Source organism: Ilyobacter polytropus DSM 2926, assembly GCF_000165505.1.
GTDB lineage: Bacteria > Fusobacteriota > Fusobacteriia > Fusobacteriales > Fusobacteriaceae > Ilyobacter > Ilyobacter polytropus.
In genome coordinates, this window is record NC_014632.1 from 173,015 (window position 1) to 230,685 (window position 57,671).

Annotated in this window: 44 protein-coding genes, 2 tRNA genes, 7 rRNA genes, 1 other RNA gene and 1 other annotated feature (2 of these 55 running past the window's edge); of the genes, 53 read left to right on the forward strand and 1 reads right to left on the reverse strand. The window is 37.4% G+C overall.

The window, feature by feature from the left end; genetic code table 11:
• The 6 genes in view from ILYOP_RS00845 to ILYOP_RS00870 are tightly spaced (at most 45 nt apart) and all read left to right on the forward strand, a layout consistent with a single transcriptional unit that may run on beyond the window.
• On the forward strand, positions 1 to 508 hold the 3' portion of the coding sequence (locus ILYOP_RS00845; protein ID WP_013386618.1) for a hypothetical protein. Its footprint begins 11 nt before the window's first position; the window shows 508 of its 519 coding nt (coding positions 12–519); its start codon lies off the left edge, out of view; its stop codon occupies positions 506 to 508.
• Between the two features lie 45 nt (positions 509 to 553).
• Entirely contained in the window at positions 554 to 2,122 is a 1,569-nt protein-coding gene (locus ILYOP_RS00850) for a PilN domain-containing protein (protein ID WP_013386619.1), read from the forward strand.
• Positions 2,109 to 2,630 carry a type 4a pilus biogenesis protein PilO gene (gene pilO, locus ILYOP_RS00855; protein WP_013386620.1) on the forward strand — a complete coding sequence of 174 codons (522 nt, stop codon included), beginning with the start codon at positions 2,109 to 2,111 and terminating at the stop codon, positions 2,628 to 2,630. Before ILYOP_RS00850 ends, pilO begins: the two co-directional genes overlap by 14 nt.
• 23 nt (positions 2,631 to 2,653) lie before the next feature.
• Entirely contained in the window at positions 2,654 to 3,127 is a 474-nt protein-coding gene (locus ILYOP_RS00860) for a hypothetical protein (RefSeq protein ID WP_013386621.1), read from the forward strand.
• 3 nt (positions 3,128 to 3,130) lie between these two features.
• A complete protein-coding gene (locus ILYOP_RS00865) occupies positions 3,131 to 4,795 on the forward strand; it encodes a type II secretion system protein GspD (RefSeq protein WP_013386622.1) in 1,665 nt (554 codons plus the stop codon).
• 38 nt (positions 4,796 to 4,833) lie between these two features.
• Positions 4,834 to 6,567: a hypothetical protein gene (locus ILYOP_RS00870; protein ID WP_013386623.1), complete on the forward strand. Its 1,734-nt coding sequence runs from the start codon at positions 4,834 to 4,836 to the stop codon at positions 6,565 to 6,567.
• A 19-nt stretch (positions 6,568 to 6,586) separates the two neighbouring features.
• Here the strand turns inward: ILYOP_RS00870 and ILYOP_RS00875 are convergent, their stop codons facing one another.
• Positions 6,587 to 8,149: a carboxypeptidase-like regulatory domain-containing protein gene (locus ILYOP_RS00875; protein WP_013386624.1), complete on the reverse strand. Its 1,563-nt coding sequence runs from the start codon at positions 8,147 to 8,149 to the stop codon at positions 6,587 to 6,589.
• Between the two features lie 193 nt (positions 8,150 to 8,342).
• Between ILYOP_RS00875 and ILYOP_RS00880 the strand changes: the two genes are divergently transcribed.
• From ILYOP_RS00880 to ILYOP_RS01100, 47 genes are all read left to right on the forward strand, one after another.
• Entirely contained in the window at positions 8,343 to 8,897 is a 555-nt protein-coding gene (locus ILYOP_RS00880) for a DUF1694 domain-containing protein (protein WP_013386625.1), read from the forward strand.
• An 8-nt stretch (positions 8,898 to 8,905) separates the two neighbouring features.
• Positions 8,906 to 10,174 carry a UDP-N-acetylglucosamine 1-carboxyvinyltransferase gene (murA, locus tag ILYOP_RS00885; protein ID WP_041920976.1) on the forward strand — a complete coding sequence of 423 codons (1,269 nt, stop codon included), beginning with the start codon at positions 8,906 to 8,908 and terminating at the stop codon, positions 10,172 to 10,174.
• 80 nt (positions 10,175 to 10,254) lie between these two features.
• Entirely contained in the window at positions 10,255 to 10,965 is a 711-nt protein-coding gene (gene rlmB, locus ILYOP_RS00890) for a 23S rRNA (guanosine(2251)-2'-O)-methyltransferase RlmB (protein WP_013386627.1), read from the forward strand.
• Positions 10,966 to 11,021: 56 nt separating this feature from the next.
• Positions 11,022 to 11,633, forward strand: a complete 612-nt coding sequence (locus tag ILYOP_RS00895) for a sigma-70 family RNA polymerase sigma factor (protein ID WP_013386628.1) — start codon at positions 11,022 to 11,024, stop codon at positions 11,631 to 11,633.
• 106 nt (positions 11,634 to 11,739) lie between these two features.
• Positions 11,740 to 14,349, forward strand: coding sequence for a leucine--tRNA ligase (gene leuS / locus ILYOP_RS00900; protein ID WP_013386629.1), 2,610 nt, complete (start codon positions 11,740 to 11,742; stop codon positions 14,347 to 14,349).
• A gap of 65 nt (positions 14,350 to 14,414) precedes the next feature.
• Entirely contained in the window at positions 14,415 to 15,527 is a 1,113-nt protein-coding gene (gene proB / locus ILYOP_RS00905) for a glutamate 5-kinase (RefSeq protein WP_041921052.1), read from the forward strand.
• A 1-nt stretch (position 15,528) separates the two neighbouring features.
• Entirely contained in the window at positions 15,529 to 16,776 is a 1,248-nt protein-coding gene (locus tag ILYOP_RS00910) for a glutamate-5-semialdehyde dehydrogenase (RefSeq protein ID WP_013386631.1), read from the forward strand.
• A gap of 423 nt (positions 16,777 to 17,199) precedes the next feature.
• Positions 17,200 to 18,721: ribosomal RNA gene (locus ILYOP_RS00915) — 16S ribosomal RNA — on the forward strand.
• 202 nt (positions 18,722 to 18,923) lie between these two features.
• Positions 18,924 to 21,855 (forward strand): 23S ribosomal RNA (locus tag ILYOP_RS00920).
• 73 nt (positions 21,856 to 21,928) lie between these two features.
• Positions 21,929 to 22,045, forward strand: a 5S ribosomal RNA gene (rrf, locus tag ILYOP_RS00925).
• A gap of 12 nt (positions 22,046 to 22,057) precedes the next feature.
• Positions 22,058 to 22,133: transfer RNA gene (locus ILYOP_RS00930), tRNA-Asn, on the forward strand.
• Positions 22,134 to 22,160: 27 nt separating this feature from the next.
• Positions 22,161 to 22,277, forward strand: a 5S ribosomal RNA gene (gene rrf, locus ILYOP_RS00935).
• The 16S, 23S and 5S rRNA genes sit together here with 1 tRNA gene alongside, the layout of an rRNA operon.
• A 201-nt stretch (positions 22,278 to 22,478) precedes the next feature.
• On the forward strand, positions 22,479 to 22,631 hold the full coding sequence (gene rpmG, locus ILYOP_RS00940; protein WP_013386632.1) for a 50S ribosomal protein L33: 153 nt from the start codon (positions 22,479 to 22,481) through the stop codon (positions 22,629 to 22,631).
• Between the two features lie 29 nt (positions 22,632 to 22,660).
• Positions 22,661 to 22,736: transfer RNA gene (locus ILYOP_RS00945), tRNA-Trp, on the forward strand.
• A 31-nt stretch (positions 22,737 to 22,767) separates the two neighbouring features.
• Positions 22,768 to 22,950: a preprotein translocase subunit SecE gene (gene secE / locus ILYOP_RS00950; protein ID WP_013386633.1), complete on the forward strand. Its 183-nt coding sequence runs from the start codon at positions 22,768 to 22,770 to the stop codon at positions 22,948 to 22,950.
• A gap of 3 nt (positions 22,951 to 22,953) precedes the next feature.
• Positions 22,954 to 23,550: a transcription termination/antitermination protein NusG gene (gene nusG / locus ILYOP_RS00955; protein ID WP_013386634.1), complete on the forward strand. Its 597-nt coding sequence runs from the start codon at positions 22,954 to 22,956 to the stop codon at positions 23,548 to 23,550.
• 71 nt (positions 23,551 to 23,621) lie between these two features.
• Positions 23,622 to 24,047 (forward strand): 50S ribosomal protein L11, encoded by a 426-nt coding sequence (rplK, locus tag ILYOP_RS00960; protein WP_013386635.1) that lies wholly within the window; start codon positions 23,622 to 23,624, stop codon positions 24,045 to 24,047.
• Between the two features lie 88 nt (positions 24,048 to 24,135).
• Positions 24,136 to 24,843: a 50S ribosomal protein L1 gene (gene rplA / locus ILYOP_RS00965; protein ID WP_013386636.1), complete on the forward strand. Its 708-nt coding sequence runs from the start codon at positions 24,136 to 24,138 to the stop codon at positions 24,841 to 24,843.
• Positions 24,844 to 24,862: 19 nt separating this feature from the next.
• Positions 24,863 to 25,003 (forward strand) — a sequence feature (ribosomal protein L10 leader region).
• An 18-nt stretch (positions 25,004 to 25,021) separates the two neighbouring features.
• Positions 25,022 to 25,534 carry a 50S ribosomal protein L10 gene (rplJ, locus tag ILYOP_RS00970; protein WP_013386637.1) on the forward strand — a complete coding sequence of 171 codons (513 nt, stop codon included), beginning with the start codon at positions 25,022 to 25,024 and terminating at the stop codon, positions 25,532 to 25,534.
• A 68-nt stretch (positions 25,535 to 25,602) separates the two neighbouring features.
• On the forward strand, positions 25,603 to 25,965 hold the full coding sequence (rplL, locus tag ILYOP_RS00975; protein ID WP_013386638.1) for a 50S ribosomal protein L7/L12: 363 nt from the start codon (positions 25,603 to 25,605) through the stop codon (positions 25,963 to 25,965).
• A 229-nt stretch (positions 25,966 to 26,194) separates the two neighbouring features.
• On the forward strand, positions 26,195 to 29,692 hold the full coding sequence (gene rpoB, locus ILYOP_RS00980; RefSeq protein WP_013386639.1) for a DNA-directed RNA polymerase subunit beta: 3,498 nt from the start codon (positions 26,195 to 26,197) through the stop codon (positions 29,690 to 29,692).
• Between the two features lie 77 nt (positions 29,693 to 29,769).
• Positions 29,770 to 33,714: a DNA-directed RNA polymerase subunit beta' gene (rpoC, locus tag ILYOP_RS00985; protein ID WP_013386640.1), complete on the forward strand. Its 3,945-nt coding sequence runs from the start codon at positions 29,770 to 29,772 to the stop codon at positions 33,712 to 33,714.
• Positions 33,715 to 33,851: 137 nt separating this feature from the next.
• The gene (locus ILYOP_RS00990; protein WP_013386641.1) at positions 33,852 to 34,730 is read left to right on the forward strand and encodes a YicC/YloC family endoribonuclease; all 879 of its coding nucleotides are present in this window, start codon (positions 33,852 to 33,854) and stop codon (positions 34,728 to 34,730) included.
• A gap of 11 nt (positions 34,731 to 34,741) precedes the next feature.
• The gene (locus tag ILYOP_RS00995) at positions 34,742 to 34,981 is read left to right on the forward strand and encodes an extracellular matrix/biofilm biosynthesis regulator RemA family protein (RefSeq protein WP_013386642.1); all 240 of its coding nucleotides are present in this window, start codon (positions 34,742 to 34,744) and stop codon (positions 34,979 to 34,981) included.
• Positions 34,982 to 34,983: 2 nt separating this feature from the next.
• Positions 34,984 to 35,538 carry a guanylate kinase gene (gene gmk, locus ILYOP_RS01000; protein ID WP_013386643.1) on the forward strand — a complete coding sequence of 185 codons (555 nt, stop codon included), beginning with the start codon at positions 34,984 to 34,986 and terminating at the stop codon, positions 35,536 to 35,538.
• Positions 35,539 to 35,583: 45 nt separating this feature from the next.
• Entirely contained in the window at positions 35,584 to 35,796 is a 213-nt protein-coding gene (gene rpoZ / locus ILYOP_RS01005) for a DNA-directed RNA polymerase subunit omega (protein WP_013386644.1), read from the forward strand.
• A 3-nt stretch (positions 35,797 to 35,799) separates the two neighbouring features.
• Entirely contained in the window at positions 35,800 to 36,792 is a 993-nt protein-coding gene (locus ILYOP_RS01010; protein WP_013386645.1) for an FAD:protein FMN transferase, read from the forward strand.
• Between the two features lie 115 nt (positions 36,793 to 36,907).
• On the forward strand, positions 36,908 to 38,899 hold the full coding sequence (locus ILYOP_RS01015) for a sodium-translocating pyrophosphatase (protein WP_013386646.1): 1,992 nt from the start codon (positions 36,908 to 36,910) through the stop codon (positions 38,897 to 38,899).
• A 295-nt stretch (positions 38,900 to 39,194) separates the two neighbouring features.
• On the forward strand, positions 39,195 to 40,988 hold the full coding sequence (gene dnaG, locus ILYOP_RS01020; protein WP_013386647.1) for a DNA primase: 1,794 nt from the start codon (positions 39,195 to 39,197) through the stop codon (positions 40,986 to 40,988).
• Between the two features lie 17 nt (positions 40,989 to 41,005).
• On the forward strand, positions 41,006 to 42,232 hold the full coding sequence (gene rpoD / locus ILYOP_RS01025) for an RNA polymerase sigma factor RpoD (protein WP_013386648.1): 1,227 nt from the start codon (positions 41,006 to 41,008) through the stop codon (positions 42,230 to 42,232).
• 91 nt (positions 42,233 to 42,323) lie between these two features.
• Positions 42,324 to 43,313: a sigma-70 family RNA polymerase sigma factor gene (locus tag ILYOP_RS01030; protein ID WP_013386649.1), complete on the forward strand. Its 990-nt coding sequence runs from the start codon at positions 42,324 to 42,326 to the stop codon at positions 43,311 to 43,313.
• Positions 43,313 to 44,380, forward strand: a complete 1,068-nt coding sequence (locus ILYOP_RS01035) for a Nif3-like dinuclear metal center hexameric protein (protein WP_013386650.1) — start codon at positions 43,313 to 43,315, stop codon at positions 44,378 to 44,380. Before ILYOP_RS01030 ends, ILYOP_RS01035 begins: the two co-directional genes overlap by 1 nt.
• 11 nt (positions 44,381 to 44,391) lie before the next feature.
• Positions 44,392 to 44,952 carry a hypothetical protein gene (locus ILYOP_RS01040; protein WP_013386651.1) on the forward strand — a complete coding sequence of 187 codons (561 nt, stop codon included), beginning with the start codon at positions 44,392 to 44,394 and terminating at the stop codon, positions 44,950 to 44,952.
• An RNA gene (gene rnpB, locus ILYOP_RS15220) (RNase P RNA component class A) lies at positions 44,946 to 45,286 on the forward strand. The genes ILYOP_RS01040 and rnpB overlap by 7 nt, the downstream gene beginning before the upstream one ends.
• Positions 45,287 to 45,674: 388 nt before the next feature.
• Positions 45,675 to 47,196: ribosomal RNA gene (locus ILYOP_RS01045) — 16S ribosomal RNA — on the forward strand.
• Positions 47,197 to 47,398: 202 nt separating this feature from the next.
• Positions 47,399 to 50,330, forward strand: a 23S ribosomal RNA gene (locus ILYOP_RS01050).
• 73 nt (positions 50,331 to 50,403) lie between these two features.
• Positions 50,404 to 50,520, forward strand: a 5S ribosomal RNA gene (gene rrf, locus ILYOP_RS01055).
• A 140-nt stretch (positions 50,521 to 50,660) separates the two neighbouring features.
• Positions 50,661 to 51,011 (forward strand): 50S ribosomal protein L19, encoded by a 351-nt coding sequence (gene rplS / locus ILYOP_RS01060; protein WP_013386652.1) that lies wholly within the window; start codon positions 50,661 to 50,663, stop codon positions 51,009 to 51,011.
• 275 nt (positions 51,012 to 51,286) lie between these two features.
• The gene (locus ILYOP_RS15715) at positions 51,287 to 51,436 is read left to right on the forward strand and encodes a hypothetical protein (RefSeq protein WP_013386653.1); all 150 of its coding nucleotides are present in this window, start codon (positions 51,287 to 51,289) and stop codon (positions 51,434 to 51,436) included.
• Positions 51,437 to 51,557: 121 nt separating this feature from the next.
• Positions 51,558 to 52,478, forward strand: coding sequence for a signal peptidase I (lepB, locus tag ILYOP_RS01065; protein WP_013386654.1), 921 nt, complete (start codon positions 51,558 to 51,560; stop codon positions 52,476 to 52,478).
• A gap of 9 nt (positions 52,479 to 52,487) precedes the next feature.
• Positions 52,488 to 52,919, forward strand: coding sequence for a ribosomal protein S18-alanine N-acetyltransferase (rimI, locus tag ILYOP_RS01070; RefSeq protein WP_013386655.1), 432 nt, complete (start codon positions 52,488 to 52,490; stop codon positions 52,917 to 52,919).
• Positions 52,920 to 52,982: 63 nt separating this feature from the next.
• Positions 52,983 to 54,416 (forward strand): adenylosuccinate lyase, encoded by a 1,434-nt coding sequence (purB, locus tag ILYOP_RS01075; protein ID WP_013386656.1) that lies wholly within the window; start codon positions 52,983 to 52,985, stop codon positions 54,414 to 54,416.
• Positions 54,416 to 54,931, forward strand: coding sequence for a Gx transporter family protein (locus ILYOP_RS01080; protein ID WP_013386657.1), 516 nt, complete (start codon positions 54,416 to 54,418; stop codon positions 54,929 to 54,931). Before purB ends, ILYOP_RS01080 begins: the two co-directional genes overlap by 1 nt.
• Entirely contained in the window at positions 54,928 to 56,283 is a 1,356-nt protein-coding gene (gene glmM, locus ILYOP_RS01085; protein ID WP_013386658.1) for a phosphoglucosamine mutase, read from the forward strand. Before ILYOP_RS01080 ends, glmM begins: the two co-directional genes overlap by 4 nt.
• Before the next feature lie 326 nt (positions 56,284 to 56,609).
• A complete protein-coding gene (locus ILYOP_RS01090) occupies positions 56,610 to 57,323 on the forward strand; it encodes a class I SAM-dependent DNA methyltransferase (RefSeq protein ID WP_013386659.1) in 714 nt (237 codons plus the stop codon).
• Positions 57,324 to 57,351: 28 nt separating this feature from the next.
• On the forward strand, positions 57,352 to 57,564 hold the full coding sequence (locus tag ILYOP_RS16225) for an AtpZ/AtpI family protein (protein WP_041920978.1): 213 nt from the start codon (positions 57,352 to 57,354) through the stop codon (positions 57,562 to 57,564).
• Between the two features lie 32 nt (positions 57,565 to 57,596).
• On the forward strand, positions 57,597 to 57,671 hold the start of the coding sequence (locus ILYOP_RS01100) for an ATP synthase subunit I (protein WP_013386660.1). 309 nt of this gene lie beyond the right edge of the window; the window shows 75 of its 384 coding nt (coding positions 1–75); the start codon lies at positions 57,597 to 57,599; its stop codon lies beyond the right edge, outside the window.

Here is a 57,671-nt window from a genome sequence, read left to right on the forward strand (position 1 = left end):
AGCATTTATACTACCTTTAGTTTTACTCATACTTGCCCTCATGAGTGGTATAGCTGTGGTGCTAGGGAGGCTCTCTAGTGAGAAGACTCTGTCGCTAAAAAATCAGGAGAGGTCCTATTATGCTGAGGAGATAACTGTGATACTAGTTGATGAAGAAACAACTGATGATTCTAGTGGTGAAGATACAGGAGATGAAAGTGAAACTGAAGATTTGATAGGACCCAAAGTATATACATTACAATTATATGGTAAAAACCAAGGAAAGACTACTGTATCTATTGAAACTATTTTTGATGGGGTTGCTTTTGAATATGGAGATTATATCGTAAAAATAGTTAGTAATTCTGATAAACTATCAGCAGTAGAGGTTGATACAACATCTATCTCTTTGGAAAACGATATATTTGAAGGGCCAGCTAATATTACGGCAGGATCAAAATTGTATCTTACCAATAAGTCAAATGCACTTAAGACGATAGAAATAACTGTGACGTTAACACCTAACTAATTTAAGTTAAGAAGCAAAAGATATTCCAAGCAACTGGAGGGGCAGATGAAGAAAAGACTATCTATAGAGCTTACTGAAAATTCAATAAAGTTTATATTAGGTGCCCAGGGAAAGAACGGGATAAGTATAGAGGATATACACAGAGAGGCTATTTCTTCTGAGCAGAAAGGGAATATATCTTCCTCTGTGGAAAAGATAAAAGAGATAATAGAATCCAAGGGCTGGACAAGATACAAAAAAGTATTATTATGCAGAATAGACAGCATGGAACATGTGATGATAGAGCTTCCCAATGTACCTGAAGAGGAGATGGAGTCGATAATCAGGAGGAAACTTGAAAATCAAAAACTGGTAGACGATGCTGACAAGATAGCCTACGGGGCTATAGGGGATTTTAGCCCAAAAATGCTGCAAGGTGTCTATACGCAAGTTATGACACAGGAGTTTCTTGAAAAAATATCTTTGCTTAAGCTTCATGGGATAGACTTCGAACCCTTTGCCGCTGACAGAGGAATGAGGAAATACGCAAATAAAAAAGAAAACAGTTTCTTTATAGATATACAAGATACACACACTATAGCGGCAATATATTTTAAGGATAAGCTGTCTTTATACAGAAAAATCAACGTGGGAAGAAGGGATTTTGTAAAAAGTATCTCTGAAATACTGAATATAGAAAAAGAAAAAGCGGATGAATACCTCAAAGAACACAGCTATGTAAGTAATATAAAGGCAACGGAGCTAATGGAAAGAGGCGTAGATATAGGGCCTCAGCTAAACATGGCCTGTGAATCTACCTTGGCCAAGATCCTAAGGAAGGCTGTACAGTATATAGATTATTTTCAGTTTAAACATTCCGGTGAGGTTCTCAATACAGTTTATTTCTCAGGAGGCGAGCTAAAGACTGAAGATATAAGGGCTGCCCTTGAAAGAGAACTGTACATAGGAAACATTTACGACTACAACGTGAAATCCGGATTCCTAGAAAGTGATCTTACCCAGGAAATTTTTAGTGATAACAATTGGAATCTATTGGCCGGAACGATGCAGAGTGAAGAGGGAATATACAGGCTTAAGAGCAAGCTTAAGCTTCCCTTTAAAATAAATAAAAACCCTGTGTATATCTTTTTAGCGATAGTATTTGTTATGTTCTGCAGCATAAAGTTTGGATATTATAAGATGCAGGAATTAGAGCAGACAAAACAGATAAAGATGATATCTGAAAAAAACAGAGAACTTTCTGATTATATAAAAGAGTCAGATGCTTTAGAAAAAAAGATAAAAAATGTAAAAAAAGATACGGATTATCTTTCTAAAAGAATAGGTAAAAATACAATTTTCAACAATTTTTTATATGAGGTATCTGAAATTCTCCCTGAAGAAATATATTTTGAGGAGATAAAGTATTCTGGTGATAGGGTTCACCTGGAGGGAAAGGCAATCTCAGATGATGATTATGCAGAAGTTTATATAAATGAACTTTTGAGCAGTCTAGAGGGAATAACGGGCTCTGTAAGGTTACTGAAAACTGTGAAATTTCAGCAAAATAACAGAATAAATGATTTTTCTATAGAGGTCAAACTTTCCGGCGGTGAAAAAAATGAAAAAAAATGAGAAACAGGCAGTGCTACTACAACTACTTGTATGCCTTACCTTTTATATACTTTTTCAAAATATAATAATGGTAAATTTGAAAAAAAGAGTTGAGAGCAACAAAAACACAATAATACAGCAGAAACAGAAGTATGTGGAAGATGTCAATAAAATAAATTCACTGGAGAAAAGATACAGAGATTATTACAAAATGAAATATCAAAGGGATTATATGCAGGCAAAGCTTGTAGGTAAGGGAGAAGAAAGATATCTTACTGAGGAGCTGACAAAACTCAGTAAGAAAAATAATATAAAACTGTCAAATATAAACCTCGCTCAAAACATGAGTGAAAATGACCATAAATATATATTTAATACTGAGTTTGAAACGGATTTTCTAACTTTGAAAAACTTTTTAGACGATATAGATAACCTAGAAAAGAATATAAACCTAGAAGATATGAATATCTCGAGGGAAAACTTTAATTTGATTGTGAAGGCTACTTTTTCTATATATACAACAAACTGATATCTGTAAATAAGGGGCTTTTTATGAGGAAAAAACTTGATTTTCAAAATTTAAAAACCAAAGCGACTGGAATTGGGAAAATACATGTTATAATTGCTGGAATTATTATATTTCTTTTTATGGGATTGTATCTGAAATTTTCAGAAAAAGATAATTTTAATATGCTTATGGAGATAAGCCCTAGACATGATTTTTCCGGGGATAAGATAAAAGATGAAGAGTGGAAGAAATTTCAGAGTAGTATAGAGGCTGAAAATAATGAGAAAAAAGAGCTTACAAGGAATATATTTCATTCCTACGGACAGGGTGAAGACGGGAAACCAGAATTGACCGGGATTATCCTTGGTAAAAAAAAGAGTGCAACTTTTTCAGACGGTCAGATTTTACAGGAAGGAGATAGTTTTAATAGTCTTGTTGTGAAGTCTATAAACCGCAGAGAGGTGGTGCTGGTAGACAAGAAAGGTGAAAAAAAAGTACTTGAACTTTGGAGGCAATAAAATATGGGGGAGACGATAAAAAAAGGGGTAAGACTTATAACAGCTTTTTCAATTCTTGGATCGACAATTTTTGGTGCCGGGTATAACGGAGAGATTATAGCCCCTGATCAAAAAGTTACGGTGGACTATAATAAAGCTGATTTAGTAAATGTTTTGAGGACACTTTCTTTCAGCAACGACCTAAATATAGTGATAAGTGACAAAGTATCCGGAACCGTGACCATGAGTGTAAAGGATACTCAGCTTGACGATCTGCTAGAAGCGATACTTAGATCCAATGGTTATACTTATGTGCAAAGCGGAAATCTAGTGGAAATAATGAGTTTAGAAGAAGCGAAAACAATGCAAGAATCAGACCGATCAGTATCAAAAGTATTTTCACTTAAGAAAATAGATGCTTCTGAAGTGGCAGAAGATGTGAAGCTTTTTCTTAAAGATGGCGATACTTCTGTGGTAAATGAAGGAACGAACTCTATCACTGTAAGGGCTAAAAAATCAGAACTTATAAGTGTAAAAAGTTTTTTAGATGAACGTGACGGAATAAAAAAAGAGGATGCTCAGAAAAATGTAGAACTTATAAGAGTGAAGCATATGACTCCTCAAAAAGCCTATGAAATATTGGGAGAGATTGGTTATAAGATAGCAGGAGATATAAAATACAGTGAATCTCTGGGAGGACTCCTTGTAATCGCATCAAGTGAAGAGGCTGACACACTGAAAAATATTATGGATAAGATAGACGTACCTGATCTGCAGGTGGTTATAGAAGCCAGAATTTTGGAGGTACAGGAAGGAACCGGGAGAGACTGGGGAATGAGCTGGGGCTATAATTCTAACAATCTGACAGAGGCTGACAGCAGTGATGGAAGCGGAGGCTATCTATCTGGAACAGACAGCTACTATGACGCTTCTAGTCTCTCTGACGGAATAACTCTGGGTCTGGGACTTCTAGGAAGTGACCAGTTTAGTGCAGTATACAGAAATGTGGTAGAGGACAATACTACAGAGATACTTGCCAAACCTGTGATAACAACTTTAAATGGGAAAAAAGCAACGATAGAACTAACTGAAGAGGTACCTTATAAGGAGCTAGAATATGTAAGTGACAGCGGAGATGCAACATCTACAAGTTATGAGTTTAAAGATGTGGGGATTACCCTGGAGGTAACTCCTGTAATAACAGACGACGGAATGATAAAAATAGAGGTTACACCTGAAATAAGTGAGGTAACTGGGTATACTGATGACGGTGTGCCTTATGTATCATCAAGAAAGGTAGAAACCAATGTAATTGTAAGAAATGGTCAGACTTTAGCCATAGGCGGTCTCATAAAGGATACAAAGTCAACTACCGATACCAAAGACCCCTACTTGAGTAAGATACCGATATTGGGTTATCTTTTCAAGAGTTCTAGTAATGAAAAGTCAAAGACCAACCTTATGATCTTTATAACTCCCAAAATAATAATGAGCAGAGATATGTCACAGAGATTTAACTTGGTCAAGGGGTCTAGTAGCAGTGTACTTAAAACCATAAAAAATCCAGAAACTATGGTTACTGAGAAAACCACAAAAGTAAAAGACGATGGAGATACTCTAGAGACTACATATGAAGAAAAAGTAACAGGCATAGATAAGATACAGCAAAAACTCAGCGAGAGTAATTAAAATAATCAGAAATCCTTAAAAAAACCGAAGGTGATGACATGAGATTTATATATCTATTTTTTATGATAATATCAATATTATCATACGGAGAAACTGAGGGGAGATATGAACTTCGAAATTCAAAGGAACTGACTATGTTTTTTCCAAAATCAGATTCTGAGTACATAGATTATCTTTCGGGAAAAAAAGATGCCGAAGCTTATTTTGAACTAGCTGTTATTTATCTGAAAGAAGGTTCAAAATCAAAGTCTAAAGATTATCTGAACTTATATATAAAGGAAGAAAATGACCCGAGAAAACTTTTGGAATATTATAATATTGAGAAAAATTATAAAAAAATAGAGGAGAATCTAGATCGTATTATCTCTTCTGCAGACGACCTAGAATCAGTTCAATATAAAAAGAAGATATACAGGGAAATAGCAAATAAAAAACTTCCGATTTCAAAAGAAAAATACAAAGTAAATAAAATCAAGGAGTTTTTGTCTTATGAGGGTAAAGAAGAAAAGCAGAGACACTTTTTTAACTCTAACAAATGGACTAAAGGTGATATAAGAAAAATAGTAGATAAATTAAAAAAATATAAGCTGAAGGAGAAAAGTCCTTCTAAAAAATTATTTGATATGTTTGCAACGAAAAAAGACAGACTAGAAAATAAGTACCATAATATAAAAAACTTGGAGGATGTTGAGGGTTACTATGATTATTTTGACTTTGCCAAAAGTGAGGATATCAAAGCGGACCTAAAGACTCCTGCAGAAAAACTGCTGTATCTGAAATATGAAAAAAATACAGAGGGATATAAAGCAGCAAAAGAAAAATTTGTAAAAGAATATTTGGAGAAAAAAAATAACAGAGTCCTCTATACCCTTTGGACAGTTACAAAAGATAATAATATTATCCAATATCTAAAGACCCAAAGTGAGGAATACCACCACCTCTATCTAAAAGAACTTTTGGAAAAAAATAAAAAGTCACTTTTTTACTCAGAAGGAGAAAAATTCTTGTATCTCTATCCCAAAAGTTTTTACAGAGAGGAGATCTTAAAGCAACTTTTTGCACTGGCCAGTGAATCACAAAAATCCAATCTTGTAAAAACGTATACTGAGGTAATAGACAGCAGAGTTTTAGACAGGGAAAGAATAAAGAGTTCCGACGGACCTTTGAAAATAAAGTTGATGGAAAAGGAAATATTAAAGGGCAGCAGTGATTATACGGAAAAACTTATTGAAGAGTTAGAAGACCAGTATATAGACAGGGAAGTGGCAGAGAAACTAAAAAGAATGGGGAACAGAGAGCCCTATGCAGTTTATTTGATACAAAATGATCTGGTTGTTCCAGCTGAGTATAGAGGTGCCGCTGCACGGTATTTATATACAGAAGGAGAGATAGACGCCCTCTATCCCTACAGAAAATATATTGGAAAGTCAGAACTGAAAGAACTTTCTAAAAGTTATCCTAGATACAAAGAAGAATATGCCACTAGATATCCCTTAGAAGAAGGAAACACAGACAGTTCTAAGGAAAGTTATATCTATTTTTCAAAAAACCCAGTTCTCCAAGAATCAATTGTTAAAGAGATAGAAAACAAAAAAATAATGGAGCCTCACGAGATGTACTATGCAGCTTTGTATTATAATCAGAAAAAAGATTATATAAAAAGTTATAGACTCAGTGATCTTTTAAATGAAAAATATAGTTTCTCAGAAAAAATAGTGAAATTACACCGAGATAATATCCAAAAATTAAAGAAAATAAATTTAAAAAAATAAGGATGGCTGAGCCATCCTTTTAGTTTATACTGATCTGATAAACAACTTTCTCTTTATCAAGAGAGTATTTTTTTTTTTGACTTTTATAAGTGATGTTTATCTCATGTGAAGAAGTGTTGTAGGAGATTATTCCGTTTGAATCTGATGTTATATTTTTGCCGTCAAGGTCAAATAATGAATTTTTTACAGGAGTATCAGAGGCGTCTGTGATCTCTAGAATCACCTGCCTAGATCCTCGATTCATTATTATATTAAAATTGCTTATTGCTTCTTTTAAAGTCATCTCAGAAGATTCGTAAGGTTTAAAATCCGAGATATTTACAGAGACCTTGAAGGTAGCCGTAGCTGGGATGTCTAAAAATTCAAAATATCCATTTTCTCCTGATAGTGTAGAGGCAATTCTTTTTCCTTTAAGATTTATAAGGTCGATTTTTTGGGATTTTATTGGTTTCACTCCATCAGATAAAATTCCGCTTATTTTATAGAGTTTTCTTTTCAACTGGATTTCTAAGTTAGAAATAGTGGAGAATTTCTCGACCCTTCGAACTAAACCTTGGGAGAAGAATCCGTCTTTATTCACTTTTATCATTACAAGTCCTGGATTTGCAGTTCCTCTAAATCTACCAAAACTGTCGGTGAATGATTTTTTTTCTGCATCGCCGCTTTTTATTACTACCTCTGCATTTGCCACAGGTAAATTTTTATCGTCAATTATACGAGCCTCTATAAAACTAGGAGCCTCCTCTAGCTCTAGGTTCAGGGTAAACTTTTTATCCTCATCGGTGAAATCATATATAAGCTGATTCTCTTTTTTCAGAAAATATCCGAATTTTTTCACAGAAAGCTTATACTTTTTAGACGGGATGTTACCGGAAAATTTACCTGAGAAATCACTTGTAAGTGTATAGCTGTTATTTTTTACATCAGTAAATATAATATCTGCACCTCCGAGATACATATCGTTGATTCTTAAGACTCCTTCAACGGGTACCTCTATAGGTTGCACAAAAAAGTTTAGATATTCTCCGTATCTTTCATTTACAGGAAACCTCTGTACTCTGAACAGTGTTTTATCTAATTCTTTTATAACGATATCATACTGTCCAAAATTAAGGTTTATCTTCTGCAACAGAGAATCTGAATCGACTGTTTTTACCAGTTCTCCCTCTTTGTAAAAAAGAATAGAGATGTCGTTTAGTATGTGTGGTGTATTAGGTGGTTCATTGTGAAAATATAGCTGGTTTTTACCACTTTTTCTAACAGAGATAAAAAAATCACCTGATTTTTTTGAAAAGTCTATATTATAACTTTGATATTCCCTTGAGATTGATATAACCCTTTCAACTGGGAAGTATGACGGAGAAAAAAACTGAAATTTATAATTTCCAGGTTTCAAATCTAGAAGGGCCTTGCTGTCGGTAAAGTTTATTCCGTATTTCGACTGATCTGAAATATCTGTAAACTCTATGTATCCTCTGGGAGTGTTAAAATAAAAAGATGCAGTTCCATCTTTTTTATCCTCTGCCCAAAGAATGGTCGAAAAAAGGAAAACAAATATTATTGCGAAAACTTTTTTTAGCACGATAAGCCTCCTCGGAGCTTTTAGTAAAAGAATTTTATAGAAAAACTAAAAAAATTAACCTACTTAATTTATAACATTTTTTTTATTAGCAATCAAGAAATGTAACTTCTTTTGAAAAAACATTGTATGTGATATAATTAGATGTAAATGGATAATTATATCTGGACTTATTCTTATAGGCAGGTGAAATTAGATGAGTTTTAAAAATATTATCGACGAGAGAGAAAAAGGAAAAATAAGATTTGCCAAGTCTCAGGTGGAAAAAGCTTATTATTTGGGCGAATTCAAGGAAAATATTATAGTAGCACTTCATAAAAACCAACTTGAAGAAGACAGTGTGTATATGGAGATTATCGAGGCAATGAAAGAAAAAGATGCTGTTCTTATGAAAATGAGAAGGGATGTTTCCTTAAAAAAACTAAAACCTTATATTGATGAGGCTGAAAAATTGGGAATAAAATATCAACTTGTAGACGGCATTTCTTACAGAGGAGATGTTGCTCTTGTAGTGGTTTCAGAGGAAGCTATGGAAAATTCAGATGAAGACCTTGTGCTAAGAGACATGGATCAAGACTTTATCGACGCAGGCCTTGGAGAAGATTTTAGTAAAGCCAGAGGAAAAAAAATATGTAAAAGTTGTTTTAAAGATCTAGAGGAAAAACTTCCTGATTACAGGGGGAGTTTTAAAAAAATGAATATTTTCGACAAAATAATAGGGCATAAATGCCCTGTGTGCGGGAAAAAATAGGAGGCATAATGGTAGAAGCATTCAGAATAAACGGTGGAAAAGAATTGAGCGGTGTTTTAGAGGTGAGCGGGGCAAAAAATGCAGCCCTTCCTATATTGATAGGAACTCTTATAGAAAAGGGAACTTATATAATTAATAATGTTCCTGATTTACGAGATATAAAGACTCTTATAAAGTTAATTGAAAGTCTGGGAGTACAGTCAGAGAGACTGGATAAAAATTCCTATAAATTTGTCAACAACGGAATTACAAACCTAACGGCTTCTTATGATCTTGTAAAAAAAATGAGAGCATCATTTTTGGTTATGGGTCCTATGCTTGCACATGAGAAAAAGGCCACAGTCTCTCTCCCAGGTGGCTGTGCTATAGGTGCTAGACCTGTAGACCTTCACTTGAAGGGATTTGAAGCTATGGGAGTAAAAATAAAGATCGAACATGGATATGTAGAGGCTGAGGTAGAGGAGCTGACTGGATCCAATGTTATATTTGATTTCCCTAGTGTGGGTGCTACTGAAAATGTCATAATGGCAGCGGTAAAGGCAAAGGGGACAACAGTTCTTGAAAATGCAGCCAGGGAGCCTGAAGTAGATGACCTTTGCAAATTTTTGATAGCAATGGGAGCAAAAATAGAGGGAGTTGGAACTGGAAGACTCGTTATAGAGGGAGTGGAAAAGCTGGTTCCTTGCGAATATACAGTAATGCCAGACAGGATAGAAGCCGGTACTTATATAGTTGCATCTCTTATGTTTGACAGCAAGATCCAGGTAAAGGGAGTTGAGAGAGTCCATATCGAGAGTTTCATGATGAAGCTTGAGGAGATGGGGGCTGTATTTGAAATAAAGGACGACCTCTTGAAGGTGACTTCTAAATTTGAAGATTTGAAACCAGCTAAGGTGACAACTATGCCGCATCCGGGTTTTGCCACAGATCTTCAGTCACAGATGATGACTCTCATGAGTCTTATAGAGGGTCACAGTGAGATAAAAGAAACTATTTTTGAAAATAGATTTATGCATGTGCCTGAATTAAATAGAATGGGAGCCAATATTCACATAGATGGACATGTTTCCCTGATAGATGGAGTAGATAAATTTTCATCTGCCGAGGTTATGGCAAGTGACTTGAGAGCTGGAGCATCCCTTGTCTTAGCTGCCTTAAAGGCTGATGGGCAAAGTATAGTAAACAGGATTTACCATGTGGACAGAGGTTATGAGAGACTAGAGGAAAAACTGAAAAAAATAGGTGCAGATATAGAAAGAATAAAGGCTGAAGCCTAAGTTTTATATTGTAAATAAACCAAATATAAATTTGACTTTTTTGTGACAATAATGAATATTTTAATATAAAGGAGTGTTTGATGGAAAAAATTATAGGATTAAATCCTGTAACAGAGGCGTTGCAGAATCCGGAGACCAATATTGAGAAGATTGAGATATTTAAGGGGCTCAAAGATGACAAAATAGGCAGGATAAAATCTCTTGCATCTAAGAGGAACATAAAGATACATTTTACAGATAAAAGAGCTGAAAATTCTCAAGGGGTAGTAGCTTTCATAAGTCAATATGATTATTACGTGGATCTAGGGGCCTTTCTTGAGAAGGTGGCAAAAGATGAAAAATCAATAGTTCTAGTGCTAGACGGTGTCCAGGATCCTAGAAATTTTGGTGCGATTGTGAGAAGTGCTGAAATTTTTGGTGTAAAAGGAATAATAATTCCAGAAAGAAACTCAGTAAAAATAAATGAAACAGTTGTAAAAACTTCTACAGGAGCAATAGAACATGTTGACATAATAAAAGTTACCAATATTTCTGAGGCTATTCAAAAGCTTAAAAAGCTTGATTACTGGGTTTATGGAGCCGAAGGAAGCGGTAAAAAATGTTATTATGATGAAAAATATCCAAACAGAACAGCTCTCGTAATGGGTGGTGAGGGCTCTGGAATAAGAAAAAAAGTAAAGGAAAATTGTGATATCTTAGTAAATATCCCTATGTACGGAAAAATAAATTCTTTGAATGTTTCCGTTGCAGGGGGGATACTTCTTTCTGAAATTGCGAAGAAGATATACTAGAATGTTAGAATTAATGTGTTCTCTTGGTTAGGGTATAGGGGTTAAGGGGGTATTCTATGGCGGTTGAAATGATTACTGATGAAATTTTGACAGAAGCTCAAAATGGTGATCAAGAAGCGGTTAGAAAGGTTTTTGACTATTACAAAAATTTTGTTTTTTTGAAAGCTAAGAATTACTTTTTAATTGGAGCAGACAGGGACGATCTGGTTCAGGAAGGTATGATAGGTCTTTTGAAAGCTATAAGGGCCTACGATACGGAAAAAGCTGCATCTTTCAAAACCTTTGCAACCATTTGTATAAAGAGGCAGCTTATCACTGCAATAAAGTCTGCTAATTCACAAAAGAATTTTGCACTGAATTCTTCAGTGGGAATATACAACGACTCTAATGAAGATAGGGAAGTCCCCTATGCTAGAGGTCTAGAATCCTATGTTACATACAACCCTGAAGAGATGTACCTGACAAAAGAACAGATCACTGGATTAAAAGAACATCTACAGAGTACCTTGAGTGAATTTGAAAATGAAGTTTTTCAATATATGCTTCTAGGTCATACTTATAAAGAGATATCTAGAAAGCTAGACAAAAAGGTGAAATCTGTGGACAATGCTATACAGAGGATAAAAAGAAAAAGTGAAGCCTGGCTGGAAACATATAGAAAGGCTTAAAAATAAAGGGCTACCTTTTAGTAAGGGGCCCTTTTTATCTTGAGGATTTTTTTTATTTGTGTTATATTTATATGGAAAATGATTTCATAAAAAGGGAGTGAAACCTGTGAGGGAATACGATTTTAAGAGTATAGAATCAAAATGGCAGGAGAAGTGGAAACAGGACAACATTTTTAAATCTGATAATAAAGTAGAGGGAAAAGAAAATTACTATGTTCTTGAAATGCTTCCCTATCCATCTGGAAAGCTTCATATGGGGCATGTTAGAAACTATACAATTGGAGATGTAATAGCAAGATATAAAAAAATGAAGGGATATAATGTACTTCACCCTATGGGTTGGGATTCCTTTGGACTTCCTGCAGAAAATGCAGCTATACAAAATGGGGCACATCCTGCAGTATGGACAAAATCAAACATCGAAAACATGACAACACAGCTTAAAAGCCTGGGATTTTCATATGACTGGGACAGAGAGATAGCTTCTTACAGAGATGATTACTATAGATGGAATCAATGGATTTTTAAAAGAATGTATGAAAAAGGTCTAGTGTACAAGAAAAAATCTTCTGTGAACTGGTGTCCAGACTGTCAGACTGTTCTTGCCAATGAACAGGTAGAGGATGGAAAGTGTTGGAGACATTCTAAAACTGATGTTATTCAGAAAGAGCTTGAGCAATGGTATTTTAAAATCACAAACTATGCTGACGAACTTTTAGAAGGGCATAAAGAACTAAAAGGTGGATGGCCTGAAAAAGTTATTACAATGCAGAAAAACTGGATTGGAAAATCTTACGGAACAGAGGTTAATTTTAAGGTTGTTGAAAACGGGGAGGATCTTTCTGTTTTTACAACTAGGGTTGATACACTTTGCGGAGTTACTTACTGTGTTATAGCACCTGAACATCCTATGGTAAATGAGATCATAAAATCAAATCCTTCGATAAAAGAAGCTGTATCTGCTATGACAACTGAAGATGTAATAAACAGAACTGCAGAAGGAAAAGAAAAAAACGGAGTATTTACAGGATGGCATGTTATAAATCCTGCAAATAATGAAAAGGTACAACTTTGGATCGGAGACTATGTACTTATGGGATATGGTACCGGAGCTGTAATGGCTGTTCCTTGTCACGATGAAAGAGATCTTATGTTTGCTAAAAAATATGATCTTCCTCTAAGAGTTGTAATAAATCCTGTAAACAAAAAAACCAAAGAAGAAGTGATACTAAAAGAAGATGAAATGACAGAAGCCTTTACAGATTATGGTATTATAACTAATTCTGGAGAATTTAACGGACTATCATCTAAAGAGGCTCTTGTTAAAATTGCCGAATATCTAGAAGAGAAAAAATGCGGAAAAAGAACAATAAACTATAGACTTAAAGACTGGGGAGTCTCTAGACAGAGATATTGGGGGACACCTATTCCTGCACTTTATTGTGAAAAGTGTGGGACTGTTATGGAAAAAGACGAAAACCTCCCTGTAAAACTTCCTGGGGATGTAATCTTTAGTGGTAATGGAAATCCCATAGAAACATCAGAAGAGTTTAAAAATGCAGTTTGTCCAGAATGCGGCGGGAAAGCTAAGAGAGAAACTGATACAATGGATACCTTTGTGGATTCTTCTTGGTATTTCTTGAGATACTGTGATCCTAAAAATACCGACCTTCCATTTGACAAAGATATAGCTGACGGATGGTTTCCTGTAGATCAATATATCGGAGGAGTAGAACATGCAGTTATGCACCTTCTATATGCTAGATTTTTCCATAAAGTTTTAAGAGATCTAGGTCTTTTATCTACAAATGAGCCATTTAAAAGGCTTCTTACTCAAGGAATGGTTCTTGGTCCATCATACTTCTCGGCCAATGAAAACAGATATCTTTACTCTGAAGAAGTAGAAATTTCTGGGGATAAAGTTTTAGCTAAAACAACAGGAGAAGAGTTGGTTGTTAAGGTTGAAAAAATGTCTAAATCAAAAAACAACGGAGTTGATCCAGAAAATATAGTAGCTACCTATGGTGCAGATACAGCTAGATTATTTACAATGTTTGCTTCTCCTCCTGAAAAAGAGCTTGAGTGGAATGAAAACGGACTGGCTGGATCTTACAGATTCCTAAACAGAGTTTGGAGAATGGTAAGTGAAAGCAAAGCTTTCTTTGAGGCTGGATCTATAAACCTTGAAAATTTAAACAAGGCTGATAAAGCGATATTGAGAAAATTACACCAAACTATAAAAAAAGTTACTGAATCCATAGAAAACGATTACCATTTTAATACTTCAATAGCTTCAAATATGGAGCTTATAAATGAACTTCAGGACTATAAGGTGAATGTTTTAGAAAAGGGAGATATTACTTCAGAATCTAAAAAGCTGTTCACTGAAGCCGTAAATAAAATGGTTATTATGCTTTCGCCTTTTGTTCCTCATATATGTGATGAACTCTGGTCAGAGTTGGGGAATGAAGGTTTCCTTTTTGAAGAAAAATGGCCTGAACATGTTGAGGAATTAACTGTTTCAGACGAGGTATCTATAGCGGTGCAGGTAAACGGAAAAGTAAGAGGAGCTGTGCAGGTAACTAGAGGAACTTCCAAAGATGAACTTGAAAAAATGGCTCTTGAAATGGAAAATGTAAAAAAACATATCCAAGATAAAAATATAGTTAAAATGATTATTATACCAGAAAAAATAGTAAACATTGTTGTAAAATAAGGCTGCTTTTGCAGCTTTATTTTATATTTCCAAGGGAGTTGGTTGTGTTGGATAGAAAAAAACATATGAAAAAAATTAAGAGGATTGTTGTTAAAGTGGGAACCTCGACTTTAACACATGAAAATGGACTTCTTAACATTTGGAGAATAGAAAAACTGGTAAGAACTCTTTCGGATCTGGCTAATTTGGACTATGAAATTATCCTTGTTACATCTGGAGCCGTAGGTGCTGGGATGGGTGTCTTAAAATTGGATGAAAAGCCAAAGACTCTTGATGAAAAACAAGCCGTAGCGGCAGTTGGGCAGGTTTCTCTTATCCATCTTTACAGAAAACTTTTTTCTGAGTATGGAAAAAATATAGCTCAGCTTCTCGTCAATGGAGAAGATATATCTAAAAGAAACAGATATATCAATATAAGGAATACTTTTTCTGCTTTATTTGACAAAAAGGTGATACCTATAGTTAACGAAAATGATGCAGTGGCCGTAGAAGAGATCAAGGTGGGAGACAATGATACCCTTTCAGCTTATGCTGCAAGTGCCGTAGATGCAGACCTTTTAATCTTGCTGTCTGATATAGACGGTCTTTATACATCAAATCCCAGACAAGATAAAAATGCTAAATTTATAAGTGTGGTGGAAGAGATAGATGAAAGTATCTATTCCATAGCTTCAGGTGCCGGCGGATCCAAATTTGGTACCGGTGGGATGCATACAAAGATTAAAGCCGGAGAAATAGCTACTAAACTTGGAGTCGATATGATAATCGCTAACGGAGAATGTCCGGAAATAATAAGGGACATATTAAATGGAGAAGAAAAAGGGACCTTATTTCTAGGGGAAAAAGATATAACAGCAAAAAAACACTGGATATGGTATGGTGGGAAAATTGAAGGAACTATCTATATAGACAATGGGGCTGAAAAAGCACTTTGTGATAAAAATAGTCTTTTGCCAGTAGGTGTTATAAGTGTAGATGGTAGTTTCGCAGAGGGAGATATAATTGCCATAAAAAATTCTGAAGAAGAACTGGTGGCGAAAGGGATAGTCAACTATGCTTCGTCAGAGGTAGAGCTTATAATTGGGAAACACAGCGATGAAATAGAGGATATCCTGGGATACAAGGGATATGACTCTGTGGTACATATAAACAATCTACATCTATTAAAGGAGGTTTAAGATGGATAATTATATGCTTGAGATAGGTAAAAAAGCCAAGGAAGCATCAAAAATACTTGCAGGTATTGATACCAGGACTAAAAACAAGGCTCTGATGTCTGTGGTTGATGCGCTTCTTGAAAACTCAGAGCTTATTAAAGAAGAAAATGAAAAGGATCTAAAAGCCGCCAGAGAAAAAGGTATTTCAGAATCCTTTATAGACAGGCTAACCCTTACAGACGAGAGGATAAAGAGTATGGCTAACGGAGTTTGGGAAATTGCAAGCTTCAGCGACCCAGTCGGGGAGATAGTCAAAGGATTTCCACATGAAAACGGTATGAAAATATCAGAGGTTAGGGTTCCTTTGGGAGTCTTAGCGATGATATATGAATCTAGACCTAATGTAACTGTAGATGCTGCAGCACTTGCTCTTAAATCTGGAAATGCAATTATCTTGAGAGGTGGAAGTGATGCATCTCACAGTAATGGAATATTGGAAAAAATATTTGTGGATGCTATAACAAAAGAAGGTGTTCCAGAGGGTGCTGTTCAGCTTATAAAAAATCCTGATAGAGCTCTTGTGAATGAACTTGTCAGATTAAATGATTATGTAGATGTCGCTATCCCACGTGGTGGAGTAGGACTCAAAAAGGCCATAATTGCAAATGCCACAGTTCCTGTAATTGAAACTGGAGCAGGAGTATGTCATCTTTATATAGATTCTAGAGCGGCAATAGAGAAGGCTTTAAACATAGCAATAAATGCAAAGACTCAAAGACCAGGGGTTTGTAACGCAATAGAAACCCTGCTTATTCACGAAGAATCTCTAGGTAGAATTCTTCCTTTCTTGGCAGAAGGACTTGTGGCAAATGGAGTGGAAATAAGAGCTGATGAAGAGGCTCTTCAATTTATCCCTGGAGCAAAAGCGGCTGTGGAAGAGGACTGGAGCACAGAGTACCTAAGTCTTGTAGTGTCTATAAAGACTGTGAGTGGTATAGCGGAAGCTATAAGGCATATAGACAAATATGGAACCAAACACTCTGAAGCAATAGTAACAGAAAGTTATGAAATGGCTGAAAAATTTCTCAATGAAGTAGATGCAGCTGCAGTATATGTAAATGCCTCTACTCGTTTTACTGACGGAGGAGAATTTGGATTTGGGGGAGAGATTGGGATAAGTACTCAGAAGCTTCATGCTCGTGGACCTATGGGAGTGAGAGCCCTTACAACAACCAAATATATAATCAGAGGAAACGGACAGATAAGATAAAGTTTAAAACTGACTTTTTTACAAAAAGTTATCATAAATATATTTACTTTATATAGAATTACCAACAAATCCAAGGTTAAATTTAACCTTGGATTTGTTGGTATAATACTTGCTGTAAGCAATTAAAACAACTGATTTATTTGACTTTTATCATTAAAAGAAGCTGCTTAGAAGGGTGCAGTGGAAATTTTTTAAAAAATAAAATAGAAAAAAATCAAAAAAATGTTTGACTGAAAAAAGGATATGTGATAATATTAATCCTGTCGCAAGGGGCCAGTAAAGCTCACGAGACAGAACAAAAGGACATTAGCAATTAAATAGAGAAGGAAGTCAAAATCGTCATCATAGATGACAAAGAAGTCCAAACAAGATTTGGACACAGTTAGGTGTTAATAATCTCGCAAGAGATTTAAATAAACTTTTTGAATGAAGAGTTTGATCCTGGCTCAGGATGAACGCTGACAGAATGCTTAACACATGCAAGTCGACTGGAATTCACCTTCGGGTGATAGTACGGTGGCGGACGGGTGAGTAACGCGTAAAGAACTTGCCCTCTAGACTGGGACAACTGTTGGAAACGACAGCTAATACCGGATATTATGGAACTGCGGCATCGCGGAACTATGAAAGGCTATATGCGCTAGAGGAGAGCTTTGCGTCCCATTAGTTAGTTGGTAGGGTAATGGCCTACCAAGACGATGATGGGTAGCCGGCCTGAGAGGGTGATCGGCCACAAGGGGACTGAGACACGGCCCTTACTCCTACGGGAGGCAGCAGTGGGGAATATTGGACAATGGACTAAAAGTCTGATCCAGCAATTCTGTGTGCACGATGAAGGTCTTCGGATCGTAAAGTGCTTTCAGGTGGGAAGAAGAAAGTGACGGTACCACCAGAAGAAGCGACGGCTAAATACGTGCCAGCAGCCGCGGTAATACGTATGTCGCAAGCGTTATCCGGAATTATTGGGCGTAAAGCGCGTCTAGGCGGCCTTTTAAGTCTGATGTGAAAATGCGGGGCTCAACTCCGTATTGCGTTGGAAACTGGAAGGCTAGAGTATCAGAGAGGTGGGCGGAACTACAAGTGTAGAGGTGAAATTCGTAGATATTTGTAGGAATGCCGATGGGGAAGCCAGCTCACTGGATGAATACTGACGCTAAAGCGCGAAAGCGTGGGGAGCAAACGGGATTAGATACCCCGGTAGTCCACGCCGTAAACGATGATCACTAAGTGTGGGGGGTCGAACCTCCGTGCTCAAGCTAACGCGATAAGTGATCCGCCTGGGGAGTACGTACGCAAGTATGAAACTCAAAGGAATTGACGGGGACCCGCACAAGCGGTGGAGCATGTGGTTTAATTCGACGCAACGCGAGGAACCTTACCAGCCCTTGACATCCCAAGAACTAGGCAGAGATGCTTAGGTGCCTTTCGGAGGAACTTGGTGACAGGTGGTGCATGGCTGTCGTCAGCTCGTGTCGTGAGATGTTGGGTTAAGTCCCGCAACGAGCGCAACCCCTATCGTATGTTACCATCATTAAGTTGGGGACTCATGCGAGACTGCCTGCGACGAGCAGGAGGAAGGTGGGGATGACGTCAAGTCATCATGCCCCTTATGGGCTGGGCTACACACGTGCTACAATGGACAATACAGAGGGTAGCGATCCCGCGAGGGGGAGCCAATCTCAGAAAGTTGTTCTTAGTTCGGATCGCAGTCTGCAACTCGACTGCGTGAAGTTGGAATCGCTAGTAATCGCGAATCAGCAATGTCGCCGGTGAATACGTTCTCGGGTCTTGTACACACCGCCCGTCACACCACGAGAGTTGGTTGCACCTGAAGTAGCAGGCCTAACCCGTTTACGGGAGGGATGTTCCTAAGGTGTGATTAGCGATTGGGGTGAAGTCGTAACAAGGTATCCGTACGGGAACGTGCGGATGGATCACCTCCTTTCTAAGGAGCACAGACGACCTTCTCTATTTATTTGGTATTGTTCTTTCCTGTAAAGGTTTGAATAATTACTGAGATGGACATTGGAAACTATATAGTAGAGAAATCAACATAAAATTTTTTTTCTGAAGAAATTTTCGAGGATGGATTTATTTCATTCGAAGTAAAATTTGCCAAGAAAGAGAGTTAGCTGATGAACAATTTAGGTTAAGATATTAAGGGCGCACGGAGAATGCCTAGGTAACAAGAGCCGATGAAGGACGTGATAAGCTGCGATAAGCTGTGGTTAGCTGCAATTGAGCATTGATCCGCAGATTTCCCAATGGGGCAACCTGCTAGATTGAAGATCTAGCGCGAAAGAGGTAAGTGGGTGAACTGAAACATCTAAGTAACCCGAGGAAAATAAAGTAAAAACGATTCCCTAAGTAGCGGCGAGCGAACGGGGATGAGCCTAAACCAATACAGTGTCAAGGATGTAGCCGTTGCTGTATTGGGGTAGTGGGAAGAACGCCTGGAGAACTACAAGGTATCCGGCAATTTTAAAGACGTAACTGGAAGGAATTGGAAAGTTCCGCCGTAGCGGGTGATAGCCCCGTACAGGTAAACTCTTTAAGTTGTGTGTTCTCTCCCGAGTAGCACGGGACACGTGAAACCCTGTGTGAATCTGCGAGGACCATATCTCGTAAGGCTAAATACTCTTGTTAACCGATAGTGAATAGTACCGTGAGGGAAAGGTGAAAAGAACCCCGGGAGGGGAGTGAAATAGAACCTGAAACCGTGTGCTTACAAGCGGTCAGAGGTCTTCGGACTGATGGCGTGCCTTTTGGAGAATGATCCTGCGAGTTACGATCAGTGGCAAGGTTAAGTATAACGGAGCCGTAGGGAAACCGAGTCTGAATAGGGCGATACAGTCGCTGGTCGTAGACGCGAAACCTGGTGATCTATGCCTGTCCAGGATGAAGCTGTGGTAAGACACAGTGGAGGTCCGAACCCACCGTCGTTGAAAAGCCGGGGGATGAGGTAGGTATAGGGGTGAAAAGCCAATCGAACCAGGAGATAGCTCGTTCTCTCCGAAATGCATTTAGGTGCAGCCTTAAGCGTTCAACTATGGGGGTAGAGCACTGAATGGTCTAGGGGGCGTACCGCTTACCGAAATCAATCAAACTCCGAATACCATAGTTCTAGAGCTTAGGAGTGAGACTATGGGTACTAAGATCCATGGTCAAAAGGGAAACAGCCCAGACCACCGACTAAGGTCCCTAATTATAGCTAAGTGGGAAAGGAGGTGGAGATTCTGTAACAACCAGGAGGTTGGCTTAGAAGCAGCCATACCTTTAAAGAGTGCGTAATAGCTCACTGGTCGAGAGTCTCTGCGCCGACAATGTAACGGGGCTAAGCTATAAACCGAAGTCGTGGAATTCAACTTTTAAGTTGGATTGGTAGGAGAGCGTTCTGTAGGCCGTTGAAGGGGAACTGATAAGGGACCCTGGAGGTATCAGAAGTGAGAATGCAGGAATGAGTAGCGAGAAAGGGGGCGAGAATCCCCCTCGCCGGAAGAACAAGGGTTCCAGGGTAAAGTTTGTCTTCCCTGGGTAAGCCGGGACCTAAGCCGAGGCTAGATTGCGTAGGCGAATGGAAAGCAGGTTAATATTCCTGCGCCGGTTATAGTTTGTGATGGAGGGACGCAGAAGGGTATGCGCGCATGGCGACGGTTGTCCATGTGCAAGCATGTAGGGTGACTTGGTAGGAAAATCCGCCAGGTTATATCTGAGGTGTTACGCGGAGTCTTCGGACGAAGGCGCAAATCCCACGCTGTCGAGAAAAGCTTCTAAACGTTAAATTATAACCGCCCGTACCCGAAACCGACACAGGTGTTCAGGGTGAGAAACCTAAGGCGTACAGGCTAACTCTCGCTAAGGAACTCTGCAAAATGGCCCCGTAACTTCGGGAGAAGGGGTGCCACTGATTGTGATAGTTACAAGCGAACTAAAGCGATTGGTGGCCGCAGTGAAGAGTCTCAAGCAACTGTTTAGCAAAAACACAGGTCTATGCTAAGCTGAAAGGCGATGTATATGGGCTGACACCTGCCCAGTGCCGGAAGGTTAAGAGGAGGAGTGAGAGCTCCGAATTGAAGCCCCGGTGAACGGCGGCCGTAACTATAACGGTCCTAAGGTAGCGAAATTCCTTGTCGGGTAAGTTCCGACCTGCACGAATGGTGTAATGACTTGAGAGCTGTCTTGGCGGGAGGCCTGGTGAAATTGTACTACCGGTGAAGATACCGGTTACCTGCAGTAGGACGGAAAGACCCCATGAAGCTTTACTGTAGCTTGGTATTGGGTTTTGGCATTACGTGTATAGGATAGTTGGGAGACTATGAAGGCATGGCGCTAGCTGTGTGTGAGTCGCTGGTGGAATACCAACCACGTAATTTTGAAATTCTAATCTGTGCTTTGTACGCATGGAGACAGTGCTAGGTGGGCAGTTTGACTGGGGCGGTCGCCTCCGAAAGAGTAACGGAGGCGTTCAAAGGTTCCCTCAGGTTGGATGGAAATCAACCGAAGAGTGCAATGGCATAAGGGAGCTTGACTGCGAGACTGACAGGTCGAGCAGGTGCGAAAGCAGGACATAGTGATCCGGCGATTCCGAATGGAAGGGTCGTCGCTCAACGGATAAAAGCTACTCTGGGGATAACAGGCTGATTTTGCCCGAGAGTCCATATCGACGGCAAAGTTTGGCACCTCGATGTCGGCTCATCGCATCCTGGGGCTGGAGAAGGTCCCAAGGGTTGGGCTGTTCGCCCATTAAAGCGGTACGTGAGCTGGGTTCAGAACGTCGTGAGACAGTTCGGTCCCTATCCACTGCAGGCGCAAGAGTATTGAAAAGATCTGTCCTTAGTACGAGAGGACCGGGATGGACAAACCTCTGATGTACCAGTTGTCACGCCAGTGGCACAGCTGGGTAGTCACGTTTGGAACGGATAACCGCTGAAAGCATCTAAGCGGGAAGCCAGCTTTGAGATAAGTACTCTGTTCTATATGAACTAAGACACCTTCGAGACTAGGAGGTTGATAGGTTGGGGGTGTAAGGACCGTGAGGTTTTTAGCTGACCAATACTAATATGTCGAAGTCTTAACCTAAATCTACTATATAGTTTTGAATGTCCATGACAGACAAAAGAATATGATATCAATATATAAATGTTGATAACAGCTTGGTGAGAATAGCTGTAGGGGTACACCTGGTCACATTCCGAACCCAGAAGTTAAGCCTGCATACGCTGAAAGTACTTGAGGGGCAGCCCTCTGGGAGGATAGGTACTTGCCAAGCTTTTAAATATGTGCTTCCATAGCTCAGTTGGTAGAGCGCGCGACTGTTAATCGCGTTGTCGCTGGTTCGAGTCCAGCTGGAAGCGCCATTACAAAATAATGAATTTTTTATATAGCTTGGTGAGAATAGCTGTAGGGGTACACCTGGTCACATTCCGAACCCAGAAGTTAAGCCTGCATACGCTGAAAGTACTTGAGGGGCAGCCCTCTGGGAGGATAGGTACTTGCCAAGCTTTTTTTATTTGTTAAGCGTCAATAACGAGCAATTGAAAAAACTTCAAATAAAAAAATAAAAAAGGTTGACACAATTCCAAAACTATGTTATTATTAATCTCGTCTTGGAAAGCAAAAGTGAAGCTCTATCAGTGAATGACCATACGAATTGGTATGGGAGGATAGTTAGTAATATCCGATAAGTGAGTGGAGGTGTAATAATGAGAGTTAATATCCAATTAGAGTGTACTGAGTGCAAAAGAAGGAATTATAGCACTGCTAAAAACAAAAAGAACACAACAGACAGATTAGAAATGAACAAGTACTGCAAGTGGGATAAGAAAGTAACGCTACACAAAGAAACTAAAAAATAATCAATACAATAACTAAGTTTACAACGTGCAGGTCAATGGCTCAATTGGTAGAGCATCGGTCTCCAAAACCGAGGGTTGGGGGTTCGAGTCCCTCTTGACCTGCCATTTTTTTATATTGAGTATTGAAGGTGGTCCTATGAAATTTATCGAAGAGATAAAAATGGAATATGCTAAGGTGACATGGCCTAACAAAGAGGAAGTGAAACACGCTACTATAATTGTTGCAGCTATGAGTGTCGCATTAAGTGTATATTTGGGAGTTTTCGACTTAATTGCTTCTAGACTTTTAGATATGCTCGTATCCAGTTTTGGAGGGTAAGGAATGGAAAAAGCTATAGTAAAAAAATGGTTCATGATCCACACTTATTCGGGGTATGAGAAAAAAGTGAAAACAGATCTTGAACAGAAAATAGAAACTCTCGAAAAAGGAGAGATCGTTACAAGAATTCTTGTTCCTGAAGAGGAAAGTGTGGAATTAAGAAGAGGTAAAAAGAAAGTTGTGGCAAGAAAACTTTTTCCTGGATATGTAATGGTTGAGATGATTGTTACTAGGGAAGAAAGTGCTGACGGCATAAACTTCAAAGTCGACTCTGATGCCTGGTATATCATAAGAAATACCAACGGAGTAACAGGTTTTGTAGGAGTAGGATCTGATCCGATACCTATGGAAGACGAAGAAGTAGAAAATATATTTAGAGTTATCGGGCTTAATGACGGTGATGATAAAGAAGTAAAAGAAACGGTTCAAATTAACTTTAGTGTCGGAGATTATGTCGAGCTTCTTGAAGGTGGACTTTCTGGACACGGAGGAAAAGTAGCTGAAATCGACATGGAACATAAAAGAGTCAAAGTCATGGTCGAAATGTTTGGTAGGATGACTCCTGTTGAAGTAGGTTTCGACGGTGTCAAAAAAGCCTAAGCTACGCTTTCGGCAAGTGGGAGATAACAAATCAATATGACCACAGATATTATGGAGGTGCAACTTAAAAAATGGCAAAAGAAGTAATCGGATTAATTAAGTTACAATTACCAGCGGGAAAGGCTAATCCAGCTCCACCAGTAGGACCTGCATTAGGACAACATGGTGTTAACATCATGGAATTCTGTAAAGCTTTCAACGCTAAAACTCAAGATAAAGCTGGATGGATTATACCAGTAGAAATTTCTGTTTATAACGATAGAAGTTTTACATTCATTCTAAAGACTCCACCTGCATCTGACTTACTTAAAAAATCTGCAGGGATCAAATCTGGAGCTGCTAACTCTTTAAAAGAGACAGCAGGAACAATCACTAAAGCACAACTTAAAGAATTAGCAGAAACTAAAATGCCAGACTTAAATGCTGGAACTATTGAAGCAGCTATGAACATTCTTGCTGGATCTGCAAGATCTATGGGAATAAAAATAGTAGACTAATTTTTGGGAATCGGCTTTATTTATAGAGTGAAAATAAGTGGTAGGAACTAAAAATTCCGCTTAACCACAGAAGGAGGAAAGTTAAGGAATGGCTAAAAGAGGTAAAAAATACTTAGAGATAGCTAAACTAGTTGAAATAGGGAAGCTTTATGATGTAAACGAAGCTTTAGAGCTTGTTGCAAAAACAAAAACTGCGAAATTCGTAGAAACTATAGAGGTTGCTCTTAGATTAGGAGTAGACCCAAGACATGCTGACCAACAAATAAGAGGAACTGTTGTTCTTCCACATGGTACTGGTAAAAATGTAAAGGTTCTTGCTATAACTTCTGGAGATAATGTGCAGAAAGCTCTAGATGCAGGTGCAGATTATGCAGGTGCAGAAGAATATATCGAAAAGATCCAACAAGGTTGGTTTGACTTTGATGTAGTTATAGCTACTCCAGACATGATGCCTAAACTAGGAAAATTAGGAAGAGTACTTGGAACAAAAGGACTTATGCCTAACCCTAAATCAGGAACAGTAACACCAAACATTGCTCAAGCAGTATCTGAATTCAAGAAAGGGAAGCTTGCCTTTAGAGTAGACAAATTAGGATCTATTCATGTACCTATCGGTAAGGCAGATTTCGACGGTGTAAAAATCGAAGAAAACTTCAAAGCTTTTATGGCAGAGATCCAGAGGTTAAAGCCATCAGCTGCAAAAGGTCAATATCTTAAAACTGTAGCAATATCCCTAACAATGGGACCAGGGATCAAAATGGATCCACTTCTTGTATCTAAGTACTTAGGTGCATAATAGTATTAGTTGGATGAAAATTTAATATATATCCAAACCAAAGACCGTAGGTGGCACAAGCCTTAAACATCCTACCGAGGTTGGGGCAAGTTATCACTAACCTCAAGTATGCTTTCAACCTCCGTTCCTGTCTTTGGATCGGGGGTTATTTTTCAGAAAAAGAGGAGGTGAATAGATAATGGCAACTGAATTAAAAAAACAGGTTATAGATCAACTAAGCGAAAAGATCAAAAAATCTGATTCTATTGTTTTCATTGACTATAGAGGTTTAAAAGTTAATGAAGAAACAGAATTAAGAAAACAGATCAGAGAAGCTGGAGCAGAATACATCGTTGCTAAAAACAGACTTTTCAAAATAGCTCTTAAAGAAGCTGGAGTGGAAGATAGTTTTGACGATGTATTAGAAGGAACTACGGCATTTGCATTTGGATATGGAGACGTTGTGGCGCCTGCTAAAGTAACTTATGAATTAGGAAAAGAATTAGCTCTTAAAAAGAGAGATATATTCAAAATAAAGGCTGGGTTACTTTCTGGAAAGAGAGTTGATGTTTCTGAAGTTGAAGCACTGGCTAAACTTCCATCAAGAGAACAACTACTTTCTATGGTGTTAAATGGTATGCTTGGACCTATCAGAAAACTTGCATATGCAGCTGTAGCTGTAGCTGACAAGAAAGAATCTGCAGGAGAATAATCTCCTTAAGATGAAAAGAACAATAAAAATCTTATTATAGAAGATAATAAAAAAGGAGGAATAATTAAATGGCATTCGATAGAGAAAAATTCATCGCTGATTTAGAAGCAATGACAGTATTAGAATTAAAAGATTTAGTATCAACATTAGAGGATCACTTCGGTGTAACTGCTGCTGCTCCTGTAGCTGTAGCTGCTGAAGCTGGAGCTGCTGCTGCAGAAAAAACTGAGTTTGACGTAGTTATAACAAGCGCAGGTGCTAAGAAGATAGCAGTAATCAAAGAGCTTAGAGCTATCACTGGACTTGGACTTAAAGAAGCTAAAGACTTAGCTGAAGCTGGAGGAAATGTTAAAGAAGCTGTTTCTAAAGAGGAAGCTGAAGAAGTAAAAGCTAAATTAGAAGCTGCTGGAGCTACTGTAGAAGTTAAATAGTCTATTTTTTAACTTTTATTAAATCCTACTAACAATTTAAAAAAAATAGGCACTCTTAATTAAGAGTGCCTTTTTACTCATTTATAGAGTAGTGGCCTTGAAATAAATAAAACGCGAAATATTTTAAATATGAAGTTGATATCTAATCTGTGTAAAACAGTATTTTCAAACAGATTATTTTTAATAGGTTAGGTATCAACTATTAAGAACTAACAAGGGGTGTGAAGTAATGGGGAAACTTGTTAAAAGAATGAATTTTGGAAGAATAAAAGAAAGAGGAGCGATGCCTCACTTCCTAGAATTCCAATTAAATTCCTATGAAGATTTCCTACAAGCCAAAAAAGCTCCAAATACGAGAGAAGATAAAGGACTTGAATCGGCTTTTAGAGAAATTTTCCCTATTGAGTCTTCTAACGGAGACATCAAACTTGAGTACCTTTCTTATGAACTGCACGAAGCAGAGCCACCAATGAATGATGAGCTTGAGTGTAAAAAGAGAGGTAAAACCTATTCTGCCTCATTAAAGGTAAGGCTTAGACTCATAAACAAGAAAAGTGGAAACGAGATACAAGAAACATTGGTATACTTTGGTGAGCTTCCTAGGATGACTGAGAGAGGGACTTTCATAATTAATGGTGCAGAAAGAGTAGTAGTGTCACAGCTACATAGATCACCTGGTGTTTCTTTCAACAAAGAACAAAACATACAGACAGGTAAGGATCTATTTTCAGGAAAAATTATACCTTATAAAGGTACATGGCTGGAATTTGAAACAGACAAAAATGACTTCTTAAGTGTCAAAATAGACAGAAAAAAGAAAGTTTTAGCAACTGTATTTCTAAAATCAGTAGATTTTTTCCAGGACAACTTGGAAATCATGGAAGAGTTCTTTAAAATAAAGGAACTTGACCTGACTAAATATTATGAAAAGTATAAAGAGAGAGAAGAATTAGTAAGTATTCTGAGAACGAAGTTTGAAGGTAGCTTCGTAAAAGAAGATATATTCGACGAAGAAACTGGAGAAATACTAGCTGAGGAACAGACAGTTATTGATGAAGAGTTAATCGAAAAAATAGTAGATATGAAACTCGAATCAATAAATTACTGGGAAGTAAGACCAGAGGAAAAGATACTTGCAAATACCTTGCTGGCAGATACCAGTGAAAATAAAGATGAGGCTGTCACAGAGGTATTTAAAAAACTAAGACCTGGAGACCTTGTTACAGTTGATTCAGCAAGATCACTTATCAGACAGATGTTTTTTAATCCTCAAAGATACGACCTAGCTTCAGTAGGTAGATACAAAATGAATAAGAGACTGAGACTAGATCTTCCTGATGATCAAGTAGTATTGACAAGAGAAGACTTAGTGGCATCGATAAAATATGTTCTTGGACTTCATAACGGTGCAGGACACACAGATGATATAGACAATCTTTCAAACAGAAGGGTAAGAGGAGTCGGAGAACTTCTGTTGATGCAGATAAGATCAGGACTTGTAAAAATGGGGAAAATGGTAAAAGAAAAGATGACTGTACAAGATGCAGGGACCCTTACTCCACAATCTCTTTTAAATACGAGACCTCTTAATGCATTGGTTCTAGACTTCTTTGGTTCCGGACAGCTTTCACAGTTTATGGACCAATCCAACCCACTAGCTGAACTTACTCACAAGAGAAGGATTTCAGCGCTAGGACCAGGTGGACTTTCTAGAGAAAGGGCAGGATTTGAGGTACGTGATGTACACGATTCACATTATGGTAGAATATGTCCTATAGAAACTCCAGAGGGACCAAACATCGGTCTTATAGGATCTCTTGCTATCTATGCTAAGGTTAATAAGTATGGGTTTATAGAAACTCCATATATAACTGTAAAGGATGGTAAAGCGGATTTTGATGACATAAAATATCTAGCTGCTGACGAAGAGGAAGGACTCTTTATAGCACAGGCAGATACAGTTGTAGGAGAAGACGGAAACCTTGTAGGAGAAGTTGTTTGTAGATTTGGACATGAAATAGTTCATGTATCAGGTGAAAAAGTTGACTTCCTAGATGTTTCTCCTAAACAGGTTGTTTCAGTATCAGCTGGACTTATACCTTTCCTAGAGCATGATGATGCCAACAGAGCACTTATGGGATCAAACATGCAAAGACAAGCGGTACCATTATTGAAAGCAGAAGCACCTTTTATAGGAACAGGACTAGAAAGAAAAGTTGCTGTAGATTCTGGAGCAGTTGTGGTGTCAAAGGTTAAAGGGAAAGTTGTAACTGTAGATGCAAATAAAGTAGTAGTACTAGATGAAGATAAAAAAGAACATTCTTATAGACTATTAAACTTCGAAAGATCCAACCAGGCGATGTGTCTACACCAGAAGCCACTTGTTGATCTCGGAGAAGAGGTAGAAGTTGGAACTATACTAGCCGATGGACCTGCTACAAAAGGCGGAGATTTGGCACTTGGTAGAAATATCCTGATGGCATTCATGCCTTGGGAAGGATACAACTTTGAGGATGCGATTTTGATTTCTGATAGACTGAGAAAAGATGACGTATTCACGTCAATTCATATAGAGGAATATGAGATAGAAGCCAGATCAACAAAATTAGGTGATGAGGAAATCACAAGGGAAATTCCTAATGTATCTGAAGAAGCTCTTAGAAACCTTGATGACAGGGGAGTAATCAGAGTAGGTGCAGAAGTAGGACCTGGAGATATACTTGTAGGAAAAACTACACCGAAAGGTGAAACAGAACCTCCTGCAGAAGAAAAATTACTCAGAGCTATATTTGGAGAAAAAGCAAGAGATGTAAGAGACACATCTTTAAAAATGCCTCATGGAGCTAAAGGTACTATTGTTGAGATACTAGAGCTTTCTAGAGAGAACGGCGATGAACTTAAGGCTGGGGTAAATAAACTGATAAGAATATTTGTAGCTGAAAAGAGAAAAATAACTGTTGGAGATAAGATGTCAGGAAGACATGGTAATAAAGGTGTAGTTTCTAGAGTACTACCTGCAGAAGACATGCCTTTCTTAGCTAACGGAACACATCTTGACGTAGTTATCAACCCTCTTGGAGTTCCTTCACGGATGAATATAGGTCAGGTACTAGAAGTACATTTAGGACTTGCAATGGGAGACTTAGACGGCGGAACATACATAGCCACTCCTGTATTTGATGGTGGAAATGAAGCACAGGTAAAAGATTATCTTGAATCTTCAGGATTCAGCAGAACAGGTAAGGTAACACTGTTTGATGGTAGAACAGGGGATAAATTTGACAACCCTGTAACTGTAGGTAGGATGTATATGCTTAAACTTCATCACCTAGTAGAAGATAAAATGCATGCTAGAGCAATCGGTCCTTACTCACTAGTCACTCAACAGCCACTTGGAGGTAAAGCTCAATTTGGAGGACAGAGATTAGGTGAAATGGAAGTTTGGGCTCTTGAAGCTTATGGGGCAGCAAATATTCTACAGGAGATGCTAACTGTTAAGTCAGATGACGTGGCAGGAAGAACAAAGACATACGAGGCTATTGTAAAAGGTGAAGAAATGCCAGAGCCTGACTTACCAGAATCATTCAAGGTACTACTTAAGGAATTCCAGGCACTAGCTCTTGATGTAGAACTCTTTGATACTGATAAAAATATTATAAATGTAAATGAAGAGCTAAACAAAGAAGAAACAATAACGGAGTTCTCTTTAGCAGACCTTAAAAATTAAGATTGTGGTCGTATGGAACACATAACTATTTGAGTGTATATAATACTTATCTCAAGTAAGGAGGCTTTGCAGTTAATATGGGAATTAAAAATTTCGAAAAAATCAGGATTAGACTAGCATCTCCGGAAAAGATTCAAGATTGGTCTTTTGGAGAAGTAACTAAACCGGAAACAATTAACTATAGAACACTTAATCCTGAAATGGATGGTCTTTTCTGTGAAAAAATATTTGGTCCAACTAAGGACTGGGAATGCGCTTGTGGAAAATACAAAAGAATGAGATATAAAGGTCTTGTTTGTGAAAAGTGTGGAGTAGAAGTAACAAGAGCAAAAGTCAGAAGAGAGAGAATGGGGCATATTAATCTTGCCGCTCCAGTTTCTCACATCTGGTACTCTAAAGGTACTCCAAACAAGATGTCTCTTGTTCTTGGGATTTCCCCAAAAGAACTTGAATCAGTTCTTTATTTTGCAAGATATATCGTAATATCTACAGGTGATACGAATCTTAAAGAGGTAAAGATTTTAACTGAGAGAGAATACAAGCTATACAGACAGCAACACGGAAAAAGTTTTGAAGCTCAAATGGGTGCAGAAGCTATTCTTAAATTGCTACAAAAGATAAATCTTGAAGAACTTCAAGTAGAACTTGAAAAAGAGCTTGAAGATGTAACTTCTTCTCAAAAGAGAAAGAAGATAGTAAAAAGACTTAAAATAGTAAGAGACTTCAGTGAGTCAGGTAATAAACCTGAATGGATGATACTAAAAAATGTTCCAGTGATACCAGCTGACCTTAGACCAATGGTGCAGCTAGACGGTGGAAGATTTGCAACTTCAGATCTGAATGACCTTTATAGAAGAGTAATAAACAGAAACAACAGATTGAAAAAACTTTTAGAAATAAAAGCACCTGAAATCGTTGTAAAAAATGAAAAAAGAATGCTTCAAGAAGCTGTGGATGCCCTTATAGATAACGGAAGAAGAGGAAAGCCTGTAGTTGCACAAAACAACAGAGAACTTAAATCTCTTTCTGATATGTTAAAAGGTAAGCAAGGTAGATTTAGACAGAACCTTCTCGGTAAAAGGGTAGACTATTCTGCTAGATCGGTTATCGTTGTAGGTCCGTCCCTAAAGATGGATCAGTGCGGAATCCCTAAAAAAATGGCCCTTGAACTATACAAGCCTTTTATAATGAGAGAACTTGTAAAAAGAGAGCTTGCTTCAAATATAAAGACAGCTAAAAAACTTGTAGAAGATGCAGATGATAAAGTATGGGATGTAATTGAGGATGTAATCCAGGATCACCCAGTACTTTTAAACAGAGCACCTACTCTTCACAGACTTTCAATACAGGCTTTCCAACCTGTTCTTATAGAAGGAAAGGCTATCAGACTTCACCCATTGGTTTGTGCTGCATTTAATGCCGATTTCGATGGTGACCAGATGGCAGTACACTTGATGCTTTCACCTGAGGCGATAATGGAAGCAAAACTTCTAATGCTTGCACCAAATAACATTATATCTCCTGCAAATGGAGAACCGGTAGCTGTACCTTCTCAAGATATGGTTATGGGATGTTATTATATGACAAAAGATAAACCTGGAGCTAAAGGTGAAGGGATGGTTTTTTCGAGCATAGATAAAGTTTTGACTGCTTATCAACTGGGAATGGTTGAAACTCATGCAATTGTAAAAGTAAGGATAAACTCTGAGCTTGTTGAATCTACTCCAGGTAGAGTACTTTTCAATGAGATGCTTCCTGTGGAAAACAGAATGTATAATGTTACTTTCGGTAAGGGACCTCTTAAGAAGCTTATTGCAAAACTTTATGAGATGCATGGATTTACTATAACGGCAGAACTTATAAATGACATTAAAAACTTCGGATATCATTACGCTACGTTTGCTGGAATAACTGTAGGTATAGAGGATCTTGAAATTCCTGAGTCTAAAAAGTCGATTCTTGAAGAGGCTGACAACATGGTAGATCAAATCGAACAGGATTACAGAGACGGTAAGATAATAAACGAAGAAAGATATAGAAAAACAGTAGCAGTATGGTCAAAAGCAACTGATGATGTAACAAAGGCAATGATGGAAAACCTAGACCAATTTAACCCGGTATATATGATGGCCAACTCAGGAGCAAGAGGATCTATCGCACAGATGAGACAACTTGGAGCCATGAGAGGACTAATGGCAGATACACAGGGAAGAATCATAGAGGTACCTATCAAAGCAAACTTCCGTGAGGGTCTAACTGTATTAGAATTCTTCATGTCATCTCACGGAGCTAGAAAAGGTCTGGCAGATACAGCACTGAGAACTGCCGACTCGGGATACCTAACAAGAAGACTTGTAGATATTTCGCATGAAGTTATAGTAAACTCTGAAGACTGCGGAACACACGAGGGAATAGAAGTAGCAGAGCTTGTATCTGAAGGAAATGTAATCGAAAAACTTTCAGAAAGACTGAACGGAAGAGTCCTTGTAGAAGATGTAGTACATGAGGGGGAGCTAGTAGCCTCTAGAAATACCATTATAGATAAAGAACTTATAAATAAAATCGAAGAGCTAGAAATTAAAAAAGTCAAGATAAGATCACCACTTACATGTAGCCTTGAAAAAGGAGTTTGTAAGAAGTGTTATGGTATGGACTTAGCAACTCATAAAGAGATACTTTTAGGAGAAGCTGTAGGAGTAATAGCGGCACAATCTATCGGAGAACCTGGAACTCAGCTTACAATGAGAACTTTCCATACAGGTGGAGTTGCCATGGCCTCAGCTGCAGCAACAAGCATAAAGGCTGAAAACAGTGGTAGAATAGCATTTAGAGAAGTAAAAATACTTGAAACTGAAGACAGTGATGATAAAGTTGTAGTTTCTCAGTCAGCTAAGCTGATAATAGGAAACTATGATTATGAGATCCCTTCTGGTTCGATTCTTAAAGTAGAAGAGGGACAGATGGTAGAAGCGGGGGATACCCTAGTGGTATTTGACCCTTATAATATACCTATAATAGCTGACAATGATGGTGTAGCAGAATATAGAGAGCTATATGTAAAAGAGAGTTATGACGAAAAGTATGACGTAACAGAGTATCAGGCAATAAAACCGGTAGAATCTGGAGATATTAACCCTAGAATAATACTCTTTGATGACGATGGGAATAAAGTCGGAGTTTGTTACATACCATTCGGAGCCTTCTTAATGGTTAAAGAAGGAGACAAAGTTAAAAAAGGTCAAATCGTGGCAAAAATCATTCCTGAGGGAGCCGGAACAAAGGATATCACTGGAGGTCTTCCGAGAGTTCAAGAACTTTTTGAAGCTAGAAATCCAAAAGGAAAGGCCACTCTTTCTGAGATAGACGGTAAGGTAGAGATTACCGGTAAAAAGAAAAAAGGTATGAGAGTAATCATAATAAAATCAACTAGTGACAGTGACTTATTCAAAGAATATCTTGTTCCTGTAGGGGAACACCTTGTTGTTACAGATGGTATGCTTGTAAAATCTGGAGATAAGATCACAGATGGAGCTATTTCTCCACATGACGTACTTTCTATAAAAGGTCTTGTTGCGGCAGAGCAGTTTATACTAGAGTCTGTTCAGCAAGTATATAGAGATCAAGGGGTAACGGTAAATGATAAACATATAGAGATTATCGTTAAGCAGATGTTTAAGAAAGTCAGAATAGTAGATTCTGGTTCATCACTTTTCTTAGAAGATGAAGTTGTAGAGAAGAGGTTAATGGATCTTGAAAATGAAGTGTTAAGAGCAGCTGGTAAACGTGAGATACAGTATCAACCGATTATCCAGGGAATAACTAAAGCAGCAGTAAATACTGGAAGCTTTATTTCTGCGGCATCATTCCAAGAGACGACAAAAGTACTTTCTAACGCAGCAATCGAAGGAAAAGAAGACTATTTAGAAGGTCTTAAAGAAAATGTAATTATAGGAAAAATGATTCCTGCTGGAACAGGATTCACTTCTTATAAGACGATAGAACCTAAGAAACTTCAAGACTAATAAAATAGGCGACTTTTGTCGCCTATTTTGATATTTTTTACTCTTTATAAAATAAAAACACCGAATATCCTATAACAGGAATTAATCTAAAATTTTATCAATGAAAGATCAACTTTGAGAGAGAGGGTGGGTTTCCTATGAGAAGTATGACTGGTTATTCTAAGGAATTATTTGAAAATGATGACTTTAGAGTAAAAATAGAGATAAAAAGTGTGAATAACAAAAATTTAAATCTAAAAATAAAGTTACCTTATATATTGAATTTTATGGAAAATAAAATCAAAACAGAGGTAGCTTCGAGAGTTTTTAGAGGGTCTGTAGATCTTAGGATTGACTTTGAAGATAAGAGAGAACTCGGAGATCTATTTGAATACAACAGTAATTTAGCTTCATCTTACATGAAAGTATTGGAAAAACTAGAAGAGGATTTTAGTGAAAAATTCTCCAATAAACTTGATATTCTGATCAAACAGCCTAATGTAGTAAGAAAAAATGAGCTGGAAATAGACGAGGCTGAATATTCTGATATTGTTAAAAAGACACTTCATAAAGCCATAGATTCCTTCTTGGAAATGAAAGAGGGAGAGGGTTCTAGACTTAAACTATATTTTGAAGATCGGATAAAGTCTATAGAGGAAAAAGTTGTTCAGATAATAGAAAAAAAAGAAGAAGTTGCAGAAGACTACAGAGAGAAACTCTTAGAAAGATTGGAGAAAGTTAGAAGAGATATTGAATTTAAAGAAGAGGATCTTTTGAAGGAAATATTATTATTTACTGACAAATCTGATATATCAGAAGAGACTTCGAGACTCGAGAGTCATTTAGAACAGTTTAAAATAGAACTTGAAAAAAATGAATCAAGTATAGGAAAAAAACTCGATTTTATTCTTCAGGAGATGTTTAGAGAGCTCAACACTACAGGAGTAAAATGTAATTTGTATGACATATCAAAACTGGTTGTAGAATGTAAAAACGAGGTTGAGAAAATACGTGAGCAGGCCTTGAATATCGAATAGGAGGCAAAGAAATGAGACCTATAAATATAGGCTTTGGAAACATGGTGATAGATGAAAGGATAATAGGGATAATAGCTCCTGATTCTGCACCGAGTAAACGTCTTAAAGAAGAAGCTAAAACTCAAAACAAATTAATAGATGCTACTTTTGGAAGAAAAACAAGAGCACTAATTATAACTGATTCAGACCATGTGATAATGTCAGCCATAAATCCGGAAACTATAGCAGTCAGAATCGAAAAAGGAGAATAAGTATGAAGAAGGGTGATTTATTTGTAGTTTCGGGACCCAGTGGGGCCGGGAAATCTACTGTTTGTAAATTAGTCAGAAGGATGCTTGAAATAAATCTTGCAGTTTCTGCTACAACTAGAGCTCCAAGAGCTGGAGAAGTAGATGGAAGAGAATACTATTTTCTCACAATGGAAGAATTTCAAAATAAGATAAAAAACAACGAATTTTTGGAATATGCAAATGTACACGGCAACTACTATGGAACCTTAAAAAGTGAGGTAGAGGAAAGACTTAACGAAGGGAAGAATATAATTCTAGAGATTGATGTTCAGGGGGGAATCCAAGCTAGAGAAGAATACCCAGATGTAAACTTAATTTTCTTTAAAACACCTACAAAAGAAGATCTTGAAGACAGGCTTAGGGGAAGAGGAACAGAGGATGAAGAAACAGTCAGAATTAGACTTGAAAACTCTCTAAAAGAGCTGGAATTTGAAAAGTATTATGACAAAACTGTAATCAACCACAGCATAGAACAGGCATGTTATGATCTTATAAAAATAATAAAAAAAGAAGCATAAATATTAATTTATTAAAATATCTGAAATTACAAGGAGGAGTTTGAAATGAAAAAAGGAATTACTTATGATGAATTATTGGATAAAATACCTAATAAATATGTTTTAGCTACAGTTGCAGGAAAAAGATGTAGAGAGATTGAAAGTGGGTCTGAATCATTGGTTAAGGGTCTAAAGAAAGATACAAATGTCCAAAAAACTTTTAGAGAGATATTGTCAGATAAAATAGGTTATGATATTCAGGAAACAACTGGGGAGTAGGCTATGAAAAAGATCTTGTTTTTATTATTTTTGTCGGTAATAGGACTATTCGGATGTGGAAACAAAAGATCACAGAAAATTGAAAAGGAACTTTTTTCATTTGGCACCTATATAAAAATAACTGTTTATGACGAAGACAGCAAAAAAGCTGAAAAAGCTATTGAGGCTGCCTTTAAAGAGATAGAGAGAATCGACAGTAAATTAAATACTAAAAAAACTGGAAGTATAATAGATCAAATAAACAGCAGCAAGGATAAAAAAATAAAACTTGATTCAGAGGGAAAAGAAATATTTTCAAAAGTCGAAGAGCTATATGAAGTTTCAAACAAAAAATATGATATCACTATATCTCCTCTTATGGATGTATGGGGATTTACAACTTATGAATCAGAAAAGAAACTACCTTCTAAAAAAGAAATTGATAAAGCACTATCAAAAATAGATTACTCTAAAGTTTCTATAAAAGATGATTATCTTCTGTTTGAAAAACCTGTTGAAAAAATAGACACGGGATCTTTTTTGAAGGGTTATGCAATCTCTAGAGCTAAGCTTATAATGAAAGATATGGGAATAAAGAGTGCCTTTATAACTTCCATATCTAGTATAGAGACAATAGGGACAAAGCCTGGATCTAAAAAATGGAGGATAGGACTTCAAAATCCTTCAGATCCTACGAAAATCTTAGATGTTGCAAATTTAGATGATAAGGCTATGGGAGTTTCAGGAGATTATCAAACTTTTGTGGAAATAGATGGGAAAAGATATCATCACATACTAGATGTAAAGACTGGCTACCCTGTATCAGACAAAAAAATGGTAGTAGTAATATGTGAAGACGCCTTTACTGCAGATATGCTATCAACTGCTTTTTTTTCAATGCCAATAAAGGAAATCTTAAAATATGTAGAAGATAAAAAAAACGTAGATGTTTTTATAGTTGACGCTGATTCGAAAATAACAACTTCCACAGGATTTAATTATTTTCTTAAAAAGTAATATTTTTGAATTTTTGTATAGTAGAAGAAACGTTTACGGATATATTGTAATGCAATACCAAGGTAATTTTATAACAAAGGATATACAAATTACTTAACTAAGGAGGACAAAACAGATGGAGCAATTTATCTACATTGGAATCACAGGTGGGCTTTTGGCTTTGGTTGCATCATTCTTCTACTCTCAAAAGGTTCTGAAATATGAAATTGGTAATGAAAAGGTTGCTGAGATAACAGAGGCAATACGTGAAGGTGCCATGGCATTTCTGACAGCAGAGTACAAAATTCTTGTATGGTTTGTCGGAGGAGTGGCAATACTTTTATCGACTTTTCTGAGTATAGGGGTGGCAGCTACATTTATATTAGGTGCTTTTACTTCTGCTGTTGCTGGAAATTTGGGAATGCGAGTAGCGACGAAAGCCAACGGAAGAACTGCTATTGCAGCAAAAGAGGGAGGCCTCGCAAAGGCTTTGGATGTAGCGTTTGCAGGTGGAGCAGTAATGGGACTTGCAGTAGTTGGACTTGGATTAATAGGTGTGTCTGTACTAACACTGGTTTTTAACTGGGATATGGGAGTTATAACAGGATTTGGTATGGGTGCTTCTTCGATAGCTCTGTTTGCAAGAGTTGGTGGAGGAATATATACAAAGGCCGCAGATGTGGGAGCTGACCTAGTTGGTAAGGTGGAAGCTGGAATCCCAGAAGATGATCCTAGAAATCCCGCAACAATTGCTGATAACGTAGGAGACAACGTTGGTGATGTGGCAGGAATGGGAGCCGACCTTTTTGAGTCGTATATAGGTTCTATAATAGCAACGATGGCATTAGGAGCCACAATGGCAGCAACCACAGATATGCATGGTTATATGGTAGCCCCTATACTAGTGGCATCATTTGGAATATTAGCCTCTATAATAGCAACTCTTACAGTAAAAACAGATGACCCTAAAGAGGTATATCATAAACTTGAAAATGGAACTAGAATAGCAGGTCTTTTGGCAACAATAGCCGCCTTTATGATAGTTAAGTTTTTAGGTCTTCCTATGGGAGTGTTCTGGGCAATTGTTGCAGGTCTTGTAGCTGGTCTGGTGATAGCATTTTTCACAGGTGTCTATACTGACACAGGAAGAAAGGCTGTAAATAGAATAGCAGATGCTGCGGAAACAGGTGCTGCGACAACAATAATAGAAGGACTGGCTGTAGGAATGGAATCTACTGTGGCACCGCTTATTATAATATCATTAGCTATAATAGTGGCTCACAGTTTTGCAGGTTTGTATGGTATAGCTATAGCGGCAGTTGGTATGCTTGCAACTACAGGAATGGTAGTAGCAGTAGACGCCTATGGGCCCATAGCAGACAATGCAGGTGGAATAGCCGAAATGTCTGAACTTCCACCAGAGGTAAGAGAATGTACTGACCAGTTAGATGCAGTGGGAAACTCAACTGCAGCAGTGGGAAAAGGTTTTGCAATAGGTTCTGCTGCTTTGACAGCTCTCTCTCTATTTGCGGCTTATAAGGAAGCTGTTGAGTTAAAATCTGGTGCAGATCTTGTAATAGATGTTACTAATCCTAAGGTTATAGTGGGGTTATTTATAGGAGGAATGCTGACATTCCTTTTCTCAGCTCTTACAATGACGGCAGTCGGAAAAGCTGCTATGGAAATGGTTGCAGAAGTAAGAAGACAGTTTAAAGAGATCCCGGGAATAATGGATAAAACAACAAAACCGGACTATAAAAGGTGTGTAGAAATATCTACACGTTCATCTCTTAGAGAGATGGTAATTCCTGGAGTACTTGCAGTACTTGCTCCTGTAATTGTAGGAATGTGGTCAACTGAGGCTTTGGGTGGACTATTGGCTGGGGCTTTGGTGACAGGAATTCTTATGGCTGTAATGATGGCAAATGCCGGAGGAGCATGGGATAATGCAAAGAAACAGATCGAAAGTGGATACAAAGGAGACGGAAAAGGCTCTAACAGACATAAAGCAGCGGTAGTTGGAGATACTGTGGGAGATCCTTTCAAAGATACATCAGGACCATCTCTTAATATTTTGATTAAACTGATGTCGATTGTTTCTCTTGTTTTAGTGCCACTTTTCGTTTAAAGAAGATCTTATTTAAAATTTTTTTGAATTAATTTAAAAGATATATTTTTTTAAAAATTGATTAAAAGTTTCGCTAATACAGCGAAACTTTTTTATTTTAAATCTTTTTGAAATTAAATCAGACTTTAAAAACTTTTATAGAACATAAAAAACCTATTTTTTCTTTACAAATATACTCAAAAATAAATAGGGAATCATTGATAAAATATAAAAAATATATTATAATATAAAGTACCGACTTTGATTTTATTGAAGTTTATAAAGTTATGTATTTGAAAAAATGACGGGGAGAGTAATGAGATATAATTCCGAAGATGTAGACAAATTGATCGAAGAATTAAATATAGTTGAAGTAGTCGGGGAATATGTAGATCTAAAGAGATCAGGAGCTAATTTTAAAGGACTATGCCCATTTCATAAAGACAACAACCCCTCATTTGTAGTCAGTCCTTCGAAAAATATATGTAAATGTTTTGTTTGTGGAGCTGGCGGTAATTCTATAAAATTTTACTCAGATTACAACAAAGTCCCATTTGGACAGGCAATTAAGGATCTTTCTGAAAAGTACAAGATCAAAGTGAAGCCTGTAAAGGGGTATGATGTATTAAGAGACACCAATAAAAAGTATTATGAAATTTTAAATGACGCACTTGAATATTTTTGTGAAAAAATATTTTCCAATGAAGGCAGAGATGCCTTGGAGTACCTATCAAAAAGAAAGTTCAAACCTGATTTTATATCTGAAAATAAAATCGGATTTGCCCCTAGGGGATGGAGCAACCTCTATGACTACCTTTTGAATAAAGGTCACGAATTAAACGACATAGTGACACTTGGATTGGTGAAAGAGGGTGAAAAAGGACACTATGATGCCTTCAGAGACAGAATCATGTTTCCGATATATTCTCCATCAGGGAGTGTAATCGCTTTCGGTGGAAGAAGCTTAGAAGACAGAAAAGATATACCTAAATATATTAATTCACCGGAAAGCCCTGTTTTTCACAAGGGACAAAACTTATACGGGATAAAAGAAAAAGGAAATATAATAAGAAGAAAAGCTTATTCAATAGTTATGGAAGGATATATGGATGTACTTTCAGCTCATTCCTTTGGATTTGACGTAACAGTTGCCTCGTTAGGGACAGCTTTTACAGAAGATCAGGCAAAATTACTGAAAAGATATACATCTAATGTTATACTAGCTTTTGATATGGATAATGCAGGTAGAGTTGCTGCTGAGAAATCGGGAATAATTCTAAAGTCCCACGGATTCAATATAAGGGTATTAGAACTTGAAAATGCCAAAGATCCTGATGAATTCTTGAAAAAATATGGTAAAAATGAATTTTTGAAATCTGTAAAAGAATCAAAGGAAATATTTGATTACTTATACGAGTTTTATTCCAAAGAATATGATCTGACAAACTTGATGGCCAAACAAAATTTTGTTGATAGATTTAAAAGTTTTTTTCAATCAGTGGAAACTGATCTGGAAAAAAGTCTCTATATAGACAAACTATCAAAGTCACTAGAAATTGATAAAGAACTTTTAAATGATATTCTTATTATCAATAATAAAAAAAGTAAAAAGAAAATAAAAAGTGAAATTTATAAACAAAAAGATTTCGGTGAAAAACGAAGCGAGATAATAGACAAACTGGAAATGGATACACTGAAAATAATATTAACAAAACCGGAATATTATTCTTATTTTCAAGAAAAAAAAATAAAAAGTAACCTTTTTCATAAAATCATTGTCTTTTTTAGTGAGGATCACACGTCTGGAAATGGTGTAAAGATGATTTTAAATAGTGATTCTTTTGAAGAGGAGGAAAAAAAGCAAATTATAGAGATTGCTGCATCAAGCATTGAGTATTCAGATGAAAAAAAACTTTTTAAAGATTTTAAAGAGGTATATCTAGGTTGGTTCAGAAGAGAAATAAAAGAGACTCTTGAAAAATATAAGATACACGGAGATATAGTTTCTTTTTTTAAAATAAGAAAAATAAGTGACAACATAGAAAAAACAGACACTGATCTTGAAGAATTAAAAAATCTTTATCGTGAATTCAAAACTTTTAATATATAGAGGAGGCACTTAAAGTAATGAAAGACTTTATTAGGAATGAGAAGGCGCGTGCTTTGATAAGAAAGTCAATAGAGGAGAAAGTTATAACTTTTGAGGAAGTAAATGAAGCGCTACAAGATGATTTTCCAGTTGATAAAATAGAATTCCTTATAAACGGAATGATAGATCAGGGTATAAAAATCATCAGGAGAGAGGAACTTGAAAAAGTAAAGTCTGAAGATAAGGATGGAAAAACCTCTGTGAAAGCTGCTACTCCTAAAGTTGCAGTAAAAGTAGACGAGAAACTGGATTCAGAACAAGTAGAGACAAATAAAAAAGTAAAAAAAGTAGAGGGAGATTTTAACCCTGCGGAAATAGAAGAAGTAACTGAGGAAGAGTTATCTCCAGAAAAGCTTATGACAATAAGTTCCGGAGTAGATGTAGACGAACCTATTAAGATGTATCTAAGGGAGATCGGACAGGTACCATTACTTACTCATAAGCAGGAGATCGAGCATGCAAAGAATTCTGCCGAAGGTGATGAATGGGCAACCCAACAGTTGGTAGAAGCCAACTTGAGACTTGTTGTAAGTATAGCAAAAAAGCACACAAACAGGGGACTGAAATTGTTAGACCTTATTCAAGAGGGAAACATAGGATTGATGAAGGCTGTTGAAAAATTTGAATATACCAAAGGATATAAATTCTCGACTTATGCAACTTGGTGGATAAGACAAGCTATAACTAGAGCGATAGCGGATCAAGGAAGAACTATAAGAATACCGGTGCATATGATAGAGACGATAAACAAGATAAAAAAGGAAAGCAGAATATACCTTCAGGAGACAGGAAAAGATGCAACACCAGAGGTTCTTGCTGAAAGATTGGGAATGGAATCTGAAAAAATAAAGGCTATACTTGAGATGAATCAAGATCCGATATCCTTAGAAACTCCAGTTGGAAGTGAGGAAGATAGTGAGTTAGGTGACTTTGTAGAAGATAACAAAATGCTCAGCCCTTACGAGCAAACAAATAGAAATCTTTTGAAAGAACAACTAGACGATGTACTTCAGAGTTTAAGTGAGAGAGAGGAAAAAGTCTTAAGATTTAGATATGGTTTAGATGACGGATGTCCTAGAACACTTGAGGAAGTCGGTAAAATATTTAAAGTTACTAGAGAAAGAATCAGACAGATAGAGGTAAAGGCTCTTAGGAAACTAAGACACCCAAGCAGAAGAAAAAAATTGGAAGATTTTAAAATGTAAAAAAAAATTAGGAGTTTTAACTCCTAATTTTTATTTGTTCTCAAATTATTATAGGTGTATAATAAAAAATATTGCTTCAAGGAGTTGGAAAATGTCTTTAAATATAAAAAAATTAAAGAAAAAAATTAAAGAAAAGGTACTTCTTCAGAAGGATTTTGAAGAGTTTGTATGCCAAGAGTGCAGCGAAGAGAAGGATTTTCAGGACCTTATTGACCTTATTTTTAAAGAGAATATAGAAATACAGGAGAATGAAGAAAATTATGAAGATAATATAGGAGACGGTTATTATAGTGAAGAGATATTAGAACAGTATTTTCATGATATCTCACTGTATACTCCGATACCAAAAGAAAAAGAAAAAGATATAGTAAAAAAAGCTCAGGATGGTGATGAAGAGGCACGTGAGATGCTTGTAACTTCTAACTTGAAACTAGTCGCTAAGATTGCTATGAAATATTCCAAATCAGGTGTTAATTACATTGACCTTATACAAGACGGAACAATAGGACTTATAGCTGCCATTGATAAATATGATCTTTCTAAGGGTCATAGTTTCACATCTTATTCTGTATGGTGGATAAAAAGGGAGATAATAAACTCTATAGCGAATAGAATAAATGCAATAAAAATACCTAGTTATGTCTATCTTATGAATAAAAAAATAAGAATATTTGAAGATGATTTTATGGAAAGAAATAACAAGAAACCCAGCTATCAAGAAATATCTGAGGCATTGAATTTGTCATTAGAGGAAGTTGAAAAAATGAAAGAAGCATCTGAAATAGGTGTAGGCGGATTTGCAGATGGCAATGAACCAGATCTAGGTGACTTTAACACAGTTGATCAGATAGATAAGGAACTTAATCTTCTAGAAGAGAGAAGTAAAATATCAAATTTAATGAGAAAAATATCTCCTGAAGAGCAAAAGGTAGTGGAAATGTATTATGGTCTTGATGACAATAAAAGATTAGGGTTCAAAGAGATATCCAAAATAATGGGTGTTTCAGTTGAGAAAGTTAAGTTTTTAAAGGAAAGGGCAATACTCAAGCTAAAATGTGCTAATGAGAGGATGTGGGGCTAGTGAGGCTTTCTGAAATAACAAAGAAATTGGAAAAGGCTTTTCCTAAAGATATAGCAGAATCTTGGGATAATGTGGGACTATTAGTAGGTGAAAAAAACAAAGATATAAAAAAAATACAGATATCGCTAGATGCTACAGAAAAAGTGATAGAAGAGGCCGTCAAAAATAATGCAGACCTCATAATAACTCATCACCCTCTTATATTTTCACCATTAAAAGCAATAAATGATTCTACTCTACTTGGAAAAAAAATAATGAAACTTATAAAAAATGATATAGCATTGTATTCGATGCATACAAATTTAGATTCGGCTGAAAATGGACTGAACAAATATGTAGCCGAAATTATAGGTGCTAGGGAATCTAAAATTATAGCTGAAAACTACCGTGATGTCTATAAACTTGCTGTATATGTCCCGAAGGAAAATCATAAAGAGGTATTAAAAAAAGTCCAGGAAACAGGGGTTTCACTGGAAGGTTATGATGATGTGTCTTATTCTACCGAATGTATAGAAAGATACAGAATATCAGGAGAAGACAATGCACATACTGTCGATAATATAAAGGTTGAGGTTATAGGGGAAAAGGGAAAGATGTTTCAGCTTTTAAATGAAATAAGAAAGATACATCCCTATGACCAAGTTCCTTATGAAATTTTTTCTGTGGAAAACAGATATCTAAAGGGGGGAATAGGAAGAGTATTTTCTCTTGAAAAGCCAGTTTTATTTAAAGAGTACGTCAACCTCGTAAAAGAAAAGTTATCAATAGAAAATCTCAGAATAGTAGCAGAAAATGAGGAAAAGTCAGTAAAAAAAGTGGCAGTTGTAAACGGTTCTGGAATGAGTTTTTTTAAAAAAATAAAAAAACTAGGCGTTGATGTTTTTGTTACTGGAGATATAAAATACCATGAGGCTTTAGATGCAGCAGAAGAAGGACTGAACTTAATTGACCTGGGTCATTATGAGAGTGAGCATTTTTTTAACCGTTTAGTTGTCCGTGAACTTATTGAACTTACAGATGTTGAAACTTATATTATGAATGAAAAACCAATTTTTAAATATAGATAAGGAGATGCTTGATGCGTAAAAAAATATTAGTTTTATTTATTTTGATTTTATCTGTGGTTAGTTTTTCTCAAATCACTGATAATCTAGGTTCTTTTTCAGATGAAGAGACAAAAAGAATAGAAACAAAAATGGAAGAAATATCTAAAAACAGTGAACTTGACTTGTATATTAATACATATAAGGCAGGGGAAAATACACAATTGAAAGTACTTGAAAAAAGTGTTATAATCGATATGGTAAAAGTAGATAATGAACATTTAAATGTAAAACTGAGTTTCAGTCAGGACATAGATATAAGCTCCTATCAAGAGGAGCTAGAAAATGTTCTTGGGAATTTGGGAAACCTTATTACCGAAGGAGAAAATGAAAAATATACCTTAGAACTCTTGAATAGCCTAGAAGACATTTTTAAAAGAATGGGAGAAGATAAAGAAATTCAAAAAGAAAAATTTTCCAAAAGAGGGAATTTAAACGGAGTATTTTTGTTTCTTGTTTTTCTTGGGATAGGTGTTTTTGTAGGAAAAAATAAAAAAGTACGAGAGTTTTTTTCTAAAATTATTAAAAATAGGTAGTAAGGTTAATCGCTGCCTGTGAAAACAGGGAGAGGAAAGTCCGGGCTCCGCAGGGCAGAGAGGGCAGTTAACGGCTGCTGAGGGAAACCTTAAGGAAAGTGCCACAGAAAATAGACCGCCACTTGCTGGTAAGGGTGAAAAGGTGGTGTAAGAGACCACCAGTTTCTTAAGAGATTAAGAAAGCTTGGTAAACCCCCTCTGGAGCAAGGCTAAATAGGAGAGAATATGGGCTGCTCGTCCACTCTCAGGGTAAGCTGCTAGAGTCGATAAGTAATTATAGACCTAGATAAATGATTAACTCAGACAAAACCCGGCTTATTTTACTACCTTTTTTAGATATAACTATGACCACAGAATTTTCTGTGGTTTTTTAATTTTTTGGAATTTATTCATAAGAGGTTTTTATTAAAAACATGTTATAAAATTAGCTTTAAAAGAATAAATATCTAGGTTATAAAGGATTGAAATAAAAAATGTTAAAAAAAGATTAAAAAACTATTGACGCCCCTTTGCAGATATGTTATTATATTTCTTGTCCGCGAGAGAAAAGGACAGACGAAACTTCAGGTGGCAAGTCAGCTGGAGATTTGGAAAACAAAAGGACATTAGCAATTAAATAGAGAAGGAAGTCAAAATCGTCATCATAGATGACAAAGAAGTCCAAACAAGGTTTGGACACAGTTAGGTGTTAATAATCTCGCAAGAGATTTAAATAAACTTTTTGAATGAAGAGTTTGATCCTGGCTCAGGATGAACGCTGACAGAATGCTTAACACATGCAAGTCGACTGGAATTCACCTTCGGGTGATAGTACGGTGGCGGACGGGTGAGTAACGCGTAAAGAACTTGCCCTCTAGACTGGGACAACTGTTGGAAACGACAGCTAATACCGGATATTATGGAACTGCGGCATCGCGGAACTATGAAAGGCTATATGCGCTAGAGGAGAGCTTTGCGTCCCATTAGTTAGTTGGTAGGGTAATGGCCTACCAAGACGATGATGGGTAGCCGGCCTGAGAGGGTGATCGGCCACAAGGGGACTGAGACACGGCCCTTACTCCTACGGGAGGCAGCAGTGGGGAATATTGGACAATGGACTAAAAGTCTGATCCAGCAATTCTGTGTGCACGATGAAGGTCTTCGGATCGTAAAGTGCTTTCAGGTGGGAAGAAGAAAGTGACGGTACCACCAGAAGAAGCGACGGCTAAATACGTGCCAGCAGCCGCGGTAATACGTATGTCGCAAGCGTTATCCGGAATTATTGGGCGTAAAGCGCGTCTAGGCGGCCTTTTAAGTCTGATGTGAAAATGCGGGGCTCAACTCCGTATTGCGTTGGAAACTGGAAGGCTAGAGTATCAGAGAGGTGGGCGGAACTACAAGTGTAGAGGTGAAATTCGTAGATATTTGTAGGAATGCCGATGGGGAAGCCAGCTCACTGGATGAATACTGACGCTAAAGCGCGAAAGCGTGGGGAGCAAACGGGATTAGATACCCCGGTAGTCCACGCCGTAAACGATGATCACTAAGTGTGGGGGGTCGAACCTCCGTGCTCAAGCTAACGCGATAAGTGATCCGCCTGGGGAGTACGTACGCAAGTATGAAACTCAAAGGAATTGACGGGGACCCGCACAAGCGGTGGAGCATGTGGTTTAATTCGACGCAACGCGAGGAACCTTACCAGCCCTTGACATCCCAAGAACTAGGCAGAGATGCTTAGGTGCCTTTTCGGAGGAACTTGGTGACAGGTGGTGCATGGCTGTCGTCAGCTCGTGTCGTGAGATGTTGGGTTAAGTCCCGCAACGAGCGCAACCCCTATCGTATGTTACCATCATTAAGTTGGGGACTCATGCGAGACTGCCTGCGACGAGCAGGAGGAAGGTGGGGATGACGTCAAGTCATCATGCCCCTTATGGGCTGGGCTACACACGTGCTACAATGGACAATACAGAGGGTCGCGATCCCGCGAGGGGGAGCCAATCTCAGAAAGTTGTTCTTAGTTCAGATCGCAGTCTGCAACTCGACTGCGTGAAGTTGGAATCGCTAGTAATCGCGAATCAGCAATGTCGCGGTGAATACGTTCTCGGGTCTTGTACACACCGCCCGTCACACCACGAGAGTTGGTTGCACCTGAAGTAGCAGGCCTAACCCGTTTACGGGAGGGATGTTCCTAAGGTGTGATTAGCGATTGGGGTGAAGTCGTAACAAGGTATCCGTACGGGAACGTGCGGATGGATCACCTCCTTTCTAAGGAGCACAGACGACCTTCTCTATTTATTTGGTATTGTTCTTTCCTGTAAAGGTTTGAATAATTACTGAGATGGACATTGGAAACTATATAGTAGAGAAATCAACATAAAATTTTTTTTCTGACGAAATTTTCGAGAATGGATTTATTTCATTCGAAGTAAAAATTGTCAAGAAAGAGAGTTAGCTGATGAACAATTTAGGTTAAGATATTAAGGGCACACGGAGAATGCCTAGGTAACAAGAGCCGATGAAGGACGTGATAAGCTGCGATAAGCTGTGGTTAGCTGCAATTGAGCATTGATCCGCAGATTTCCCAATGGGGCAACCTGCTAGATTGAAGATCTAGCGCGAAAGAGGTAAGTGGGTGAACTGAAACATCTAAGTAACCCGAGGAAAATAAAGTAAAAACGATTCCCTAAGTAGCGGCGAGCGAACGGGGATGAGCCTAAACCAATACAGTGTCAAGGATGTAGCCGTTGCTGTATTGGGGTAGTGGGAAGAACGCCTGGAGAACTACAAGGTATCCGGCAATTTTAAAGACGTAACTGGAAGGAATTGGAAAGTTCCGCCGTAGCGGGTGATAGCCCCGTACAGGTAAACTCTTTAAGTTGTGTGTTCTCTCCCGAGTAGCACGGGACACGTGAAACCCTGTGTGAATCTGCGAGGACCATATCTCGTAAGGCTAAATACTCTTGTTAACCGATAGTGAATAGTACCGTGAGGGAAAGGTGAAAAGAACCCCGGGAGGGGAGTGAAATAGAACCTGAAACCGTGTGCTTACAAGCGGTCAGAGGTCTTCGGACTGATGGCGTGCCTTTTGGAGAATGATCCTGCGAGTTACGATCAGTGGCAAGGTTAAGTATAACGGAGCCGTAGGGAAACCGAGTCTGAATAGGGCGATACAGTCGCTGGTCGTAGACGCGAAACCTGGTGATCTATGCCTGTCCAGGATGAAGCTGTGGTAAGACACAGTGGAGGTCCGAACCCACCGTCGTTGAAAAGCCGGGGGATGAGGTAGGTATAGGGGTGAAAAGCCAATCGAACCAGGAGATAGCTCGTTCTCTCCGAAATGCATTTAGGTGCAGCCTTAAGCGTTCAACTATGGGGGTAGAGCACTGAATGGTCTAGGGGGCGTACCGCTTACCGAAATCAATCAAACTCCGAATACCATAGTTCTAGAGCTTAGGAGTGAGACTATGGGTACTAAGATCCATGGTCAAAAGGGAAACAGCCCAGACCACCGACTAAGGTCCCTAATTATAGCTAAGTGGGAAAGGAGGTGGAGATTCTGTAACAACCAGGAGGTTGGCTTAGAAGCAGCCATACCTTTAAAGAGTGCGTAATAGCTCACTGGTCGAGAGTCTCTGCGCCGACAATGTAACGGGGCTAAGCTATAAACCGAAGTCGTGGAATTCAACTTTTAAGTTGGATTGGTAGGAGAGCGTTCTGTAGGCCGTTGAAGGGGAACTGATAAGGGACCCTGGAGGTATCAGAAGTGAGAATGCAGGAATGAGTAGCGAGAAAGGGGGCGAGAATCCCCCTCGCCGGAAGAACAAGGGTTCCAGGGTAAAGTTTGTCTTCCCTGGGTAAGCCGGGACCTAAGCCGAGGCTAGATTGCGTAGGCGAATGGAAAGCAGGTTAATATTCCTGCGCCGGTTATAGTTTGTGATGGAGGGACGCAGAAGGGTATGCGCGCATGGCGACGGTTGTCCATGTGCAAGCATGTAGGGTGACTTGGTAGGAAAATCCGCCAGGTTATATCTGAGGTGTTACGCGGAGTCTTCGGACGAAGGTGCAAATCCCACGCTGCCGAGAAAAACTTCTAAACGTTAAATTATAACCGCCCGTACCCGAAACCGACACAGGTGTTCAGGGTGAGAAACCTAAGGCGTACAGGCTAACTCTCGCTAAGGAACTCTGCAAAATGGCCCCGTAACTTCGGGAGAAGGGGTGCCACTGATTGTGATAGTTACAAGCGAACTAAAGCGATTGGTGGCCGCAGTGAAGAGTCTCAAGCAACTGTTTAGCAAAAACACAGGTCTATGCTAAGCTGAAAGGCGATGTATATGGGCTGACACCTGCCCAGTGCCGGAAGGTTAAGAGGAGGAGTGAGAGCTCCGAATTGAAGCCCCGGTGAACGGCGGCCGTAACTATAACGGTCCTAAGGTAGCGAAATTCCTTGTCGGGTAAGTTCCGACCTGCACGAATGGTGTAATGACTTGAGAGCTGTCTTGGCGGGAGGCCTGGTGAAATTGTACTACCGGTGAAGATACCGGTTACCTGCAGTAGGACGGAAAGACCCCATGAAGCTTTACTGTAGCTTGGTATTGGGTTTTGGCATTACGTGTATAGGATAGTTGGGAGACTATGAAGGCATGGCGCTAGCTGTGTGTGAGTCGCTGGTGGAATACCAACCACGTAATTTTGAAATTCTAATCTGTGCTTTGTACGCATGGAGACAGTGCTAGGTGGGCAGTTTGACTGGGGCGGTCGCCTCCGAAAGAGTAACGGAGGCGTTCAAAGGTTCCCTCAGGTTGGATGGAAATCAACCGAAGAGTGCAATGGCATAAGGGAGCTTGACTGCGAGACTGACAGGTCGAGCAGGTGCGAAAGCAGGACATAGTGATCCGGCGATTCCGAATGGAAGGGTCGTCGCTCAACGGATAAAAGCTACTCTGGGGATAACAGGCTGATTTTGCCCGAGAGTCCATATCGACGGCAAAGTTTGGCACCTCGATGTCGGCTCATCGCATCCTGGGGCTGGAGAAGGTCCCAAGGGTTGGGCTGTTCGCCCATTAAAGCGGTACGTGAGCTGGGTTCAGAACGTCGTGAGACAGTTCGGTCCCTATCCACTGCAGGCGCAAGAGTATTGAAAAGATCTGTCCTTAGTACGAGAGGACCGGGATGGACAAACCTCTGATGTACCAGTTGTCACGCCAGTGGCACAGCTGGGTAGTCACGTTTGGAACGGATAACCGCTGAAAGCATCTAAGCGGGAAGCCAGCTTTGAGATAAGTACTCTGTTCTATATGAACTAAGACACCTTCGAGACTAGGAGGTTGATAGGTTGGGGGTGTAAGGACCGTGAGGTTTTTAGCTGACCAATACTAATATGTCGAAGTCTTAACCTAAATCTACTATATAGTTTTGAATGTCCATGACAGACAAAAGAATATGATATCAATATATAAATGTTGATAACAGCTTGGTGAGAATAGCTGTAGGGGTACACCTGGTCACATTCCGAACCCAGAAGTTAAGCCTGCATACGCTGAAAGTACTTGAGGGGCAGCCCTCTGGGAGGATAGGTACTTGCCAAGCTTTTTTTTATTTTAAAGGGCTTATTTTTGCTTTAATAGATTGACTTTATTGGAATATTATGATAAACTAATTAAGTTATTATACAAGGTATTCCGCTTTAATCTGAGGAATATTAAATGAATATCTTTGAGGAGGAAGAAATGAAAGAAAAATTAATCCAATTAGTAGAACAAAACTACATTAGAACTGATGTGCCTCAGTTCAAAGCAGGGGACACAATTGTTGTTCACTACAGAGTAAAAGAGGGAGAAAAAGAAAGAATCCAACTTTTTGAAGGTGTAGTAATCAGAGTCAATGGTGGAGGAGTAGCTAAAACTTTTACTGTTAGAAAAGTAACAGGAGGAGTTGGAGTGGAAAGAATTATTCCTGTAAACTCTCCAATGATCGAAAAAATCGAAGTTAAGAGAATCGGTAAAGTAAGAAGATCTAAACTTTACTACTTAAGAGAACTTTCTGGAAAGAAAGCAAGAATCAAAGAAATCAGAAAGTAATTATATCAAAACTGTCCAGGGCGAATGCCCTGGGCTTTTTTGATTATCATAAAAAACATACAGAAAAAAATAACATAGGAATAATTTTAATTATTTTAAAATAAAAAAATATCTAAAAATGATAATCGTATAGCAGTAAGAAATATTTTAAAATTAAAGTTTGTGAAAAATAGAATATTGCAAAATAAGGAAAAAGATAACTATTATTTACAGTTCTAAATAGATGAAATATACTAGAAGGGTAAAGAAAAACTGTTAATAATTGGAGGGGTTTAATGGAAAAAATCAAGTGTCCGCATTGTGGGAATCTATCAGGTGAGGTAGATTATGAAAGAGTTACAAAACATTTCGTTTGTAATGAATGTAGTTCTATGTTTCATACGATTCAGGAAAATGGGAAAATAAAAGTAGAACTAGAAGTATAAGCCGGCATATGCCGGCTTATTTTATTTCTCATAAGTATCAAAGACAATAGGGTAAAAAAAGTCGAAAAAAATAATTAATTATGTTAAAATGGTAAAGTAAAATACTGAAAGAGGTGCATAAATGGAAAAAGAAAAAATAGTAATTAATGGAATTTTTTACCTATTTTTAACAACGTGTTTTCTTTTATTATGGATAAAAGAAAAGGAAGTGGTTGAACTCATTAAAGAGTATAGGGGAGCTTTCTCTCAAAAGGTAATTTCTATATTCAATATAGAGAGCCCCACAACTCAAAAGGGGGTAAAAAAGACTGTTAATTTTGTAGAAACAATAGGGTCTGCACTTATATTGGTTCTGATAATTCAAAAGTTTTATCTGGGAAATTTTCTTGTTCCAACGGGGTCAATGATACCCACAATTATGCCAAAAGACAGAATATTCGGAAACATGGTGGTTTATAGTTTTAAACAACCTAAAAGGGAAGATATAATCGTTTTTAGAGAACCAGTGGAAAATAAAGTATTATACACAAAGAGAGTCATGGGACTTCCAGGGGAAGAAGTAAAAATAGAGTTTGGACACCTCTACATAAATAACAAAAGAATAGATAGCAGAGAGTATTCTAATCTTGGATTTATACAGTATGACACTTGGACTATTCCCAAAAAAGGAGATACTGTAGAAATTGTTCCTGGAGCTGATTATACCTCTGAAATAAAAAGCGAGGATATAGAAGAAATTCAAGAATTTTTACTTGAAAAGCCTGGGCAGTTAAAAGAAATACTTCCAGATGTTGATTTTTATGTAAATGGGAAAAAAACCGGAATGATTTTGGATTATATACATGATAAGGATATGCTAGATGATATTTTAGAAGGAAAAACTGTAAAAACTCAAATTGATGAAAATTATTATATGGTTTTAGGAGACAACACAGATGGAAGTTATGACTCTAGAATGTGGGGGTTTGTCGCTGAGAATAGAATAAAAGGAAAGGCATTTGTAAGATTCTGGCCGTTAAACAGGATGGGATTGGTCAAATAAGGGGATAAGATGCAAATAATTCAAGGTATGGATACAGACAATATAGAGGAACTTTACCAGTTGGAGAAAAAATACTTTCCTGGAAATTACTATAGCAGGGATTCTTTATTTAAGATGCTTGAAAATAGCAGGTATTATTTTTGGGGAGTCTGGAAAAAGGAAAGATTAATAGGATATGTTATCCTTTTAGATAGTATCGATATTTTCGAGATAATCAAAATAGCTGTAAACACAAGTTGTAGGAACCAAGGTATAGGGGAGAAAATGCTAAGAACTATATTACAAAATGTTGAAAAAAATATACATCTAGAAGTCAGAGAAAGTAATCTGGCAGCTATAAAATTATATGAAAAAATGGGATTTAAAAATCTCTTTAAAAGGAAAGATTACTACGGTGATACAGGGGAAGATGCTTTGGTAATGGCACTAAGTAAACAATGATCAAAATACCTATATTAACTGGGTCATTTAAAAAATAAATTATTTATGAAAGGGTGGAAAAAATTGGAAAATAATGTTTATTCAAATCCATTGGTTGAAAGGTACGGATCAAAAGAGATGCTGGAGAATTTTTCTCCTGATAAAAAGTTTTCAACATGGAGAAAGCTTTGGATAGCTCTTGCAGAAGCTGAAAAAGACTTGGGTCTTAACATCACAGAGGAACAACTAGAAGAGATGAGAGCAAATGTAAATAACATCGATTACGAACTTGCAAAGGCAAAAGAGCGTGAGTTCAGACACGACGTAATGGCTCATGTACATACATTTGGTACAGCGGCTCCTAAAGCTATGCCTATAATTCACTTGGGGGCTACAAGTGCTTATGTAGGAGACAACACAGATCTTATTCAAATCAAAGACGGACTTGAAATTCTAAAATCAAAGATGGTAAATGTAATTGACTCAATGGCTAAATTCTCTATTGAGTATAAGGATCTTCCAACACTTGGATTTACACACTTTCAACCAGCTCAGCTTACTACAGTCGGGAAAAGATCAACCTTGTGGCTTCAGAGTCTGCTACTTGACTTTGAAGAGCTTGAATTTAGAGCGGAAACTCTTAGATTCAGAGGTGTAAAAGGTACAACTGGAACTCAGGCAAGTTATTTAGAACTGTTTAATGGTGAATTTGAAAAAGTTAAGAAATTAGATGAAATAGTGGCAGAAAAAATGGGATTCAGTAAAAGTTTCCTAGTAACTGGTCAGACATACGACAGAAAAGTGGACTCAGAGATTCTGAATCTGCTTTCAAATATAGCTCAGTCAGCACATAAATTTACCAACGATCTAAGACTTTTACAGCACCTCAAAGAGATAGAGGAGCCATTTGAAAAAAGTCAAATAGGATCTTCTGCAATGGCCTATAAAAGAAATCCAATGAGAAGTGAAAGAATTTCTTCCCTTGCTAAATTTGTGGTTGCAATGCAACAGAGTACTGCTATGACTGCTGCTACACAGTGGTTTGAAAGAACTCTAGACGACTCAGCAAACAAAAGACTTTCTATACCTCAGGCTTTCCTAGCAATAGATTCAATACTTCTTATCTGGCAAAACATAATGGATGGTCTTGTGGTATATCCTAAGATGATAGAGAAGCGTATCATGTCAGAACTTCCGTTTATGGCAACTGAATATATAATAATGGAAGGTGTAAAAAGTGGAGGAGACAGACAGGAGCTTCACGAAAGAATAAGAGTCCACTCAATGGAAGCAGCAAAAACTGTGAAACTAGAGGGAAAAGAAAACGATCTTATAGAAAGAATTATAAAAGATGACTATTTTAATATAGACAAGGAAAGATTATTAGAAATTTTAGATCCTAAAAATTTTGTTGGATTCTCTTCTGAGCAAACTTTAGAGTTTATTGAAAAAGATGTAAATCCTATTATAAAAAAATACGAGGCAATGATCGGAATCGAAGCGGAGTTAAGAGTTTAGTGTTAAAAAATAAAAGAGAGGGCTATCTGATTGCATTGGTTTTGATAGCTCTTTACTTTTCTCTTCTTGAGAATCTAATACCGAAACCATTTCCTTGGATGAAGATAGGATTAGCAAATCTTGCTACAATCATAGCTCTAGAAAAGTTTGATAAAAAGATGGCATTTGAAGTGGTAGGACTCAGGATAATAATACAAGGGCTGATGCTCGGAACCCTTTTTACTCCAGGTTTTTTTGTAAGCCTGACAGCAGGAACTGCAAGTACCGTAGTAATGGTATTTTTATATAATTTTAGAAAAAATCTTAGTTTGATGGCAATAAGTTCTTTTTCAGCTGTGGTGCATAATATAACACAGCTTTTTGTAGTTTACTTTTTAATGTTTAGAAATATAGATGTTTATACTAAATCCATACTTAGTTTTGTACTACTTTTTCTGGCTCTTGGGTGGCTTTCCGGTATGGTAACGGGATACCTGGGAGAGAGATTAAATTTGAGAAGGAGGATAAGAAATTGAGAAAATATTTTGGAACTGACGGGATAAGAGGCGAAGCCAATAAGGAACTAACCGTTGATATAGCTTTGAGACTGGGATACGCCATAGGGCATTATCTTAGAAAAAAAAATCCAAATAAAAAATTAAAGGTTATAATGGGAACTGATACAAGAATTTCAGGATATATGCTGAGATCTGCTCTTTTTGCAGGTATGACCTCTATGGGGGTAGATATAGATTTTGTAGGAGTAATACCTACTCCAGGTGTCTCTTATCTAACCAGAAAACTCTCTGCTGATGCAGGTATAATGATATCAGCATCACATAATCCGGCAAAAGACAACGGTATAAAGATTTTTGCCTCTAACGGGTATAAACTTCCTGACGAAGTAGAACTTGAATTAGAAAATCTTATGGATAGATTCGAAGAGATAAGTAAAGAGTGCATGCCTGGAGACAAGGTAGGGAAATTTAAGTATGCAGACAATGAGTATTATTTATACAGAGACTATATGATATCCACTGTAAAGGGAGATTTTTCAGGGATGAAAATAATCCTAGATACTGCAAACGGAGCTGCCTACCGAATTGCAAGACAAGTATTTCTGGCTCTAGGTGCTGAGATAGTTGTAATAAATGACGCTCCAAACGGGACAAATATAAATGTGAAATGTGGTTCTACACATCCTGAGATACTTGCTAAAGTTGTAACAGGCTATGAAGCTGATCTTGGTCTTGCTTATGACGGAGATGCAGATAGACTTATGGCAGTAGACAAGAACGGGAATGTCATCGACGGTGATAAAATAATAGCGATCCTTGCCAAGGAAATGAAAAGTAAAGGAGAGCTCAATGATAACAGGGTCGTAACAACTGTTATGAGTAACATGGGATTTGAAAACTATCTGGATAAAAATGGAATTGGTCTCATAAGAGCCAATGTAGGGGACAGGTATGTACTGGAAAAAATGAAAGTAAATGGGTTAAATATAGGGGGAGAACAATCTGGTCACATAATTTTATTAGATTATAATACAACTGGAGATGGTGTGCTTACCTCTCTTAAATTAGTAGAAGCTCTGAGAGATAGTGAAAAAAGTCTAGATGAACACGTGGTTGATATTCGTGACTGGCCCCAGGTACTGATAAACATAAAAGTATCAAATGATAAAAAGAACCTTTGGAATAAGAATAAAAAAATTATGGATATTATTCAGAAAAAAGAAGAAGAAATGTCCGGAATGGGACGTGTACTGGTTAGAACATCTGGGACTGAGCCGATAGTGAGAGTGATGGTAGAAGGTAAAAATCAAGAGATGGTAGACTCTGTAGCTATAGAAATTTCTGAGGTAGTAAAAAAGGAACTTTCTTAAAAATCTTGAAATTTAATTTAAAATATTATATTCTAAGAGTAATGAAATTAAAATAATCACAAACTATATAAATCTTTTGTAAATATCTATTACATAAAGAATACTTAACAAGTACCAAAAGTGTACACTGTCTATAAAATGTGGTTAAAAATTCTAAAAAAGTTTTTTTTGTTTCAAAAAAAAACAAAAAAATAAAAAAAATAAAAAAAATAATGCAAAAAAAAAAAAATGAGCTATGATGTATTATGTCACTGTGAAAATTAGTGATTTTTTGTGAAAATCTTATTGATTTTATCAATAATGTTAATTATATTTAGAGGTGAAATATGTACCAGGAATTTGCAAAAGTTTATGACAAGTTTATGGAGTTAGCTGATTATGACGAATGGCATGACTTTGTATCCTATGTTATAGAAGGAAATAATCCCGGTGGAAAGACCTTGCTAGACCTGGGATGTGGAACTGGCGAAGTACTAAAAAGGTTTTTAGAAGAGTATGAGTGTACAGGTGTTGACATTTCTGAGGATATGCTTTTGGTTACTAGAGAAAAACTGAACGATTTAGGAAAGGATGTTCCGTTACTGTGTCAAGATATGAAAGAGCTTAGTCTGGATAAAAAGTACGACATAGTAATATCTTTGTTTGACACTGTGAATCATCTTGTGAGTATAGGGGATTTAGAAAAACTTTTTGAGAGAATAAAAATTCATTTGAATACCAAGGGGATATACATATTTGATGTTGTAGACAGAAACTTCATGGATGAGATGTTTCCTGATGGATTTTTTATAGACCAACGAGAGGATATGACAGTGATCTGGGAACATTATTTTGAAGATCAACTAGATTGTATAGAGACAACTTTTTTTGTAGAAGAAAAAGAAGGCCTGTATAAAAAGTACAGGGAAAAGCACATTAAAAAAATTTATACTCATAAAGAGATACAGGAAGCTGCCGAGAAATCTGGACTTCATGTGGAAAATATCTATGAAGAAAGCAGTCTTGCTGGGGAGCGTTTTTTTTATGTAATAAAGAAATAGAAAACCAATTCAAAAGCTGGTGATTTTGATGAAAAATCTTTATAAGGATATAGTTTACTATTTCTCTTTGCTCGGTTATCTGGGCTTTGTTATGGTTTTCAACATTCTTTTTTTTATAATTATTTATAAGATAATTGAAAAGTATTTTTTTTCAAGTGATTTGTTGTTTATAACCTTTACCCTTATAGGGATATTCAGTGGTTTTTATAACTCGTATAAGCTGATTATGAAAAAAAAATAAAGAGAAAAAATACTTAAATTTATGGTGGTTTGATGAATCAAGAGATAAAAAAAGTTCTTAAAAATTCAATTATCACAACGATAATTGTCCTTATCTATGGAATTTTG

Excerpts from the sequence above, each read along its gene's own strand:
- ILYOP_RS00850 (WP_013386619.1), top strand. The coding sequence starts at position 554 with ATGAAGAAAAGACTATCTATAGAGCTTACTGAAAATTCAATAAAGTTT.
- pilO (WP_013386620.1), top strand. The coding sequence starts at position 2,109 with ATGAAAAAAAATGAGAAACAGGCAGTGCTACTACAACTACTTGTATGC.
- ILYOP_RS00860 (WP_013386621.1), top strand. The coding sequence starts at position 2,654 with ATGAGGAAAAAACTTGATTTTCAAAATTTAAAAACCAAAGCGACTGGA.
- ILYOP_RS00865 (WP_013386622.1), top strand. The coding sequence starts at position 3,131 with ATGGGGGAGACGATAAAAAAAGGGGTAAGACTTATAACAGCTTTTTCA.
- ILYOP_RS00870 (WP_013386623.1), top strand. The coding sequence starts at position 4,834 with ATGAGATTTATATATCTATTTTTTATGATAATATCAATATTATCATAC.
- ILYOP_RS00880 (WP_013386625.1), top strand. The coding sequence starts at position 8,343 with ATGAGTTTTAAAAATATTATCGACGAGAGAGAAAAAGGAAAAATAAGA.
- murA (WP_041920976.1), top strand. The coding sequence starts at position 8,906 with ATGGTAGAAGCATTCAGAATAAACGGTGGAAAAGAATTGAGCGGTGTT.
- rlmB (WP_013386627.1), top strand. The coding sequence starts at position 10,255 with ATGGAAAAAATTATAGGATTAAATCCTGTAACAGAGGCGTTGCAGAAT.
- ILYOP_RS00895 (WP_013386628.1), top strand. The coding sequence starts at position 11,022 with ATGGCGGTTGAAATGATTACTGATGAAATTTTGACAGAAGCTCAAAAT.
- proB (WP_041921052.1), top strand. The coding sequence starts at position 14,415 with ATGAAAAAAATTAAGAGGATTGTTGTTAAAGTGGGAACCTCGACTTTA.
- ILYOP_RS00910 (WP_013386631.1), top strand. The coding sequence starts at position 15,529 with ATGGATAATTATATGCTTGAGATAGGTAAAAAAGCCAAGGAAGCATCA.
- rpmG (WP_013386632.1), top strand. The coding sequence starts at position 22,479 with ATGAGAGTTAATATCCAATTAGAGTGTACTGAGTGCAAAAGAAGGAAT.
- secE (WP_013386633.1), top strand. The coding sequence starts at position 22,768 with ATGAAATTTATCGAAGAGATAAAAATGGAATATGCTAAGGTGACATGG.
- nusG (WP_013386634.1), top strand. The coding sequence starts at position 22,954 with ATGGAAAAAGCTATAGTAAAAAAATGGTTCATGATCCACACTTATTCG.
- rplK (WP_013386635.1), top strand. The coding sequence starts at position 23,622 with ATGGCAAAAGAAGTAATCGGATTAATTAAGTTACAATTACCAGCGGGA.
- rplA (WP_013386636.1), top strand. The coding sequence starts at position 24,136 with ATGGCTAAAAGAGGTAAAAAATACTTAGAGATAGCTAAACTAGTTGAA.
- rplJ (WP_013386637.1), top strand. The coding sequence starts at position 25,022 with ATGGCAACTGAATTAAAAAAACAGGTTATAGATCAACTAAGCGAAAAG.
- rplL (WP_013386638.1), top strand. The coding sequence starts at position 25,603 with ATGGCATTCGATAGAGAAAAATTCATCGCTGATTTAGAAGCAATGACA.
- rpoB (WP_013386639.1), top strand. The coding sequence starts at position 26,195 with ATGGGGAAACTTGTTAAAAGAATGAATTTTGGAAGAATAAAAGAAAGA.
- rpoC (WP_013386640.1), top strand. The coding sequence starts at position 29,770 with ATGGGAATTAAAAATTTCGAAAAAATCAGGATTAGACTAGCATCTCCG.
- ILYOP_RS00990 (WP_013386641.1), top strand. The coding sequence starts at position 33,852 with ATGAGAAGTATGACTGGTTATTCTAAGGAATTATTTGAAAATGATGAC.
- ILYOP_RS00995 (WP_013386642.1), top strand. The coding sequence starts at position 34,742 with ATGAGACCTATAAATATAGGCTTTGGAAACATGGTGATAGATGAAAGG.
- gmk (WP_013386643.1), top strand. The coding sequence starts at position 34,984 with ATGAAGAAGGGTGATTTATTTGTAGTTTCGGGACCCAGTGGGGCCGGG.
- rpoZ (WP_013386644.1), top strand. The coding sequence starts at position 35,584 with ATGAAAAAAGGAATTACTTATGATGAATTATTGGATAAAATACCTAAT.
- ILYOP_RS01010 (WP_013386645.1), top strand. The coding sequence starts at position 35,800 with ATGAAAAAGATCTTGTTTTTATTATTTTTGTCGGTAATAGGACTATTC.
- ILYOP_RS01015 (WP_013386646.1), top strand. The coding sequence starts at position 36,908 with ATGGAGCAATTTATCTACATTGGAATCACAGGTGGGCTTTTGGCTTTG.
- dnaG (WP_013386647.1), top strand. The coding sequence starts at position 39,195 with ATGAGATATAATTCCGAAGATGTAGACAAATTGATCGAAGAATTAAAT.
- rpoD (WP_013386648.1), top strand. The coding sequence starts at position 41,006 with ATGAAAGACTTTATTAGGAATGAGAAGGCGCGTGCTTTGATAAGAAAG.
- ILYOP_RS01030 (WP_013386649.1), top strand. The coding sequence starts at position 42,324 with ATGTCTTTAAATATAAAAAAATTAAAGAAAAAAATTAAAGAAAAGGTA.
- ILYOP_RS01040 (WP_013386651.1), top strand. The coding sequence starts at position 44,392 with ATGCGTAAAAAAATATTAGTTTTATTTATTTTGATTTTATCTGTGGTT.
- rplS (WP_013386652.1), top strand. The coding sequence starts at position 50,661 with ATGAAAGAAAAATTAATCCAATTAGTAGAACAAAACTACATTAGAACT.
- ILYOP_RS15715 (WP_013386653.1), top strand. The coding sequence starts at position 51,287 with ATGGAAAAAATCAAGTGTCCGCATTGTGGGAATCTATCAGGTGAGGTA.
- lepB (WP_013386654.1), top strand. The coding sequence starts at position 51,558 with ATGGAAAAAGAAAAAATAGTAATTAATGGAATTTTTTACCTATTTTTA.
- rimI (WP_013386655.1), top strand. The coding sequence starts at position 52,488 with ATGCAAATAATTCAAGGTATGGATACAGACAATATAGAGGAACTTTAC.
- ILYOP_RS01090 (WP_013386659.1), top strand. The coding sequence starts at position 56,610 with ATGTACCAGGAATTTGCAAAAGTTTATGACAAGTTTATGGAGTTAGCT.
- ILYOP_RS16225 (WP_041920978.1), top strand. The coding sequence starts at position 57,352 with ATGAAAAATCTTTATAAGGATATAGTTTACTATTTCTCTTTGCTCGGT.